General features: G+C 72.7%; 44 protein-coding genes (2 of these 44 cut by a window edge). 18 read left to right on the top strand and 26 right to left on the bottom strand.

Annotation, left to right across the window (positions count from 1 at the left end; translation table 11 throughout):
- On the bottom strand, positions 1–2,118 hold the 5' portion of the coding sequence (locus tag ACZ4FV_RS15540; protein WP_465322766.1) for a class I adenylate-forming enzyme family protein. The gene continues 1,107 nt to the left of window position 1, outside the view; the window shows 2,118 of its 3,225 coding nt (coding positions 1–2,118); its start codon is at positions 2,116–2,118; its stop codon lies off the left edge, out of view.
- Between the two features lie 492 nt (positions 2,119–2,610).
- Here ACZ4FV_RS15540 and ACZ4FV_RS15535 point away from each other — a divergent pair, with 492 nt between their 5' ends.
- Both ACZ4FV_RS15535 and ACZ4FV_RS15530 read left to right on the top strand, forming a co-directional pair.
- Positions 2,611–2,814: a DUF6229 family protein gene (locus tag ACZ4FV_RS15535; RefSeq protein ID WP_395859279.1), complete on the top strand. Its 204-nt coding sequence runs from the start codon at positions 2,611–2,613 to the stop codon at positions 2,812–2,814.
- 89 nt (positions 2,815–2,903) lie between these two features.
- A complete protein-coding gene (locus ACZ4FV_RS15530) occupies positions 2,904–5,810 on the top strand; it encodes a type 2 lanthipeptide synthetase LanM family protein (RefSeq protein ID WP_395859278.1) in 2,907 nt (968 codons plus the stop codon).
- A gap of 72 nt (positions 5,811–5,882) precedes the next feature.
- On the opposite strand, the gene ACZ4FV_RS15525 is transcribed toward ACZ4FV_RS15530, so the two are convergent.
- The 7 genes from ACZ4FV_RS15525 to ACZ4FV_RS15495 form a co-directional block, all read right to left on the bottom strand.
- Entirely contained in the window at positions 5,883–7,781 is a 1,899-nt protein-coding gene (locus ACZ4FV_RS15525) for an ABC transporter ATP-binding protein (RefSeq protein ID WP_395859277.1), read from the bottom strand.
- Between the two features lie 183 nt (positions 7,782–7,964).
- Positions 7,965–10,946, bottom strand: coding sequence for a helix-turn-helix transcriptional regulator (locus tag ACZ4FV_RS15520; RefSeq protein ID WP_395859276.1), 2,982 nt, complete (start codon positions 10,944–10,946; stop codon positions 7,965–7,967).
- A 321-nt stretch (positions 10,947–11,267) separates the two neighbouring features.
- On the bottom strand, positions 11,268–12,185 hold the full coding sequence (locus ACZ4FV_RS15515; protein WP_395859275.1) for a chitosanase: 918 nt from the start codon (positions 12,183–12,185) through the stop codon (positions 11,268–11,270).
- A 138-nt stretch (positions 12,186–12,323) separates the two neighbouring features.
- The gene (locus ACZ4FV_RS15510; protein WP_465322765.1) at positions 12,324–15,227 is read right to left on the bottom strand and encodes a bpX6 domain-containing protein; all 2,904 of its coding nucleotides are present in this window, start codon (positions 15,225–15,227) and stop codon (positions 12,324–12,326) included.
- Positions 15,228–15,367: 140 nt separating this feature from the next.
- Positions 15,368–17,029: a hypothetical protein gene (locus ACZ4FV_RS15505; RefSeq protein ID WP_465322764.1), complete on the bottom strand. Its 1,662-nt coding sequence runs from the start codon at positions 17,027–17,029 to the stop codon at positions 15,368–15,370.
- Positions 17,026–17,580, bottom strand: a complete 555-nt coding sequence (locus ACZ4FV_RS15500) for a bpX5 domain-containing protein (RefSeq protein ID WP_395859272.1) — start codon at positions 17,578–17,580, stop codon at positions 17,026–17,028. The genes ACZ4FV_RS15505 and ACZ4FV_RS15500 overlap by 4 nt, the downstream gene beginning before the upstream one ends.
- A complete protein-coding gene (locus ACZ4FV_RS15495) occupies positions 17,580–18,728 on the bottom strand; it encodes an AAA family ATPase (protein WP_465322763.1) in 1,149 nt (382 codons plus the stop codon). Before ACZ4FV_RS15495 ends, ACZ4FV_RS15500 begins: the two co-directional genes overlap by 1 nt.
- Positions 18,729–19,091: 363 nt before the next feature.
- Between ACZ4FV_RS15495 and ACZ4FV_RS15490 the strand changes: the two genes are divergently transcribed.
- A complete protein-coding gene (locus ACZ4FV_RS15490) occupies positions 19,092–19,253 on the top strand; it encodes a hypothetical protein (RefSeq protein WP_395859270.1) in 162 nt (53 codons plus the stop codon).
- Between the two features lie 129 nt (positions 19,254–19,382).
- Here ACZ4FV_RS15490 and ACZ4FV_RS15485 read toward each other — a convergent pair whose 3' ends face one another.
- The 5 genes from ACZ4FV_RS15485 to ACZ4FV_RS15465 form a co-directional block, all read right to left on the bottom strand.
- On the bottom strand, positions 19,383–20,036 hold the full coding sequence (locus ACZ4FV_RS15485) for a hypothetical protein (protein WP_465322762.1): 654 nt from the start codon (positions 20,034–20,036) through the stop codon (positions 19,383–19,385).
- Between the two features lie 136 nt (positions 20,037–20,172).
- On the bottom strand, positions 20,173–21,129 hold the full coding sequence (locus tag ACZ4FV_RS15480; RefSeq protein ID WP_395859268.1) for a haloalkane dehalogenase: 957 nt from the start codon (positions 21,127–21,129) through the stop codon (positions 20,173–20,175).
- A gap of 101 nt (positions 21,130–21,230) precedes the next feature.
- Positions 21,231–21,824 (bottom strand): TetR family transcriptional regulator C-terminal domain-containing protein, encoded by a 594-nt coding sequence (locus ACZ4FV_RS15475; RefSeq protein WP_395859267.1) that lies wholly within the window; start codon positions 21,822–21,824, stop codon positions 21,231–21,233.
- Between the two features lie 99 nt (positions 21,825–21,923).
- Entirely contained in the window at positions 21,924–23,009 is a 1,086-nt protein-coding gene (locus tag ACZ4FV_RS15470; RefSeq protein WP_465322761.1) for a LuxR C-terminal-related transcriptional regulator, read from the bottom strand.
- Between the two features lie 600 nt (positions 23,010–23,609).
- Positions 23,610–24,617 carry a quinone oxidoreductase family protein gene (locus ACZ4FV_RS15465; RefSeq protein WP_395859265.1) on the bottom strand — a complete coding sequence of 336 codons (1,008 nt, stop codon included), beginning with the start codon at positions 24,615–24,617 and terminating at the stop codon, positions 23,610–23,612.
- Between the two features lie 183 nt (positions 24,618–24,800).
- Here ACZ4FV_RS15465 and ACZ4FV_RS15460 point away from each other — a divergent pair, with 183 nt between their 5' ends.
- Positions 24,801–26,189 (top strand): MFS transporter, encoded by a 1,389-nt coding sequence (locus ACZ4FV_RS15460; RefSeq protein ID WP_395859264.1) that lies wholly within the window; start codon positions 24,801–24,803, stop codon positions 26,187–26,189.
- Between the two features lie 151 nt (positions 26,190–26,340).
- Here the strand turns inward: ACZ4FV_RS15460 and ACZ4FV_RS15455 are convergent, their stop codons facing one another.
- Positions 26,341–26,898 (bottom strand): CAP family protein, encoded by a 558-nt coding sequence (locus tag ACZ4FV_RS15455; protein ID WP_395859263.1) that lies wholly within the window; start codon positions 26,896–26,898, stop codon positions 26,341–26,343.
- A 256-nt stretch (positions 26,899–27,154) separates the two neighbouring features.
- Complete coding sequence (locus tag ACZ4FV_RS15450) at positions 27,155–28,408, bottom strand: ROK family protein (protein WP_465322760.1); 1,254 nt, start codon at positions 28,406–28,408, stop codon at positions 27,155–27,157.
- A gap of 284 nt (positions 28,409–28,692) precedes the next feature.
- On the opposite strand from ACZ4FV_RS15450, the gene ACZ4FV_RS15445 reads away from it, so the two are divergent.
- From ACZ4FV_RS15445 to ACZ4FV_RS15415, 7 genes are all read left to right on the top strand, one after another.
- Positions 28,693–30,201, top strand: a complete 1,509-nt coding sequence (locus ACZ4FV_RS15445; protein WP_402232549.1) for a carboxylesterase/lipase family protein — start codon at positions 28,693–28,695, stop codon at positions 30,199–30,201.
- Between the two features lie 322 nt (positions 30,202–30,523).
- Complete coding sequence (locus ACZ4FV_RS15440) at positions 30,524–31,402, top strand: slipin family protein (protein WP_465322759.1); 879 nt, start codon at positions 30,524–30,526, stop codon at positions 31,400–31,402.
- A gap of 368 nt (positions 31,403–31,770) precedes the next feature.
- The gene (locus ACZ4FV_RS15435; protein WP_465322758.1) at positions 31,771–33,273 is read left to right on the top strand and encodes a DHA2 family efflux MFS transporter permease subunit; all 1,503 of its coding nucleotides are present in this window, start codon (positions 31,771–31,773) and stop codon (positions 33,271–33,273) included.
- Complete coding sequence (locus ACZ4FV_RS15430; RefSeq protein ID WP_395859258.1) at positions 33,270–33,791, top strand: MarR family winged helix-turn-helix transcriptional regulator; 522 nt, start codon at positions 33,270–33,272, stop codon at positions 33,789–33,791. Before ACZ4FV_RS15435 ends, ACZ4FV_RS15430 begins: the two co-directional genes overlap by 4 nt.
- Positions 33,792–33,974: 183 nt before the next feature.
- Complete coding sequence (locus tag ACZ4FV_RS15425) at positions 33,975–34,163, top strand: PASTA domain-containing protein (RefSeq protein ID WP_395859257.1); 189 nt, start codon at positions 33,975–33,977, stop codon at positions 34,161–34,163.
- A 241-nt stretch (positions 34,164–34,404) separates the two neighbouring features.
- Positions 34,405–35,481: a serine hydrolase domain-containing protein gene (locus tag ACZ4FV_RS15420; protein WP_465322757.1), complete on the top strand. Its 1,077-nt coding sequence runs from the start codon at positions 34,405–34,407 to the stop codon at positions 35,479–35,481.
- A 93-nt stretch (positions 35,482–35,574) separates the two neighbouring features.
- A complete protein-coding gene (locus tag ACZ4FV_RS15415) occupies positions 35,575–36,183 on the top strand; it encodes an isochorismatase family protein (protein WP_395859255.1) in 609 nt (202 codons plus the stop codon).
- 103 nt (positions 36,184–36,286) lie between these two features.
- On the opposite strand, the gene ACZ4FV_RS15410 is transcribed toward ACZ4FV_RS15415, so the two are convergent.
- The 7 genes from ACZ4FV_RS15410 to ACZ4FV_RS15380 form a co-directional block, all read right to left on the bottom strand.
- Entirely contained in the window at positions 36,287–37,159 is an 873-nt protein-coding gene (locus tag ACZ4FV_RS15410; RefSeq protein ID WP_465322756.1) for a hypothetical protein, read from the bottom strand.
- Positions 37,159–39,300 (bottom strand): right-handed parallel beta-helix repeat-containing protein, encoded by a 2,142-nt coding sequence (locus ACZ4FV_RS15405; RefSeq protein WP_465322755.1) that lies wholly within the window; start codon positions 39,298–39,300, stop codon positions 37,159–37,161. The genes ACZ4FV_RS15410 and ACZ4FV_RS15405 overlap by 1 nt, the downstream gene beginning before the upstream one ends.
- Before the next feature lie 515 nt (positions 39,301–39,815).
- A complete protein-coding gene (locus ACZ4FV_RS15400; protein WP_395859336.1) occupies positions 39,816–40,796 on the bottom strand; it encodes a hydroxyacid dehydrogenase in 981 nt (326 codons plus the stop codon).
- Positions 40,797–40,873: 77 nt separating this feature from the next.
- Entirely contained in the window at positions 40,874–41,818 is a 945-nt protein-coding gene (locus tag ACZ4FV_RS15395; protein WP_402232536.1) for a carbohydrate ABC transporter permease, read from the bottom strand.
- Positions 41,815–42,720: a carbohydrate ABC transporter permease gene (locus tag ACZ4FV_RS15390; RefSeq protein WP_395859251.1), complete on the bottom strand. Its 906-nt coding sequence runs from the start codon at positions 42,718–42,720 to the stop codon at positions 41,815–41,817. The genes ACZ4FV_RS15395 and ACZ4FV_RS15390 overlap by 4 nt, the downstream gene beginning before the upstream one ends.
- A 134-nt stretch (positions 42,721–42,854) precedes the next feature.
- Positions 42,855–44,189 (bottom strand): ABC transporter substrate-binding protein, encoded by a 1,335-nt coding sequence (locus ACZ4FV_RS15385; protein ID WP_402232534.1) that lies wholly within the window; start codon positions 44,187–44,189, stop codon positions 42,855–42,857.
- Between the two features lie 119 nt (positions 44,190–44,308).
- Positions 44,309–45,505, bottom strand: a complete 1,197-nt coding sequence (locus ACZ4FV_RS15380; protein WP_395859249.1) for a substrate-binding domain-containing protein — start codon at positions 45,503–45,505, stop codon at positions 44,309–44,311.
- Between the two features lie 205 nt (positions 45,506–45,710).
- Here ACZ4FV_RS15380 and ACZ4FV_RS15375 point away from each other — a divergent pair, with 205 nt between their 5' ends.
- On the top strand, positions 45,711–47,639 hold the full coding sequence (locus ACZ4FV_RS15375) for a DUF2264 domain-containing protein (protein WP_465322754.1): 1,929 nt from the start codon (positions 45,711–45,713) through the stop codon (positions 47,637–47,639).
- Between the two features lie 221 nt (positions 47,640–47,860).
- Here ACZ4FV_RS15375 and ACZ4FV_RS15370 read toward each other — a convergent pair whose 3' ends face one another.
- Complete coding sequence (locus ACZ4FV_RS15370) at positions 47,861–48,517, bottom strand: SAM-dependent methyltransferase (protein ID WP_395859247.1); 657 nt, start codon at positions 48,515–48,517, stop codon at positions 47,861–47,863.
- A gap of 145 nt (positions 48,518–48,662) precedes the next feature.
- On the opposite strand from ACZ4FV_RS15370, the gene ACZ4FV_RS15365 reads away from it, so the two are divergent.
- A complete protein-coding gene (locus ACZ4FV_RS15365; RefSeq protein WP_395859246.1) occupies positions 48,663–49,253 on the top strand; it encodes a helix-turn-helix domain-containing protein in 591 nt (196 codons plus the stop codon).
- 82 nt (positions 49,254–49,335) lie between these two features.
- Here the strand turns inward: ACZ4FV_RS15365 and ACZ4FV_RS15360 are convergent, their stop codons facing one another.
- Together ACZ4FV_RS15360 and ACZ4FV_RS15355 are read right to left on the bottom strand one after the other, a co-directional pair.
- Complete coding sequence (locus tag ACZ4FV_RS15360; RefSeq protein WP_395859245.1) at positions 49,336–49,926, bottom strand: lytic polysaccharide monooxygenase auxiliary activity family 9 protein; 591 nt, start codon at positions 49,924–49,926, stop codon at positions 49,336–49,338.
- A 231-nt stretch (positions 49,927–50,157) separates the two neighbouring features.
- Entirely contained in the window at positions 50,158–50,886 is a 729-nt protein-coding gene (locus tag ACZ4FV_RS15355) for a FadR/GntR family transcriptional regulator (RefSeq protein ID WP_395859244.1), read from the bottom strand.
- A 144-nt stretch (positions 50,887–51,030) separates the two neighbouring features.
- Between ACZ4FV_RS15355 and ACZ4FV_RS15350 the strand changes: the two genes are divergently transcribed.
- The 4 genes from ACZ4FV_RS15350 (at position 51,031) to argS (ending at position 55,648) form a co-directional block, all read left to right on the top strand.
- Positions 51,031–51,555, top strand: a complete 525-nt coding sequence (locus ACZ4FV_RS15350) for a gluconokinase (protein WP_395859243.1) — start codon at positions 51,031–51,033, stop codon at positions 51,553–51,555.
- A gap of 17 nt (positions 51,556–51,572) precedes the next feature.
- Complete coding sequence (locus ACZ4FV_RS15345) at positions 51,573–52,952, top strand: GntT/GntP/DsdX family permease (protein ID WP_395859335.1); 1,380 nt, start codon at positions 51,573–51,575, stop codon at positions 52,950–52,952.
- Positions 52,953–53,196: 244 nt separating this feature from the next.
- Entirely contained in the window at positions 53,197–53,805 is a 609-nt protein-coding gene (locus tag ACZ4FV_RS15340; protein WP_395859242.1) for a TetR family transcriptional regulator C-terminal domain-containing protein, read from the top strand.
- A gap of 94 nt (positions 53,806–53,899) precedes the next feature.
- Positions 53,900–55,648 carry an arginine--tRNA ligase gene (argS, locus tag ACZ4FV_RS15335; RefSeq protein ID WP_465322753.1) on the top strand — a complete coding sequence of 583 codons (1,749 nt, stop codon included), beginning with the start codon at positions 53,900–53,902 and terminating at the stop codon, positions 55,646–55,648.
- A gap of 1,024 nt (positions 55,649–56,672) precedes the next feature.
- On the opposite strand, the gene ACZ4FV_RS15330 is transcribed toward argS, so the two are convergent.
- A complete protein-coding gene (locus ACZ4FV_RS15330; RefSeq protein ID WP_395859238.1) occupies positions 56,673–57,344 on the bottom strand; it encodes a papain-like cysteine protease family protein in 672 nt (223 codons plus the stop codon).
- Positions 57,345–57,579: 235 nt separating this feature from the next.
- On the opposite strand from ACZ4FV_RS15330, the gene ACZ4FV_RS15325 reads away from it, so the two are divergent.
- Positions 57,580–57,671, top strand: partial view of a hypothetical protein gene (locus ACZ4FV_RS15325; RefSeq protein WP_395859237.1) — the beginning only. The gene runs 844 nt beyond the window's last position; the window shows 92 of its 936 coding nt (coding positions 1–92); its start codon is at positions 57,580–57,582; the stop codon falls past the right edge of the window.

Below are 57,671 nucleotides of genomic sequence, written 5' to 3'. Positions count from 1 at the left end.
CAGTTCCGCCAGGACGAGCGCCTCCGCGGCGCCGTCACGATAGTGGAACACCGTGCGCAGAGCCTCGTGTCGGCGCACGATTTCGGCCAGTGCCGCCTCCAGCGCGTCCGGGTCGAACGTGTCGGTGATCCGGATCCCCACACTCACCGGACCCACGTCGCGCGTCTCGTCGGTCGCGTGCATCCAGACGAGGAAGTTTTCCTGCTGCGAGCTCAGCGGCATTCGGGCGGGCGCGGTCGCCGGCTCCGGCGCGTTCGGGCGCCCGGTTTCGGGTCCGGTGCGCGCGCTGTCGATCCAGGCAGCCTGGGCGGCCAGTTCGGGGTGGTCGAAGGCCAGCGACGCGGGCACTTCCAGGGCGAACAGGCGTTCCGCGGCGGCGGCCAGTCGGCCGGCCTTGAACGAGTCCCCACCGAGTGCGAAGAAGTTGTCCTCGGCTCCGGCGCCGGCGGCGCCGAGCACCTCGTTCCACAACCCGCTGACCGCGACCTCGGTCGCGGTCGCCGGGGCTCGCCCGGGGGATGTGTCGGCCGCGGCCAATCGGGCCCGCAACTGCGCTTTGCGCACCTTGCCGGCCGGGTTCCTGGGCAGGGTGTCCACGCGCAGGAACCGGGTCGGGATCTCGTGCCGGGCCAGCCGTTCGCGCAGGAACACCCGCAGGTCCTCGGCGGACGCCTCGGCGCGGAGCACCAACGCGGCGGCGACCATGGTGCCCATCGCCGCGTGCGGCACGCCGAACACGGACGCGTCCGCGACGGCGGGGTGTTCGTACAGCGCGGCCTCCACCGCGAGGGTGGACACGCGCAGCGCGCCGGACTTGATCAGGTCGCTTTCCCGGTCGACGAGGTACAGGTAGCCGTCCGCGTCGAGCCGGCCGATGTCGCCCATGCGCACCCAGCCGTCGGTGAACACCGCCGTGTCGGCCCCGGGGTCGCGGTAGTAGCTGCGCGAGGCGGTGGGCGAGCGCAGCCAGATCTCGCCGGTCTCGCCGATGGGCACGGCCTCGCCGTCCGGGCCCAGGATCCGCAGGTCCTCGCGTCCGGTGCCGCGTCCCACCGAGGTGGGCCGTTCGGGGTCGAAGACCATGGTGGTCTGCGCGGGCGCCGCCTCGGTGGAGGTGTACGCGTTGACGATGGTGGCGTCCGGGAACGCCTCGGTCAGCGCGAGCGCCGTGGCCGGGGGCAGCGCGGCGGCGGTCGAGCCGAACAGTTGCACGGAGCCGACGTCGTGCCGGGTCCAGGCCCGGGAGTTCACCAACTCGCCGGCCATCGCGGGGACGGTGAACACCGTCCCGACCCGATGGGCGGCGATCAGCGCGCAGAACTCCTCGGCATCGAACGTCGGTGCGCACAGCGCGGTCGGCGCGGCGGTCAACGCGTTGAGCAGCATCGTCTGGCCCGCGTTGGTGCCGATCGGAAACGCGTGCAGGAAGTGTCGCGAATGGGCCAACTGGCGTCGGCGGGGGGCCACTTCGTGGCCGAAGGCGAGGTTGGCGTGGGTGGCGGCGACACCCTTGGGGGTGCCGGTGGTGCCGGAGGTGTACAGGATCTGGGCCAGGTCGTCGGGGCCCGGCGCGGGCGGGTCGGGTGGGTCCGCGGGGGCCCGAGGCGGTACGGAATCGCGGTGCGCGGCCCGTTGTGCGGCGGCCTCCAGGTCGGCGGCGGGGGCGGTCCACGCATCGGTCGCCGGTGGCCGGATTCCGGCGCCGTGCAGAACGGCGCCGGCCGCGCAGTGGGTGAGCATGGTGCGCAGGGCGGCGGGCGGCAGGCGCTCGGGCAGCGGAACCGCGACCGCGCCGGCGCGTTGCACCGCGCAGTAGGCGACGGCGTAGTCGGCCCATTCGGAGCCGGTGAAGATCAGCCCGATCCGGTCCCCCGCGCGTACCGAGCGGGCTCTCAACTCCATTGCGAGCAGCGTGGATCGGTGGTCCCAGGCGGCGAAGGTCAGGCGACTTTCGGACCTGCCGGGCACCAGGATGGCGACCCGTTCGGGGTCGACGAGCGCGCGGGCTGCCAACAGGCCCGGCACGGTCGGCCCCGACGCGGTCGGGTCGGTGGTGGTGGCGCCGCTCGTGGAGCACGCCGGGTCGGTGGGTCCGCGGCGGGTGTCGGCGGCGGTCATGTCGCGATCCGATGCGGCGCGATCGGGTCCGGACATGGGTGAGCTCTGGCTCTGCGCATGGGATATCTCCGGGGTAGGAGCGAAACGCGGAACGCCATGGGCAACATCGGCCCATGCTGAGCGGCGGAAAATGCCATACGGGAACCGCCGATCCGGTCATGGAGCGATGACCGTCGGCGACGACTCCAAGACTGTCAATGGACTAGACCAATGACAAGAGCCGGCCGGAATCCCGCTGCCGATCCGGGGCAGAAACCGGGCGGTGGGCGGCGCGGCCCCCCGTCGCACGAGACCACCGGTTGGTCGGCCGGCGTCGCGCGAACGCCCCGATTCGCTTGCCTGGAGGGCGAATTCATCCGCCGAAAACTGGGTCTGTCGCCGCCGTCCCCACGGCGCTACCGTGAGCCTGCCGCACTTCCCTAACCCAGGGTCGATGACCGGTGCACCCGGCGTACCGGCCGGGTCGTCCGGCATCGGCGGAAAGGTATCGCCATGCGCACCGCATCGAATGCCGCTCGGAACACCGTCGTCAACGCCTGGCGCTCCGGCGCCGAATCGGCCGACGGCGTCGAGAACCCCGCCGGTTCGCTCTACATCGGCGGATCCGCAACCGAACAGAGCCTCACCGAGATCGACGTCGCCGCGATCAGCTGCGGCACCGCGTGCTCCGGGTCGCGCACTCGCCCCTGTTGTTGATCCGTTCCGCACCGACCCGCCGCCCGGAACGGTCGCCTGTCGACCGGTTCCGGGCGGCGGGTCCGTCCTCGATGGGTGGCGATCCGCGCATGGCAATCCCGGTCCGGCCCCGCCCCGTGGTGACCTACGACGACGCCGGCGAATTCGACGCCGCGTTCGAGCCGTTGATCGGCCCCGCGCTGGACCGCTTCCGACGCCGACTGCGGGCGATCCCCGATCCCCTGTCGGCGGTCGAGCGGGAGGTGCTGCTGCGTGCCGCCCACCGCTCGCTGCTGGACGTGGTCCGGCCCAAGGCCAACCGGCTGCTGCTGCTCGAACTGCACGCCGCCCGGATGTCCGGCCGCCTCACCCGAGACACCAGCGCGCAACGCTGGGACGAGTTCCTCGAACTCGCCTCCGGTGCCGAGTTCTGGAGCGAACTCGAGCTCGACTACCCGGCGTTCGCACCGCGGCTGGAGCGGGTGATCCGCAATCGATGCGCCGCCCTGCTCACCCTGGCCCGCCACCTGGCGAGCGACCGGTCGCGCCTGGCCGACCTGCTCGGCAGGCCGCCCGGCGATCTCGTGCAGATCCGCCTGGACGCCGGCGACTCGCACCGCGGCGGCCGTACCGTCGCCGTGGTCCGCTTCGAGGCCGGCCGCGTGGTGTACAAACCCCGCTCGCTCGACGTGGACGCCGCGCTATCCGCGACGCTGGACGAACTCCTGGCCGGCACCCCGCGCCCGGATCGCATCAAGGTGCCGCGGGTGCTGCTCGGCACCGACTACGGCTGGGCCGAACACATCGAACACCGCTACTGCGCGAACCCCGCCGAACTCGCCCGCTTCTACCGAGGTTTGGGCGAGTGGATGTGCGTGATGCAGCTGCTCGGCGCCACCGACCTGCACTCGGACAACGTGATCGCCCAGGGGCCGGTGCCGTGGGTGGTGGACTGCGAGACGCTGTTCAGCCCGGAACCCCCGATGGCCGCCAGTGGACTCGGCGACGCCTTCGACACCGCCGCCGCCTCGGTCCGCCGAACCGTGCTGCGCACCGGACTGTTGCCCATGCGACTGGCCCAACTCGTGCTCCAGGGCGTGGACATGTCCGCCGTGGGCGCACTGCCCGAGCAACAGCCCAGGATCCCGGCACCGGTGATCGCCGGAGCCGGAACCGACCTGGCCCACCTGGCGATGGAGCCCGCCGACGTGGGCGGTTCGGCCAACCTGCCCGCCCCCGACGCCGATCCGATCGCCCATCAGGACGACATCGTGCGCGGCTACCGCGACCTGCGCGACCGACTCGACACGCTGGACCGGGACGGCCGGCTGCGCCCGATGCTGGACGGCTTCGTCGGCTGCGACCTGCGCGTGGTGCTGCGGCCCACCCAGGTCTACGTGGAGATCGCCCGGATGTTGTGGCATCCCGCGTCCCTGCACGACGAACCCCCGGCCGTCGAACGCGCCACGGACGTGCTGACCCGGCAGGCGAAGGCACTGCACGGCGCGCCCTCCACCCCGGAAGTGGTCGGCGCCGAGGTCGCCGACCTTCTGGACGGCGACATCCCGTTCTTCGGTGTACGGCCCGAACACGGCCGGATGGACGGGCCGCGCGGCACCACATGGGGAGAGCCGGTCCACCTGATCGACGCGAGTGTCGAGCGCTGGCGGGCGGGCGATCCGCGGTTCGAGGAGGTGATGATCCGCTCGTCGCTGCTGGGCGTCTACCGCGACCGCAGCGCGATCCCCGAGGCGGAGCGACGGCACGACACCCCGCTCCGCACCGGCGACCTCGCGGAGCGGCGCCGCGACCTGGCCGCCCGATTCGCCCGGGACCTGTGCGCACGAGCGGTGATCGGCGCGGACGGCACGGCCACCTGGATCGGGCCGGTCTACACCGAAGGCGGGTTCAGCGTGCGGCCGTTCGCGGCCGACTTCTACAGCGGGCAGGCCGGGGTCGCGCTGGCACTGGACACCTACCTGGCCCGCTCCCGCGCCGGCCGGGTGCCGACGGTGCCCGGTCTGCGGGCGATCGCCGACGGCGCGATCCGGGCGCTGGCGGCGATGGAGGACGCGGTTCCCACCGGCCGGCTCGGCGCGTTCGACGGGATCGGCGCGGCCGTACGCACCTGGCTGGCGCTGTACGCCCGCTCCGGCCGACCGGCGGACCTGGAGCGCGCCGTCCGGCACGCGGAACGCGCGCCGGGCCTGTTGGCCCGGGACACCATCCTGGACGTCGCGGGCGGCGCGGCCGGGCTGATCGTGCCGCTGCTGGCCCTGGCCGGCGTGACCGGCGACGGCACATGGCGCGAGGTCGCCGAGTCCGCGGGGGCCCTGCTGGTCGAACGCGCCGTCGTCGAGGAGGCCGACGGGGGCCGCACCGCGCGCTGGCCGACCGCGCTCTTCCCGGACGGCATCGGCGGATTCGCGCACGGATCGGCGGGCATCGGCTGGGCACTGGACCGCCTGTCCCTCGCGACGGACGATCCCGGGCCGCTCGAACCGGCGTCCCGCGCCTGGGCGTTCCAGGAGCACCTGTATCGGCCGGAGGCCGCCGCCTGGCTGGACGGCCGGGAAGCGGACCAGGTCCTGTACCTGGACTCCTGGTGCCACGGCAGCACGGGCATCGGCCTGGCCTCCTGGGACCTGTACGCGCGCACCGGCGCCCCCGCCCACCTGGACCGCGCGCTGCGCGCCGCGGCGGCGACCCGGCGTACCGGGTTCGGCTGGGACTACACGCTGTGCCACGGCGACGCGGGCTCCTGGGAACTCCTGGACACCCTCCTGCGCGGCGCCCCCGACCGGCTGCGTGCCCACCTCCCGGACACCCCCACCCGGGACGACCTGGACGCCCTCCTGCTCACCGCGCTGGAAACCTACGGCCCCCTCACCAAGTCCATCACCGACACCACCACCGGTCTGCTCCCGGGCACCGCGGGCGCCCTGCACCAACTCCTGCGCCTGGACCACACCGACCCGGAACGTGCTCCGTCCCTGTTGCTGCTCGACGAGTTGTAGGACGGCCCGGGGCGTGTCCTCGATGCCCGCCGTGGTGCTCGGCGGGCATCGAGGACCCGCCCCGGGCCGGTCTCACCCCGCCGGGTCGGCGTACGCCTGGGCCTGGAGGCGGTACAGCTCCGCGTACTCGCCGCCCTCGCACATCAGTTGCTCGTGCGTGCCCTGCTGGACCACCTCGCCCGCCCGCAACACCACGATGCGATCGCATTCGCGTACCGAGGCCAGGCGATGGCTGATCAGCACCACCGTGCGCCCCGCCGCCAAACGCCGGATGTTCGCGTACACCGCGTGCTCCGCCCGCGCGTCCAGGGCCGCCGTCGGCTCGTCCGCGATCAACAGACGCGCGTCCCGGTAGAAGCCGCGCGCGATGCCGATCCGCTGCCACTGACCGCCGGACAGATCCACCCCGGCCCGGAACTTCTTCGACAACAACGTGTCGTACCCGTGCGGCAGACGCTCGATCAACCCGTCCGCCCCCGCGTCCCGCGCCGCCCGCAGCATGGCCGCACCCTCCGGATCCACCCGATCGGCCCGCCCCAGCACGATATTGCCGCGCGCGGTCAGCGGCCAGCGGGTCGGCTGCTGCATCACCAGCGCCACCTGCTCGCGGATCCCGGCCGGATCCACCTCGGCCAGGTCGATGTCGTCCCAGTGCATCGTGCCCTTGTCCGCGTGGTACAGCGCGGCCAACAAGAGCGCGAGCGTGGTCTTCCCGGACCCGTTCTCGCCGACCAGGGCCACCGTCTCGCCCCGGCGGATCACCAGATCCACCCCGCGCAGCGCCGACTGCGCACTCCCGGGATAACCGAAGTGGACGTCCCGCAGCCGGATCTCGGCGAACCCGACCGGCACCGCCGCCGTCGTCCCCGGCCGTGCGCGCGCGCTCGCCTGCTCCAGGAACGCGTGATAGTCGGCGATATACAGGGACTTCTCGTAGAGCCGGTCGACCGCGACCATCAAGGTGGCCAGCGAACCGCTCGCGGTACGCACCGCCAGCACCGCCGTGCCCGCCACCGCGAGCGGCACGATCTCGGCACGCACCAGCAGGCCAAGCGCGACGTACGTGGCTCCCAGCGCCAGGCCGGAGAGCGTCCGTCCGATCAGCCCCACCCGGACCTGCGCGTAGCCGACCCCGACCTCCGCCCGCTCCACCGACCCGGCCAGCCGCCGGAATTCGGCCAGCAACGGTCGTTCGGCGGTACAGGCCCGAACCTCCGCCGCCGCCTCCCGGGCGCTGAGCAGGTCGGCGAACAACCACAGTCGCCGATACAGCGTCATGCGCCGGACCATGCCCTCGAAGCCGATCCGGGCCGAGCGCAGCGCCGCCCACCCCTGCGGCGCGATCGACAGGGCCAGCAGCGGCAGCAGCACCGGATGCAACCCGGTCACCACCCCGATCCCGACCAACAGGCCCACCAGCGCCCCCAACAGCTCGACCGCGTGCCCCAGGGCCAGTTGCGCGTGATCGATGCCGCGATCGCGGGCCCGGGCCAGCGCGTCGTGCCAGTCCGCGTCGTCGAACGCACCCAGATCCGCGCCGACCGCCGCGGCGTGCAGCCGATTCTCGGCCACCCGGCGAATGCCCGGGGACAACCGCGCCTGGGTCGCCGCCACCACGGTCTCCAACCCCGCCCGCACCGCCGTGGCCGACACCACCGCGATCACCGCCGGCAGCGCGGCACCGACCCGGTCCGGCGCCGGCCCCGAGGCGAACAGCGCCCCCAACGCCCGCGCGGTGGCCAGCAACGCCAGCGCCGTGGCCACCCCGGCGGCCGACTGGGCCAGTATGAGCAGCCACGTCGCACGCCGACTCGCCGCCCGGGACAGTCGCCACACCTGCACCAGCGCGACCGGCAGCCGAGTGAGCATCCGACCCAGGCCCGCGTTCGCCGCGTCCCCGTCGAACGGGGTGTCGTACCCCTCCCCCAACTCGTCGAACTCGCCCATCCCCGAAGGCACTTGCCCAGCCATCCCGAACCCCTCCCGGCCGACAGGTACGGTATGCCCGGGACGGGGGTGCGCTACGGGTACGGATGGGATCCGAACCCCGACGGGGCAACTCCCGCCGCCGCGTCCGGCCCCGGCGCCCGGGATCGACGCCGCTCGGTCCGGGACCGACCCGAATGCGCTCGGCCGGGGATGACCCCACCCGGCTCAGTCCGGAAGCAACCCGCTGCGCCGGGCCAGGGCCACGGCCTCGGTGCGGCGGGACGCGCCGACCTTGGCCATGATGTTGGAGACGTGCACACTCGCGGTCTTGGCGCTGATGAACAGTTCCTCGCCGATCTGCCGGTTGGTCCGGCCCTTGGCGAGCAGTTCCAACACCTCCTGCTCGCGCGCGGTCAGCATCGCCTCGCCGGCCGGCGCCCGGTTCGGATCGCCCAACCGCGCGCGCCGCACCGCCGCGTCCACCGCGTCCCCCAGCGGCACCGACCCCAGCCGATCCGCCGTCGCCCGCGCCCGCCGCGCCAGGTCGGCCGCCTCCTCCCGGCGTCCGGCCGCCACCAGCGCCTGGACCAGCCGCAGTTCGCTGCGCGCGCCCTCGAAGACGTTGCCGTAGTCGAACGCCCGGACCGTCTTCTCCCACAGCGCGACGTCCGAAACGCCGGACACCCGCGACCACTCGGCCTCGACACGCAGCAGCCAGGCGGTGCCCTCCGCCCCGGTGCGCGGATAGCGACGACCGGGCCAGGTCGCCGTGGTGCGGGCCAGTTCGATGAACTCCCGTGCCGTCGCCATCTCCTGCTCCACCCCCTCGGCGTCGCCCGCGGCCCGCAGCTCGGCCACCGTGTCGCCGATCGCGGACAGCACCAGGGCGGACAACCGCACCCCCACGTCCGGGTACCGATTGTGCTCCTCGGACAGTTCGGACAGCGTGCGTCGCGCCCAGTCGGCCGCCGCGCGGGAATCACCGCGCCAGACCGCCTCGTCGGTCAGCACCAGACCGCCCACGAGCACGCCCATCCAGTTGAACGGCCGCCCCTCGAACAGGATCCGCGCCCGCTCCGCGGCACCGGGCCCACCGCGACCCAGCAGCACGTACAGCTCCGCCGCCGCGACGTGGCCGAACGCCGAGGGCACCGTCGAGGGCACCTCGGCCAGGGCGTCGTCCCAGCGTCCCAGCGTGTACAGGAGCTGGGCGCGCAGGTAGCGCATCTCGAGCGGATAGGGTGACGTGGTCCTGGTGCTGCTGCGGGCCAGTTCCAGGCCCTCGTCCAACCAGCGCAGGCACTCCTGGAGCAGTCCCGACTCGAACGTGCCCATGGCCAGGTTCATCAGCGCCCGCAGCTCGATCGTCGGATTGCCCGATCGCCGTGCCAACTCGCGTGCCTGAACCAGCCGTTGGCGTCCCTCGTCGGACTGCCGACTGGATTCCAGACCGGTCAGCGAGATGATCGCGTCGGCGAGGGCGTCGTCCGTGCCGAGTTCCTCGGCGACCGCCAGCACCTGGCGACCGACGCGCCGGGCGGTCTCGTCGTCCTTGTAGTAGTACGCGGCCTGCACGTACGTGGCCGCCGCCCACAACCAGGTGTGCGACGGCGGCTCGGCCGGAATCATCTCGAGCGCCTGTCTGCTGTACTCGAACGCGGCCTGGAGGTCGTCCACGCTCATCAGGCTGGAGGCGAGCGTGTAGCGCACGGTCACCGCCAGGTCGACGTCCGCGTGCTCACCGAGCCGATCCAGTGCGGTACGCGCGAACGCGACGGCACGGTGCGCCTCACCGGCTCGGACCGCGGCCGCGGACGCGCGCAACATCAGCGACACGTTGTCGCTGTCGACCAACTCCCGCGCGTTCGGCACCGCGTCCCATACCTCGAGGGCCGTTTCGACCCAGCGCATCTCCTCGGCGGGCGCACCCATGCGCGCGGCGTGGTCGGCCGCCTCGATCGACGCGGTGAGTGCTCCGGGCAGGTCGTGCGCGGCCCGGTGGTGGTGGGCCCGCTCGGCCGGACTGGCGACCCGGCGCTCCGCGGCGCCGAGCAGGCGGCCGAACACCGCGTGGATCCGTACCCGTTCGCCCGGCAGCAGGTCCGCGTACGCCGCCTCGCGGATCAGCGCGTGGCGGAACGCGTAGGTGTCGCCCTCGCCGGCCACCAGAAGGTGCCGTCCGACCGCCTCGCGCAGCGCCGCCTCCAACTCGTCGTCCGGCAGCTCGACGGCGTCCCGGAGCAACCCGTGCTCGACCCGGCGACCGGCCACGGCGGCCGTGCGGATCACCCGCTGGGCGGTGCCCGACATCTGCTCGATCCGAGTGAGCAGCACCTCGGCCAGGCCGCTGGGCACACCGCCCACCGCGGTGTCGGTGGCGGCGCGCAGTTCCTGGGCGTAGAACGCGTTGCCCTCGGCCCGCTCGACGATGGCCCGTACGGTGTGCTCGGGCAGCGGGTGGGCGTCCAGGCCGCGCACCAGGCTGGCCACGTCCTCGTCGTCCATCGGGCGCAGGTCCAACCGCCCGACCGAGGGCAGGCGGACCAACTCGGCCAGCAGCGGGCGCAGCGGGTGCCGCCGATGCAGGTCGTCCGAGCGGTAGGAGGCCAGCACGGTCAACCGCTGGTATGCGGCGCCGCCCGGGCGCTGCGGCAACAACCGGCTCAACAGGAAGCGCAGCAGGTCGCGGGTGGACTGGTCGGCCCAGTGCAGGTCCTCGACCACCAGCAGGACGGGAGCCGACTCGGCGAGGTCACCGAGCAGCGCCGCGACGTCCTCCAACAGCCGCAGCCGCACCCCGGAATCCGGCATCGTGCCGGCGTACTCCGCCGCGCCCCCGCCGGCGCGCAGCAGCCGATCGACGGCCGGGTGCGCGGCCAACAGGTCGGCGTACCGCTCCTCGGCGTCCAGCCGGCGCAGCACCTCGACGAACGGCAGGTAGGGCAGACCGACGTCACCGAGATCCACACAGTGGCCGGTCAACACGGTCATGCCGGCGCCGGCCGCCCGTGCGGCGGCCTCCGCGAGCAGCCGGGTCTTGCCCACTCCGGCGTCCCCGGCCAGCAGCACGGCACAGGGATCACCCGCCCGCCCACGCGCCAACGCCTCGTCGAGCCGGGCGACCTCCTCGCCCCGCCCCACCAGCGCCGCATCCCAACCCACGTCAGTCACCGCGCAATCCTGACACGTGCCGGCGACACAGGACATCTCGCCCCACAACCGTGTCCTGCGACGACACGCGGCGGCGACCCGCAGGCTCTCCCGGGGTGGAACGCGCGCGCTCCGCGTGGGGCCGATGTCACGGATCGTGCGCGAAAGGCCACCGCGGGCCGCGGTGGCCTTTCGTCGTGCGGGAAGACCCGGGTGGCTGGGTCGGCTCGGCCGTGCTTCGGGCCGGGGCCGGGCGGGGCGCCGAGTACCGGGTGTAGCCGGGGTCGCGCTCGGGGGTGGTCGGGCTCGGGGGTGGTCGGGCTCGGGGGTGGTCGGGCTCGGGGGTGGTGGGTCCTCGGGTGGTCGGTGCGGCCTCGATCAGCTCTTGATCGAGTAGCTGTCGCCGTAGACCTTCCAGTTCAGCGGTGGGTTGAGGTCGAGGTTGCCGGCCTTGAGGAAGACGCGCTGTGCGGTGTCGACCCGGCTGGTGTCGCTGTGCGCGTCCTCGTGCTTCATCGCGACCTTGCGGGCGTCGAGGAAGGCGTTGAGGTAGGTGGTCTCGTTGCCGCCCTGAGCCGGCGGCTTGGCCTTCTTGAGCGCGTTGGCGCGGATCGAGCTGAAGCTGTCCCGGTCGCCGCCGTCGCCGTGCATGACGATCGCGTCGTAGTAGATGAACTGGCCGAGTGCGCCCAGCCCGTCCGACTTGCCGCGGTTGACCGCCGGGTTGAAGTACACGCGGTCCCGCTCGTCGTTCTGTGCCTGGCGGAAGTCGGCGTCGCCGGCGGCGGTCACCCAGGCCTTGGTGAACGAACTGCCCAAGCCGGCGTGTGAGTCCGTGCCGTTGACCTTGCGTAGTGCGGGCAGGAACTTGGCCAGCACGTTGCCGGGCTTGCGCGCGGTGTACAACTCGACCAGGTCGAGCATGTCACCGGTGCCGGAACAGAAGCCGATGATTCCGGCCGTGTATCCGCGCCCGTCGTCGATGTCCTCGATGTACTTGTACTGTGCCTTCCAGTCCAGGGTGGAGTTCTCCGCACTGGACACCAGTTGCATGGCGATGTCCTTCTTGTGCGGGTCGTCCAATCCGATCCGCGCGGCGGCGACCTGGGCCGCCGCGCCGGTCGAACCCGACTGCGCGGCGTCGTTCGTCGCCGCGTGGGCCAGCGGCCCGGGTACCGCGATCAGCAGTCCGGCGGCCACAAGCAGAGTCAGGCGCTTGCGGCTTCGTCCGAGGTGAGAGTGCACGTGCGTCTCCGTTCCGGCTCTACGGCCACGTTCGGGGGGCTCCGTGTCCATCCTTTGTTAGGAAAGTTTCCTAACAAGGACGAGTCACATTGAAGCACTGCCGGGATCCGCCGCCAAGGGGACCGAGGACATCACCTGAAAACTGATGTGCCGTCATCCGGGTTGGTCACAAAGCGACCTGATGATCGATCAGGTTCGAAAGAGGGCGCGCACGGAAGGGCCGTCCAACACCACGATCCGGCCCGAGCGGTCCCAGGCGGTGATCCGGCCCGCGTGTTCCCGGAAGCCGATGGTGTCGGGGGCGGCACCGGGAAAGGCGATGTCCGCGATGGCGTCGGTGTCCGTGCCCGGGTACACCGACGCCGAGCCCTCGCTCGACACGAGCAGGTGGGCGTCACCCGAGACGAGGACCGCCTCGAAGACGGTGGGAACGACGACACCGGTACCGGTGACCAGAGAAGGTGGCATCGCGCCCTCCAGGATGGACCGTTCCCGCAGCGTCCATCCCGGCATGTCCCAGCGCCACTTGACGAGTTCCGTCATCCGTTCGGCACCCTCCCGGGTCTGTGCCAGGGCCGCGCAGGAGGTCGCGGTCCGAGTCACGCCGAGGAACGGCGCGGGTGCGGCGTCCTCACGCCAGACCACGCGCGGTCGCGGGGTGGTCGTGTCGAGCACCGTGATCACCCCCTGATCCAACGTCACCAGGTGTGCGCCGTCGAACGAGTCGGGGAACTCCCGTGCCGACACGGTGGCCCAGTGGCGGATCCGACGGGTGAGCACCTCCAGTCGGTGGATGTCACGGGACACGCCGCGTTCGGCGACCAACAACGCGACGGCGCCGTGGTCGGCCAGGACGATCCCGTGCGCCGGCACGTCCCAGCGAACCCGCTCGCGGCCGTCGGGGCCGAACAGTCGGGTACCGGCCGCGCCGCACGCGACCAGGACCGTGCCGTCGGGCAGGGCGGCGGCACTTCGGACCGACACCCGCCCCGGGAGGTCGCCGGCGGTCACCGCGACCGGGCCGTCCCGCCGCCCGCGCCCGGGTTCCTCGGGCGGACGCAGATCGACCGCGGCGAGCGGATCGGCGCGGACGCGGAGTGCGTCGAATCGACGGCGCACGCTTCCGGGCGGCGCGGCGATCATCCCGGCGGGCCGTCCCGAAGCGCGGGCCAGGGCCCGGGCGGCCAGGGTGGCCAGTTCGCGATCCCACGCGGGGTCGGCGGCCGACAACTCGGCCAGTGCGGACGTGAAGGTGTCCAGCGCGGTGCGGTCGGCGCGGACCGCGATCGGTCCGGAGCCGGCGCCGCTTCCGGCTGCCGACTCCGTGGTCGAGGCCCGGTCGCCGGGCTCGACCCCGCTGTCGCGCGCCTCGGCCCCGCCCGCGCCCACGTCCGCGCCCACGTCCGCGTCCGCGTCCGCGTCCAGGAACGCCACCACCGCGGGCCTGGCCTGCTCGACCGGCGCCTCCGTGGCGAGGTATGCCAGCAGCCGTGCCCCGGTCGTGCCGCCCAGTGCGATGCCGGCCGTCACATCGGCGGCCACCGCCGGGCGCAGGTCGCGGTCGGGCCAGGCGGCCTCCACCGCGCCCAGATGATCGCCGATCGCCCGGCAGGCCGCGACCCACTCCGCACGCAACGCGGCGGCCGTTTGCGGGTCGGTCGGCGTCAGCCGTCCGATCGCGGTCGCGAACGCGCCGTGCAGCCGCGCGTGCCGCACCGCCCGCTCCCGCTCGCCGGCGCGCCACCACAGCCCCACCACCAGGTCCGGTGCCGCCATGCGGCTCTCGGCCAGTTCGGCGGCCTCACGGAAGCGACCGTGGCGGGTGTACAGGGCCACCGCCGCGTCCGGTGAGCCGAGCAGGTCCGCGAGCGCGAACGCGGCCTCGTCGATCCGGTCGTCCCGCTCGAGGCGTTCGGCCGCATCCGTGTACAACACGCGCAGCCGGGCGAACATCGCCGGTTCGGCCCGCAGCGCGGCGCCCACCGGGCCGACCCGGACGGCCGACCTCAGGTCGCCGGTTCGCGGCCTCGGCACCCCGAGCGCCGGCGGAACCCGCCGCCCTTCGGCCGACGCCTCGGACAGCGCGATGCCGTTCCGCAGCCCCTCGTGGTAACGACCGCGCTCGAACTGCCGGGCAAGGTCACGCAGATAGCGCTCCTGCCGATCGGCGACCAAGCGGGCCATGGGGCTTCGCATCAGCAACTCGGCGAGGCGGGCGCCGGGGGCGCCCAGGAGCCGTGCGAGCGGACGGCGAGGGCGGGTCCCGTCCCGGGAGCCACCGACGAGAGGGGCCTCCGCTTTCCCGGTGCCTCGATCGGCCGTCGTGTACCGGCCCGCAGGGGCGCCACGAGAGCGTCGACGCCACAGCAGCGCGGCCGACACCAGGACGGCACCGAGCAACGCGGTCGGGGCTCGGCCGTCGGTCACCGTGCCGAGGACCGCGACGGCGCCACCGACGACCAGGGCGAGGACACCGACCGAGGCGACGATCCCGAGGAAGGCGAACGGTTCGCGCCCCGCGTGCGGCAGCGATCGCGCGGAGCCTCGCCCGAACCCCGCGAAGGCTCGCCCGAACCTCGCCGAACCCCGCCCGCCGACGCGGGGGTTCGCCAACTCGGCCGCGACCCGTTCCGCCCGCTCGTCGCGCCGGCCCACCCCCGCCCTCGCCCGCAGGTCCGAAGCGGCTTCCGGAGCCGGCTCGATCGGGGCTTCGGGGCGGGCCTCGACCGCGTCGAGCGCGGGCAACCGCCGGATCGGCAACCCCTCGACGCGCAGCCACGACGCGGGCGTCAGGACCGGCAACCCGGCCAGGGCGACGGTGACCCGCCGCCCACCGGAACGTCCCACCAGGTATCCCCGGTCACCGGGACCTGGCCGCAACCCCGGTTCCGCCAGGGCCTGATCGATCCCGCACAGCGGCGTGCCGGGCGCGTGCTCGGCCCGCACGACACGCTCCGCCCCGAGCCGCATCAACCAGCGCCCGTCCGGCAGCGCGTACAGCCGGGCGCCGTGGTCCCACAGGGTCAACACCCGGGCGGCGGCCTCGTCCCGCCCCAGGACCGGCACGTCCAGGAGGAATCCGGCGGCCCGCACCGAACCGCGATACCCGGTCGCGCCGCGGCCCGGCGACCCGTCGGGGGTCCCGCACGGCAACCTGTCCGACGACCCATCGGGGGTCCCGCACGGCGCCCCTCCCGGTGCCCCGTCCCGCGTCGGGTCCCCTGTCGCGCCCGTCATACCGCCGCCAAGGTCGCCAGGACCCGGCCGGTCACCGCGTGGCCGACCCTGATCCGCCCGGTCCGGTCCCGCATGGCGATCAGCGGCAGCGTCGGATGTACCGTCAACGGGTCCGTCGCGTCCGACCAGGCGCCCAGCACCCGGTCGCCGTCCGAGGTGTGCGCGCGCACCAGCGCATCGCCCGCCGACGTGCTCACGATGGCGGCCCTGCCGTCCTCGACGACCAGACCGATGGGTCGCACCCCGAGCGGGACGTGCAACACCTGCTCCGGGGCGTCCGGCGCGGTGTGGATCCGCCACCTGGTCGGATCCTCGGCGCACCACCCGAACGCGCCGCCGCCCAGCAGGTGATCGGTGACGTCGACCGCCGTGATCGGCCTGGGCCCGCCGGTGAATCGCAGATGTCGGGTGCCGGTCGGAGCGGTCATCAGCGGTTCGTCCCGGAACGAACCGACACCCGGCGCGATCGAGACCTGCTCGGTCCGAACCGGTGACTCCCGCGCGCACAACCGCCACCACGCGTCGCCGATCCGCCAGAGCACCGCCCCCGGTACGTGCAGGACCGGCCGGATCGGATCGTCACCGGTCATCGCGCCCGGGTCCGCGTCGAACCCCTCGATCGGCCCACCGATATCCTCCGCGTCCCAAAACGGTCGCCCGATCACGTGTACGGCGAACTCCCCTCGGGCGAGCGTCACCACGATCAGTCGGCGGCCCCACCAGGACGCGGCGTGGACGGTGCCGCGGAAGCCGTGCCGGGTCGGTCGGCCCAACGGTCGGCCGTCGGTGGGGATGTACACCGAGAGCAGCTCGCCCGGCCCCTCGCCGCGCATCAGCAGGTATCGCGACCCCCCGGTGAACGCGGGCAGCCGCAGCGGGCCCACCGGGGGCCGCGGCGGGGTCGACACGATCGCGGCGAACTCGCGTCCGCGCAAGGCTCGGACCGCGATCTCGGGCGCGGGCAGGGGGAGTTCCACGGTCGCCCCGGCGATCGACACCAGGACGCGCGACGCGCCCGCGGCGGTCCATTCCGCCTCGCGCGCGGTGATCACCCGAGGTCCCGTGGCGGTGGTGCCCAGGATCCACACCTCGTCGGCGGCGTCCGTCTCGGCCACGCGCGCCGCGACCTGCCCGGGTGTGGGTGGCCGATCCATGCGGATGTTCAGCCAGGAGCGCAGGATCCGACGCAGATCACCGGTGAGCCGGGTGCCCGGATCCGTGCCGAGCACTTCGACCACCAGCTCCATGTCGCGCGCCCGGGCCTTCGCCGCCAGCACGATCAGGCAGGCGAGTTGCACCAGACGCGGCGCACCGGCCTGGAGCGGTCCGGCATCGACCAGCACGACCACCCGACCGGTCGTTCGCGGGTCGACGAAACCACGCTCCAGGTAGAGCAGTTCACCGGACACCGCACGGCGCAGGAACTCCGTCCCGCACTCCTGGGCCCACAACCACTCGGATGCGAGCAGCCGCTCCGGGTGTCCGCGTCGGCCGATCCCGCCGTAGCCCGCGAACTCCCCGGCCGGGGCGGCGCCTGGTTCGGCCGCCGACAACATCGTGTCCAGTCGTCGAATCGTCGGCCCCAACGCGGTGCCGAGTTCGGGGGTGAGTGCGCGCAACGGACCGGCCCAGGGCGCGAGCGCGTCCGGCAGCCTCACCCGGCGCCGCCGGCAGCCAGGGTCGCCAGCGCGTCCCGGTCCGCCGGACCGGCGGGCATCGGCGCCACGAGAACTCCGTCCGGCAGCAGAACCACGAGGTCGCGGGGGCCCAGCGCGAGACGCCACAACTCGGCCGAGGGCGCCGGCCGCATCGTGGTGGGCGTCAGGGCCTCCCCGTCCCACCCGAGATAGCGCAGCCCGTCCAGCCAGGGCAGGTCCTCCCCCACGACGACCAGCCAGTCCCGATCACCGACGGCACGCAGGACGTCCCCGCGCTCCAACCGATCGACGATGCGCAGCGCGAGGCCCGGCACGGCCGAACCGCGGGCCAGGACGGCGGCGATCGGAAGCGGCGGTTCCCGGGGATGCCACACGGGCGCGGCGGGGCCGGCCGCGAACGGCTCGTCGCGTGGACCGGAGGCCGTCGCAGGCACGGACCCGGCCGGGTCCCGGGGGCCGATCACCTCCGCGGGGCCGGCCGGGTTGATCCGCCCCGGCGATCGCGCGTGCCCGCCCTCCGCGTGCCTCGTCGGCTCGGCGGCGTCCGTCATCACGACCCCACGGCCGCGATCAACCGCTCGCGGATCGCCGCCAGTTCCGCGCCGAGGTCGGGTGTCGCAAAACCGGCGTCGATCTCGCGCAGCACCGCCTCCAGCCGCAACCTCCGGTCCTCGTCGGCCGGTTCCGTCCCATATCGATCGAGCAGGTCCCGGCCGGCGGCCACCAGGCGCAGTGCCCGGGCGGCGCTGCCCCGCGAGTACTCCTCGGCGGCATGGAACAGGCCCCGGTTGGCCGCGTCGCCGATCAGGTCGGCCAACACCTCGCGTGCCGCCGTCTGCGCGGCCGGGTCCGGCGCGATCAGCGGCAGCGTCCACAGGTCGCCGGCCTCCGCGACCACCCGCCCGTCCAGGACGGCGGCCGAGGCCACCAGTCGTTGCGAGCGCACCGCCCGCCGGTCGGTGATCGGTACGCCCGCCGCCCGCATGCGCCGGATCGCCGTGGCCAACACCGGTCGAAGCGAACCGAGTTCGCAGGCGAGCGCCGCCGCCGCGAGGCGATCGAGCCCGGCCCACGCGTGCGGGGCCGGCACCTCGGGCCGAGCGGCGGCGCGGGTGTCGCCCTCCTCCAGCAGTTCCTCCAGCCGCGCGTCCGCGACCGGTTCGACGAACACCCGGGCCAGGAACCGGTCCGCGAAAGCCGCCTGCGCGGGATCCTCCGGAACGTGGTTCGCGGCTCCGACACACACCCGCAGCGGCGCCGCCAGCACGGTTGCGCCGCGCCGGAAGACCCGTTCGTTGAGCAGCCCGAGCAGCGTGTTCAGGATCGCGGTGGAGCCGAGGAACACCTCGTCCAGAAAGGCGATCTCCGCCTCCGGCAACATGCCGGCCGTCTCGATCTCGACGACGCCCTCACGCAGTCGGCGCAGGTCGACCGGGCCGAAGATCTCGTTCGGCTCGGTGAATCGGCCCAACAGGTACTCGAAGTAGCGCCCGCCGAGCTGCTCCGCGATCCGGCGCACCGCCAAAGACTTCGCCGTCCCGGGTGGACCGACCACCAGCAGATGTTCACCCGCGACCGCGCACAGCGTCACCACCTCGGCGACCACCTCGCGATCGACCAGACCCACCCGCGCGGCGGCCAACGCCGCCCGCACCGCGAGCGCGTCCTCCCCCACCTGCGTCGGCTCCGAAGCGATCATCCGCGAAGTCTATGCATCGAGCCCCACACGCACATTCGCGTTTCCGAAGCACCGCGTCGGAGCCGGCCAAGCCACGTCGGAGCCGACGAAGCGCTGCGGCGGAAGCGCCGCATCGCCCGTCCCGGCGGGTCGCAGGCCGGCCCGAGCCGGTGCGGCCTTCACGCCGTCGCCGCGTCGAACTCCGCGCAGGGCACGAGTCGATGCGGGTGCCCCGACAACCCGTTGGACCCGATGTCGGCCGGTATGCGGCGGCCGGCCCGTGCCATCGCGGGGAAGTCTCGAATCGGCCGGGTAACCGGTTGATTACGGACTGATTCGGATCCGATGGCAGCCAACCGCGCCGTCGCGTGGCAGCATCGTGGCATGGACGAGCATCCGCAGCCCGAAGGCGAGCCCGAGTGGCTCGACCACGACGACTTCGAGCGGCTCTTGGCCGAGGTCCTCCCGGACCCCAAGCCACAGTTGCCACCGCTCGCCGACAAGCGGGTCTACGAGCGCGCCGGCCGAGGCGACACCGGCAGTTGAGCGACCCGGTCGGCCCGAGGCCGCGCGGACGCCCGAGAACCGGGCGTCCGGCGTCGGCCCGGCCGGCCGGCGCGGTTCATCGGCGGAACCAGGTCGAGTCGCGTACCGCGCGGGAGAATTCGGCCTGATTCAGCGGCGGCGCCGGCAGCAGCGGGCCGTGGGCCGTGGGTCGGACCACCGACGATGCCGGCGGTGACGTGGATCTCGATGCTCCGGCCGTCCGCGCGGGTCACGCTCGCGCCGAAGCCCTCCGGTCGACCGGTGTCCGGCCTCGGGTTCCTGTTGGTCCGGCGGCGAGGTCCAGCTCTTGAACAGCGACCCGTCGGACAACGTGCCGTTCACACGAGACGTGTTCGGCGCGACCACACCCAGGCCCGCGCACCAGTCCCGCCCCGCCTCGGCCATCCCGGCCAGGAGTCGGTCCACGGCGTTCTCGACGGCCGGTCGCAGCGCGGGGATCCGGCGCGCGGTGAACACGGCCGCGATCGGCTTGCGCAACCTGGTGTGCACGGGCGGGTTGCTCTGCAGGATCGAGCGGCCGAGCAGCCCCCAGGACGGCGGTTCCTCGGTCCCGCCGAACACGGCCGCGGTCAGTTCGCGGTCGAGTACGCCGAAGTCCCGGTCGCGCAGCACCCGATCGGCCTCGGCGTAGCCGGTCACCACGACGAACGTGTCGCTCACCCACAGCACGGGGCCGAGTCGGTGGGCCTGTTCGTACAGCGGGTAGGGGTCCGCCCGGGTGTCCGGTGCGGTGAGTCGCGCCACGAGTGCGGATGCGTCCACGAGCCGGCCTCTCGTCCCCCGTCGCCGGCCGGCTCCGTGTCCGGGGCCGGCCGCCTGTCATCGGGTCAACCGTGGGGAGCGGGCCAGGAGTTCCTGTCCGCTCGGGCGAATCACGCCGCGTGCCGCGGGGCGTGGCTCAGGCGGTCGTTCGGTCGGCCTCCACACCCAGGACGAACTCCCGTATCGCCGCGCCGATCTCGTGTGGCGAGTCCTCTTGGACGTAGTGGCTTCCGGCGACCGTTACCTCGCTCTGCCGGGGCCAGCTTCGGGCGAACTCCAGTGCGCGGCCGACCAGGATGGCCCCGGGTTCGGCGGTGATCAGCAGCTTCGGGACCGGGCTGTGCGCAAGCCACCTCCCGTACTCCTCCACCGTGTTCGCGACATCGGCGGGGGTGCCGTCGATGGGAAGTTCGCGGGGGAAGACCAGGGTGGGCACGCGGGACTCGCGGGTGCGGAACGGCGCGCGGTAGGCATCCATCTCGGTTTCGTCGAGCGTGCGCAGGATGCTCTTGGGCAAGACCGTCTCGATGAAGAAGTTCTCCTCCAAGACGAGCTGTTCGCCCTGGTCCGAGCGCATCGCCCGGAACAGGGTGTCTCGCCCCGGCGGGAAGTCCGACCACAGCCGGGGCTGCACGATCGCCTCCATGTACGCGATGGCGCGCACCCGGTCGGCGTGCCGGCGGGCCCAGTCGAAGCCGAGCGCGGAGCCCCAGTCGTGCAGTACGAGAGTGACCGGACCGGCGGGCAGTACGGCGTCGAACCAGGCGTCGAGCCGGCGGCCGTGGTCGGCGTATCGATAGGCGCCGTCGGGTGCGGCGTCCGAGGCGCCCATGCCGATCAGGTCGGGTGCCAGGCAGCGTCGTCGGTCGGCGAGGTGGGGGATCACATTGCGCCAGAGGTAGGACGACGTCGGGTTGCCGTGCAGGAAGACCACGGGGCCGGGGCCGGTGTTCGGATCGTCGGCATTGCCGTCGTCGGGGCGCGGGCCGGTGTCGACGTAGGACATGTAGGCGTCGAGCACCCGGATGCGGCGGCGCGGGTGCGGGTCGTGTGCGGCGATCGCGGGGAGGGTGGTCGGATCGACATGGGACATGACTGACTCCGATTCCGCTCGGTGGGACCGAGCGCGCCATGGGTGTGTGTGGTGGTGATGTGGGCCGGGTCGGGGCCGGGCCGTCGGGCGCTGCGTGCCGGTCAGCCGGCGGCTGGGGCGAGCACGGTGGCGAATGTGACGGTCTTGAACCGCTCCAACGGCCCGGGGTCGCGCTCGACCTTCATCCGCAACATCGCGCCGTGCCAGGACGCGAGCAGGTAGTCGGCCAGGTCGAGCGGCGGCAGCCCGGTACGGATCTCTCCGGCCGCCTCGGCCTCGGCGAGGCACCGCGCGAACGGCTCGCGCCATTCGGCGAAGATCTCCACCAGGCGCTCGCGGATCACCTCGCTGTGCTCGGCCGAATCCACGCCGGTGTTCCCGATCAGGCAGCCGTCCCGCCACTCGCGGCCGGCCAACCTCTCGGTGACGACGTCGAAGTACGCACGCAGCCGCTCGACCGGCGGCCGACTCGCGTCCTCCAGCGTCGCCGCCACGATCGTCCGCACATCCGCGAAGTAGCGATCCAGCACGGCCAGCCCGAACGCCTCCTTCGAGGCGAAGTGGTTCGAGAACGACCCCAGCGGCACGCCCGCGCCTCCGGTGATGTCCCGCACACTCGCCCCGACCAGCCCCAACCGACGCACGGTCTCGGTCCCCGCGTCCAGAATCTGTTCCTTCTTCGATGCCCTCGCCATAACTCCAATATGGACGACCATATTGCTTCTGTCAACGCCCCTCCTCCCGACAACGCCCCCGCCGTGGCGCCGCGCCGCGCGGGCGGGGCCGCGGTGCGATCAACTCGCCGTTCGTACGCGGGAGACCTGGGCTGTGGCGGCTGGGGCTACGTGTTCGGTGAAGAGTTTGGCGACCAGTTCGCCGCGGCTGGTGACGCCGACCTTGGACAGGACGGACTTGATGTGGTCGCGCACCGTGTGTTTGGAGATGTGCAGTCGGCGGGCGATCTCGTCGGTGCCCAGGCCGCCCGCGATCAGACGGGTGATCTCGGCCTCGCGCCCGGTCAGTTCGTACGCCTCGACGATGATCGCGGCCACCTCGGACGCCGGGGCCGCCTCGATCATCACCACCGTGAAGGGGTCGTCGCCGCTCAGCCGGGACGCGTGGCACACCAGCCAGCGTCCGGCCCGGGTACGCACCCGCACCCGACCGGTCCCGGCCGCCGCCAGGGTGGCGATCCACATCGGCATCGTGGTTTCCGCGTCCTCGCCGGCCACACTCGCGATTCGCTCGCGGGCCTGCGCGTTGGCCGAGATCAGGCGTCCGGCGCGGTCGAAGAGCAGTACGCCGGTCGCGTCGTCCGTGCCGGCCACCTCCTCGACGGTGACCTCGCCCGGCCGCAGGAAGCCGCGCAGCCGCCTGGCGAGTGGCGCGGACAGACCCGCGACCAGTTCGGTGTCGGCGGAGGTGAAGGCCGGCCGATCCCGGTCCCGGAACAGGCTCACGCTGCCCCACGGCCGACCCGCCGTCCGCAGCACCGCGCGCAGTTCGTCACCGAACCGGCGCGGGCGCAGGTACGCGTCGTAGAGCGGACCGAGCTCGGGCCGATCGCCCGTGCTCTCGCGCAGCGCCGCCGCCGGAACCCGGGCGTCCACGAGGGTACGGAAAGCGTTGATCGTGCCCGGGTCGGCCTCGCTGGTCCAAAACGCCGCGCAGCCACCCGCGTCGATGTTCTCCACCCGGATCGGCGCGGCGATCAACCCGGTGAGCGGATCGGTCGCACGCCACACGGCGGCGTCGAACGGGACCAGGCGCCGCAGCCGCACCGACGCGGTCGCGAACAGCGCGAGCGCGTCGGGCTCCTCGGCGGCGCGGGCGAGCAGTTCGTCCCGCTTCCAGCCGTCGGTGTCGGGTCGGCGGGTCATCGGCGCTTCCGTTCACTGGTCGGGTATCTCGGGCGCAGGCGAAGGCCGGCGCGGCAATCGGGTCGGCGGGTCGGTGGGCCCGAGTCGGTGCACTGTGAGTCGGCGGTCGGCCGTCGGTGTGCCGGCGGGTCAGCGGGTCAGCGGGTCAGCGGGTCAGCCCAGCAAAGGCGTCAACCCGGGGAATCGGCAGAAGCTTCCCCGTCGTCCGCCGGCTCTTCGCGCGCCGGACAACGTGCGCTCGAACACGTCGCGCATCCGGCGAGCAATTCCACGCGGCCACGGACACAGCCGGCGAAGCCCGGCCGGGTGGCGGCTCGGCGTGCCGGCACGTCGGCGGGCTCACCCCCCAGCCACGGCATCGACCCGGAGCATCAACAGAAGTCTCCCCGTCGTCCGCGGGCTCCCCGGGCCCCGTGCACACCACGCGCCCGCGCCGGGCGGGCAGCGCCCACCCCCGTACGGCCGCAGCGCGCCGGACAACGTGCGCTCCAGCACGTCGCGCGCCCGGGCGAGCAATTCCGCACGGTCGCGGAAGTAGTCGGCGATGCCCGGCCAGGTGGCGGGACGGTGTTCCGGCAGGGGCAGCAGGGGGCAGCAGGGTCACCCCCCGGCGAAGGCGTCAGCCCCGGGAATGAGCAGAAGCTTCCCCGTCGTCCGCCGGCTCTCCAAGGCTTCGTGTGCCCGACGTGCCTGCGCCAGCGGGTAGCGCCCGCCCACATGCGGCCGCAATGCGCCGGCCAGCGTGCGCTCGAACACGTCGCGCGCCCGGGCGAGCAATTCCGCACGGTCGCGGAGGTAGTCGGCGATGCCGGGCCGGGTCAGGTACAACGAGCCCGCGCCGAGCAGGCGGCCGGTGTCGAAGTCTCGTACCGGGCCGCTCGCACCGCCGAGCAGCACCATGGTGCCGCGGGTACGAAGGCTCGCCAGGCCGCCGTCGAAGGTCGCCGCGCCGACCCCGTCATACACCACGTCCGCGCCCCGCCCGTCGGTGGCCTCGCGCACCCGCTCGGCGAACCCGTCGTAACCGAACACGAGATCGGCCCCGGCCGCGCGGGCCCGGGCATGCTTGGCCGGGTCGGACACGGTCGCGATCACCCGCGCGCCGCGGGCGACCGCGTACTGGGTGAGCAGTCCGCCCAGGCCGCCCGCCGCCGCGTGCACCACGACAGTCTCGCCTTGGCGTATCCGGTGGGTGTCGTGGGTGAGGTAGTGCGCGGTCATCCCGTGCATCAACACCGAGGCGGCCGATTCGGCGCTCAGCCCCTCCGGGATCGGCACCGCACGATCCGCGGAGACCACGGCGCGCTGCGCGTAGCCGCCGTACGCGGTGGTCACCGAGCCGTCCATGGCCCAGGCCACCCGGTCGCCGACGGCGACGCCGGTCACGTCCGGGCCGAGTTCGGCGACCGTACCGGCGCCCTCGACGCCGGGGACGAACGGCGTGGGTACGGCGAACACACCGCGGCGCTGGCTGATGTCGATGAAGTTGACCCCGCTCGCGGCCACGTTCACCAGCACCTGCCCCGGGCCGGGACGCGGTTCGGGATGGGCGTGGACGGCGGTCAGTACCTCGGGACCACCGTATGCGGTGGCGATGACGGCTTGCATGACGCGTACTCCTCGGCCGGATCGATGCGGACGTCGTCGATCCTGCGCGTCCCGGCCGCACGCGCCCATCCCCCAGGTGAGGGATGGGCGGCGGCCGGGCGCGGGCCGAGAGTGGCCCGGGTCGGTGCCCGGGGCTCGATGGTCGAGGACACCCCGGCGGCATCGCGGACGAGGAGCACGGTCGTGACGACGAGGCAGGCGGCGCCGGACGGGAGTGCCGGGCAAGCGGGGCCGGTGCCGATCCGGACGGCAGCGGAGCCCGGTGCGATTCGCGGGGAGGGGATCCGGCTCGGACTGCTCGGCGGGCCCTCGGTGTTCGGGGTCACCTCGGCCGGGGTCGCGCTGCCGGACGTGGGTCGCGCGCTGGACGCCGGGCCGACGACCGTCGGCTGGGTGCTGACCGCGCACGCGCTCGCGCTCGGCATGGGGACGGCCGTGTTCGGTCGGCTGGCGGACGCGCGCGGCGTGCGGTTCTCGTTGTCGGCGGGCGGCGCGCTGCTCGCGCTGGGCATGGCGGTGTGCCTGGGGGCGCCGAACCTCGGTGTCCTGGTCGCCGGTCGGTTCCTGGCGGCGGCCGGTTCGGGCGCGATGGTCTCCGCGGCACTGGCGCTCGCGGTGGCCGCCGATCCGGCTCGGCGGGCCCGGATCCTGGGCGGCTTCGGCGGCACGATGGCGGTCTTCGGGGCCGGTGCCACCCTGGTCGGTGGCGTGGTGACCGAGTGGATCGGCTGGCGGGCCACGCTCGTACTGCCCGCGCTGTCCCTGCCGGTGATCGCCCTGTGCCTGCCGCTGATCCGCCGTGCCGGGACCGGTTCGCGCCGCGCGGTGGACGCGGTGGGTGCCGGACTGGTCGCGCTCACGGCCACCACGTCGCTGGTGCTGATCCAGTCCCCCACGCTGTCCCTGGGCACGCCCGCGGTCTCGGCCCTGGGCGCCGGCGCGGCGCTCGCCCTGGGCACGCTGACCTGGTGGACCCGGCGCCGTCCGCACGGTTTCGTGCCGCGCGCGCTGATCGGCGACCGCACGATCGTGCTCACGGCGGTGATGGGGATCGGCGTGTTCGGCGCGCTGTTCTCGGTGATGTACGCGGCGCCGCAACTCTTGGTCCGGGAGTACGGGTGGAGCGTGCTCCAGGTCGGCGCGGCGCTGCTGCCCGGCGGCCTGATCGGCTTCGTGCTCGCCCGTCGGGCGGTGGGATCGCGCGGGCGCGGGTTGTTCGCGGCGACCACGGTGGCGGCCTCGGCGGGCCTGCTCGCGGTGGGCCTGAGCTCGGGCGCGGCGGTGATCGTGGTGGCCGCGTCGCTGTGCATCGTGGCCTTCGCGGTGAGCCAGGTCGTCACGACCGGGCGGGTAGCCACTCTGGTCGATCCCGCCGTACGCGGCGGGGCGGTCGGACTGCTCAACCAGATGTACTTCGTCGGCGGCGGGATGGGCGCGGCAGCGGTCGGCGCGCTGTCCGAGACGATGGACCCGGCGCGGGCCCTGGCCCTCGTCGCGCTGCTACCACCACTCGCGGCGAGCGCGGCACTGTGGCCGACCGGGACGAACGGGCGCGCGGCCTCGGGAGGATGACACATGGCGCGGCAACAACCCACCTGAGGCGGGTATTTCGCCACAACGCAGATCGGCAGGGATTCGGCCGGCGCAGGCGCTCGGGCTGCCGAACGAATTCGGCCACGACCGGCGCTCGGACCGCCGACCGGCGTACCGCCGATCCCTTGCGTCAGCGGGTCGGTGCCACGTTTTGCGTGAAGGAGCCCGTCAGATTGCCCGGTGCCCGCCAGTTGACCACGATGTAGGTCTCGTACCATTTCGAGCCGCGACCGGCGGAGCGGGCCGCGCCGATCCTGGTGCTGCCCTTCCAGACCAACTGGGTGAAGTTGCCCGTGGCGCCGCTGAATCGGCCGGCCTCGAAGTCGTACGCGGCAACCTCGTCGTACCAGGCCCGCGCCGCCGCTCGGGCCGAGACCGGGCCCGGCGCGGTGGCGCCGCCCCAATAGAGCGTCTCGCCGGTGCCGGGGTCCAGCCCGCGATGGTCCTCCGAGAGCCCCTCGAAGGCCGAGATCCGCGCCGCGCGATTCTTCGCGTACGCGTTCAGCTCCGGGTCGAATCGCACGGCCGGCGCGCCGTGCCGACTCCGGTAGGTGTTGATCGCGGTCAACATCTCGTTCAGGTAGGCACCGTCGGTGGCGTCCGGCAGCGCGGGCCGGGCGTACGCGGGCGCGGCCCCGGCCACCACCAACAACGCTGCCGCGACCATGACTCCGAAGCGTTTGCGCACGCGTGTCCCTCTCGATCCCGGACCGCCGGTTGCGACCGCAGGCTCAGCATGGGCTCGGGCGCGGGGCGGCACGGGCGACTCGAAGTGGGTTCACCCGTCCGGAGCAGGGTGAACGGCCGGGGGAGCAGGACCGGAGGCGGGGCGGAAGCGGATCGGAAGCAAATCGGAAACGCGTCGCAGGCGGGTCGGAAGCGGGTCGGAAGCGGCTTCGGGCGCCGGCGAGGCGCGAGAGCACGGAGAGCACGCGCGGGCGACGTCAGGTCGTCGTGGCCGTGTCGCCCAGCGCCGGGACGTCGGCCGCGTTGGCCAGGGTCGACTCCCGGCTGATCCGGAGCGCTCCGCGCAGCGTCGCGTCCGGGCCCAACACCCCTGCCACGATGGCCGGTTGCAAGCGTGGCGCGAGCGCGCGGCGGCCGGCCAGCGTGGCGTCGACCCCGGGGGTCAGCCATGCCTTCCACGTCGCCAGGTAGCCGCCCAGGATCACCTCGCCCGGGTCCACGAGTCCCGAGATCGCCAGCACCGCCGCGCCCACCGCGCGGCCCGCGACGGCGAGCGCGTCGACCGCCCGCGGGTCCCCGGCGGCCAGTCGGCGGTCGAGTTCGGCCAGGGCCGCGTCGATCCCGTCCCGGGCGGCGAGGTCGGCGAGCCCGGCGGCGGCGGTCAGCGGCTCGGGCCCGACGTACATCGCCAGGCACCCGCGCGCGCCGCACGGGCAGTCGGGGCCATCGAACGCGAGCGGGATGTGGCCGACTTCGCCGGCCATGCCGTGCGTACCGATGTGAATGCGGCCGTCCACCACCAGGCCGCCGCCCACGCCGGTGTCGGCCTTGATGTACGCGACGGAGTAAGGGAGTTCGCCGCCCGGTTCGGCCCGGAAGTGGTATTCGGCCAGGGCCGCGACGTTCGCGTCGTTGACAACGTCGAGCGGGCAGGCGAGGTCGGGCAGGTGCGCCAGCACCAGCGCGCGCAGGTCGGTCCGGGACCAGCCGAAGTCGATCGCGGCGGCAACGGTGTGGCCGGGCCCGGTCACCGGCCCCGCCATCGCGATCACCACCCGGGCGAGATGTACGTCGGGTCGGGCGCGCACCACCGCTTCGGCCCGGCCGATCTCGCGCGCGAGCACGGCGGCCGGCGGTTCGGGATCGCCGAACGGCGCGTGATGCGGCACGGACGCGCGGTGCACCACGGTGCCGGCCAGGTCCGCGGCCATCACCTCGACCCGCTCCAGGGTCACCTGCACCGCGATCGCCACCACCCGTTCCGGCACCAGGCGCAACAACCGGCGCGGCCGACCCCGCCCCCCGGAGGACGCGGAGCCCACCTCGGCCACCAGACCACGCCCGATCAGGTCGGCGGCCAAGCCGGTGACCGAGGCGGGCACGAGTCCGGTGGCCGTCGCGACCTCGGTACGCGCACAGGGGCCGTGCGCGGCGATCTCACGCGACACGAGGGCGAGATTGTGCCGGCGAACCGCGGCGGTGTCGGTGGGGGCGGGGGCGGGGGTGTTCACCCGAACGATTCTGCCCCAGTCGAATCCGGACGCTTCCGGTCGACATCGGGGCCGATGGTGCCGAGGTCGGGCGACGCCCCGCGGTCCCACCGACCCGTGGGTCGGCAACTCGGCGCCACCGTGGCCCAACGGCTCCGCGGCTCCGCGGCTCTTTGCTCGCGTGGCCGGTCATATTTTTTTCAAGACTTGTAATATTTATGAGTCGCGGTCGATACTCGGCCATGGACCGCTCGGGATTCGCCCCCGTGTGGGCCGCTCGACCCCTCCGCGCAAAGGATGAACCCGTGTCCAACCAGCCGCTCGTCACCACCACCCTCGGCCCCGTCCGGGGTTCGTGGCAGGGCCGGTCCGCCCGCTTCCTGGGCATTCCGTACGCCAAGCCTCCCGTCGGCGACCTGCGCTTCGCCGCGCCCGACGCCCCCGAGGCGTGGACCGAGCCGCTGGACGCCACCGCGTACGGCCCCACCGCCCAGCGCCGCAGCTTCGGCGACGGGCCGACGATCATCCCGGAACCGTCGATCCCCGGTGACGGCGTGCTCAGCGTCAACGTGTTCACCCCGAACCCGAGCGCAAACCCGAGCGCGAACCCGAGCCCGGACACGGACGCCGGGCTGCCGGTCCTGGTCTGGATCCACGGCGGCGGCTTCGTGGCCGGTTCCGCCGCCAGCCCCTGGTACGAGGGCGGTGCGTTCAACCGGGACGGCGTCGTCCTGGTCTCGCTCGGCTACCGGCTGGGCATCGAGGGCTTCCTGCACCTGGAGGGCGCCCCCGACAACCGAGGCGTGCTGGACTGGATCGCCGCGCTGCGCTGGGTCCGGGACAACATCGCGGCCTTCGGCGGCGACCCGGCCAAGGTCACCATCGCCGGTCAGTCGGCGGGTGGCGGCGCGGTACAGACGCTGATGGTCACGCCGTCCGCGCACGACCTCTTCCGGGCCGCGATCTCGGTCTCCGGCGCCGTGATGGAGCCGCAGAGCCGCGCGGCCGGCCTCGCCGTGTCCGAACTCTTCACCGCCCGCACCGGTCTGCCCGCGACCGCCGCCGCGCTGCGCGACGTCTCGCACGACGAGATGCAACGGCTGCAGGACCTGGTCACCGCGCCCGAGGAGGGTTCCGCCGCACTGCCCGGACTGCTCCTGGCGCCGTTCACCGACGGCGAGTTGGTCCCCGAGGACGTACACGCGGCCTTCCGCGACGGCTCGGCTACACCCGCGCCGCTGATGCTCGGCGCGACCCACCACGAGTTCAACGCCGCCGCCGAGTTCGGCATGCCGAACGCTCCGATCGAGGCCGCCGTGGGCATCCTCGGCTCGGTCGGCCTGCCGCCCGAGGGCATCGAGGCGTATCTCGCCCTGCACGAGGGCGCGACCCCCGCCCAGGTGATCGGCCAGGCGCTGACCGACACGCTGTTTCGGGGCGCCGCCGTCTCGATCGCCGAGGCCCGCGCGGGTCAGGACCGGCCGACCTGGCTGTACACGTTCGAATGGCTGTCCAGCGCGCCGATGTTCGGCGGCAAGGCGTTCCACTGCCTCGACCTGCCGTTCGCCTTCGACCTGCTCGCCGCCGACGGCGCGGAGAACGCGACCGGCCCCGACGCCCCGCAGAAGCTGGCCGACGCGATGCACGGCGCCTGGGTGGCCTTCATTCGCGACCTCGACCCGGGTGCCCAGTGGCCGCGCTACACCCACGAGCACCGCCACACAATGGTGTGGGACACCACCCCGCGCGTCGTCCGCGACCCCCTGGGCGCCGAACGCGAGATCTGGAACACCCGCCGGGCACCCGCCGCCTGAGTCCAGCGACCCCGCAGCCGAGCACGAACGACCCGCCGACCCGCCGACCCGCCGACCCGCCGACCGTCCGGCTTCCGGCTGTCCCGATGTGCTCGACACAGCCTTCACGGACCCCGCCGGGAAAGTGTGACGGCCCTTCGGCACACGCATCGTGAAAAGCGGTTCGAGGACGGACCGGAGCGGTCCCGACGGGTCGGCGAAGGCCCGAGCGGTGGGTGATTCGGGCACGGTGGCGGCCGCGCAACACTTGAAGGCGCGCCCTCGGATCGGCGCCGCCGGGTCGGGGTGCGCCATACGAACGACCGAGCAACCGAGGCGCATCGTGGCCATCCTGATCATTCTGGGCGTCGTTCTGGCGGTTCTCCTCCTGCTGTGGTTCGGCTTCGCCGTGAAGATCGTCAAGCAGTACGAGCTGGGCGTGCTGTTCCGGCTCGGCCGGGTCAGGGGAGTCCGGGCGCCCGGATTCCACCTGATCATTCCGTTCGTCGACATCCTGCACCGGGTGTCGCTGCGGATCATCACCAAGCCGATCCAGTCGCAGGGCATCATCACCCGCGACAACGTCAGCGTCGACGTGTCGGCCGTCGCCTATTTCCGGGTCGTGGACGCGGTGAAATCCGTGGTCGCGATCGAGAACGTGCACGCGGCCATCGACCAGATCGCGCAGACCACCCTGCGCAAGGTGGTCGGCCGGCACACGCTCGACGACACGTTGTCCGAGACCGACACGATCAACCTCGACATCCGGCGGATCCTCGACGTGACCACGGCCGAGTGGGGCGTCCAGGTCACCCTCGTCGAACTCAAGGACATCCAACTGCCGGAGACGATGAAGCGCGCGATGGCCAAACAGGCCGAGGCGGAGCGGGAGAAGCGCGCGAAGATCATCAACGCCGAGGGCGAGTCGCTCGCGGCGGCAGCGCTGGGCGACGCGTCGGACACCATGACGGCCCACCCGCTCGCCCTGCAACTGCGCAACCTGCAGAGCCTGGTCGAGCTCGGCGTGGACAAGAACACCACCGTCGTCTTCCCCGCGCCGTTGATGAGCACGATCGCCGAACTCGGCTCCTTCATCGCCCGGGAAACGGCCGCCGCGGCACCCTCGGCCCGGCCCGATCCGCCGCCGACCCGTGCGGTTCGGCCGACCGGGCCGGATCGGGACGTACCGGCCGGCGACGACCGGCTCGCCACCCGCGCGTAACCGCCCGCCACCCGCGCGCGAGCGTCCACCCGGCCACCCCGGCGGACACGCGTCGCACGTCGGGTCGAAGGTCACATCGCCCGGCGCGGGCGGGGTCGGGCCGCGATCCGTCTCCCGAACAGGCCCTCGGTCTCGGTCAGTGCCGGCAGCCGGGCCACCACCGGAGTGACGCCACGGGGGCTCCGTCCCCGTTCACCTCTCCTGCCGGCGCCCTGTCAACGCCCGCACCCGGCAAACCGACCCGACGACGACACGCTCCCCCGACCCGGAATCGAGGCGTGGGGGGGAATCGACCATCGGTTGACCACCCGCTTCATTTGGTTGTACAACAGTAATGATTGTATTGCTATAACGATTGGGGTTGGTCCATGTCCTCCGCCGAGAGCACGGCCGGATCCGGAGGCGGCGGCGACGGGTCGGTCGGTCGGCGCAGGAAGCTCGTAGTCCTGGTGACCTGTTGTCTGAGCCTGTTCATCGTCGGCCTCGACAACACCATCCTGAACATCGCCCTGCCCGCGATCCGCAGCGACCTGGACGCCTCGGTGTCCCAACTGCAATGGACCATCGACGCCTACACGCTCGTGCTCGCCGCACTGCTCATGCTCGCCGGCTCGACCGCCGATCGCATCGGCCGGCGCCGGGTCTTCCAGACCGGACTCGTGCTCTTCGCCGTGGGCTCGCTGCTGTGCGGCCTGGCCCCCGGTCTCGAGTGGCTGATCGTGTTCCGGGTGGTGCAGGCCGTCGGCGGGTCGATGCTCACCCCCGTCGCGATGTCGATCGTCACCAACACCTTCACCGAGCCCCGCGAACGCGCCCGCGCGATCGGCGTGTGGGGCGCGGTGGTCGGGGTGGCGATGGCACTGGGTCCGATCGTGGGCGGCGCCCTGGTCGACGCGGCCGGCTGGCGCTCGGTGTTCTGGATCAACCTGCCCGTCGCGCTCGCCGCGATCGTCCTCACCGCGCTGTTCGTCCCCGAGTCCAAGGCGGCGCACCCCAGGCGCGCAGACCCGGTCAGCCAGGTACTGGTGTTCGCGTTCCTGCTGTCCCTGACCTACGCGATCATCGAAGGCCCCGAGGCGGGCTGGTCCTCGCCCCCGATCATCGCGCTGTTCACCCTCGCCGCCGGCTGCGTGGCGGGCCTGCTCCGCTGGGCACCCCGGCGCACGGAACCCCTGATCGACCTGCGCTTCTTCCGCAGCGTGCCGTTCGCCGGCGCGACCGTGATCGCGGTGTGCGCGTTCGCGGCGATGTCCGGATTCCTCTTCCTGAACACGCTCTACCTCCAGGACGCACGCGGCTTCTCGCCGACCGAGGCCGGTCTGCACACGCTGCCGATGGCGTTGGCGACCGTCGTGTTCTCGCCGATCTCCGGGCGCCTGCTCACCCTGGTGGGCCCGCGCCTACCGCTGATCGCCGCCGGCCTCGCGATGGCGGCCGGTGCCGGACTGCTGGTCGGACTCGGCGAGGACACCTCCACCGCTCGATTGATCACCGCCTACGCCCTGTTCGGCAGTGGATTCGGACTGGTGAACGCGCCGATCACGAACACCGCGGTGTCCGGGATGCCGCGCGCCCAGGCCGGCGTCGCCGCCGCGATCGCGTCCACCAGTCGCCAGGTCGGCCAGGCCTTCGGAGTCGCGGTGGTCGGCGCCACGATGGCGTCCGTCCTGGCCGCCCCCGGCGCCGCCGGCCTGGCCGCCGCCACGCACACCGGGTGGTGGATCGTGCTGGGCTGCGGCGTCGCCGTCGCGGGCCTCGGTATGCTCACCACGGGCCGCTGGGCCCGGCGCACGGCCGAGCGCACGGGCGCGAAACTGATGCCCGCGGCCGCGCCCGCCCAGGCACGCGATACGACGGACGTGAGGCAATGAACGCTTCCCCCGCGCGCGACACCGCGAGCGACACCCCCGCCGACGCCGCGGCACGGGTCTGGATCGGGATGCGCGCCCTGGTCGTGGAACGCCACGACCGCCGTCGCGAGGTCACCGAGGCCACCGGGCTGAGCTTCGTCCGTGTCAAGGCGCTGCGCCGGGTGGCCGCCGGTCCGATGTCCATGCGCGAACTGGCCGCACGGCTGTCCACCGACAAGCCCTACACGACGCTGGTCGTCGACGATCTCGAACGCCGCGGCCTGATCGAACGCACCGTGCACCCCGACGACCGCCGCCAGCGCATGCTCACCGCCACCCCGGAGGGTCTGCGCCTGGCCCGCATCGCGCGCGGCATCCTGGACGAGCCCCCCGAGTCCCTGCGCGACCTCGCGCCGGCCGATCTGGCCACCCTGGACCGGGTGATCGGCGCTCTCGTCGAGTCGGACCACCCCGCGCCATCGCACTCCCCGCACGGCGACGGGGCCGACGGGGCCACGGGCTCGACCGCGAACGAGTAGACCCGCTCCGCCACCCGGCACCGGTCGTCCGGTTGGGACCTTCCCTCGAACCCGGGCGAACCGACCCCCGCGCGGAACCGGTCGGCACCGCGGCCACGTCACCCCGGGCAGTCCGCCGGCCCACCGGGGAATCCGGGGTCGGCCGATCACCGGGTCCGGGACGCCAAGACGCCGGTCCCGCCGGTGGCGGGCCCGAGCGAGGAGGACGCGCGAACCAGGATCCAGGCCGCCGGCCTGCTCCCGACCTTCACCAGAACCAAGACCCCGGACTCGCGGAACCACGGCAAGGCACTGCGTACCGACCCCGCCGGCACGTCGGTCACGGTCCTCACCGCGGTGACCGTCCACCTCGGCATCCCGGACATCCGCTGACGGCAGGCGCCGACGAAGGCCGCCCGCGAAAGGTCCGGCAACCACGGACCCCGAAGCGCGACGACCGGCAACTCACGGGCGGGCGGGCACGTCGAGGACCACCGGATCGGCGGAGTCCGCACACGCCGGCGAAGGGCGTGCCCACAGGATCACCGCACCGACCGCCCCCGCCCGGGGTACACACCATCGACGCGACCACACCCGGCGGCGCGCCGAAGCGGGACAGGGAGGCGAGAGGACGATGGCACCCGGCAACACCGACATCGCCGCCATCGAACGTCTGGTGGGCACCGGCGTCCGGGAGCGGGTCTACCCCGGCGCGGTGTGGGCCCTCGGCGACACCGAGGGAACCCGGGCGGCCGGCGCCACCGGCACCCTCGACCCGCTCGGGCCCACCGCCGCCGGCGACCGGCGGCAGCCGGCCCCGGACACGATCTTCGACGTGGCCAGCCTGACCAAGATCATCGCCGCCTGGGCCTGTGTCGGCGCCCTGTGGGAGGACGGCGTCCTGCCCCTGGACGCTCCGCTCGCCACCTACTGGTCGGAGGTGGACGACCGGCCGCTCGGCACCGTCACCGCGCGCGAACTCCTCACCCACACCGCGGGCGTCCCGCCGCACGCCGACCTGGCGAGCCACTACGGCACCGAACCCGGGCGCATCCGCGCCGGCGTACTGGGCGAGGTCCTGCACCGGCCGGCCGGTGAGGCCGTCGAGTACACCGATCGGGCCGCGCTCATCCTCGGCTACCTCGTCGAACACCTCGCCGGCCGACCGCTCGACCGAGTCGCCACGTCCCGGATCTGGCGACCGCTCGAGATGCGCGACACCCGGTTCGGCCCGCTCCCGACCGCACTCGCCGCCCGCTGCGCGCCCACCGAGCCCGATCCGGCCACCGGGGTCCGGCTCCGGGGCACGGTGCACGACCCGTCCGCGCGCCTGCTCGGCGGCGTCTGCGGCATCGCGGGTGCCTTCACCGTCCGGGACGACCTGGCCCGCTTCCTCCGTCGACTGCTCGGCGCGCCCTCGGCCGCCGGCGGAGCCGAACCCGGATTCGGCCCCGCCTGGGTCGCCGAATCGCTCGCCGTCCACACCGGAGACCTCGAACCCGCCCGGGGCCTGTTCTGGCACCCCGCCCCCGGTACACACCCGACCGAAGGCATCTACACCCACTACGGCTTCACCGGTACCGCCATGTGGGTCTCCGCGAAACGACACCGCTGGGCGGTCCTGCTCACCAACAAGGTCTACTACTCCCGCGAACGCGAACCACTGAACACGATCCGCGACACGTTCCGCGGCATGGCCTTCGACGCGTAGCCGCCGCGCACCCGGCCGCCCCGTCCGCGGCGCCGCGGCGGTCGTCGACCCCGTCGGTTCGGCCGAACCGGCCACCGGGCAGGATGGGGTGCCATGACGGAGAAGACGGAACCCGTGTCGGCCCTGATCGTCGTCGACGTCCAGATGGCATTCGTCACCGGTGCCGGCGCGGTACCCGCGGCGGAGCGGGTGGTGGACCGGGCCGCCGCGTTGGTCGACCGCGCCCGGGCGGGCGGCGCGCTGGTGGTGCACCTGCAAAACGACGGGCCGGTCGGTGCGGACGACGAAGTCGGCACCCCCGGCTGGGAGTTGCGCCTTCCGGTACGGCCCGGTCCCCGCGAGTTCGTGGTGCGCAAGACCGAGGACGACGGCTTCGACGGCACACCACTGGAGGACCTGCTGACCCGCGCCGGCGTCACGGACCTGGCCGTATGCGGAGTGATGTCGGAGATGTGCGTCGGCGCCACCGCACGCGCGGCGCTGGAACGCGACCACCGGGTGGTGCTGCCACACGACGCCCACGCCACGTACGACATCCCCGCCGCGCCCGGCATCAGCGAGGCGGTCCCGGCCCACATGGTCTCGCGGGTGGCCGAATGGGCCCTGGGCGACGAGGTCGAGATCATCGCCCACGCCGACGACGTGACCTTCACCGCCGCGAAGGACGCCACGCACACCGAGAGCCCCGCGCCACCGGCATAGGGCCGACCCGGAAACCCGGTGGCCCCGAGCCGGGCAGGGCCCGGTGGTGCCGTTCGGATCACGCACCGACGGCACCACCACCGCACGCATCGAGGCCACCCGCCTACTCGGCCGCGCGAATCACCGTGTCGGCGGTCGGCAGCGGCACGACTCGGTCGGCGGCCACCCGTCGCGCCAGTTCGCGGTCGAACGCGGCCGACAGAAGGTCGAGTCGAAGGCGATCGCGAGCCTGGTCGAAGGCCGGTGCCCCGGCCGACGGCGAAGCGGCGGCGAGCAGTTCGGCGTATCGCTCGCGCAGCCGGGATTCGGACAGGTCCACCTGGCCGGCGAGCGATTCCCGTAGCGAGGCGGAGAGTTCGGCCACCTCGTTGCGGGCGAAGCCGTCCTCGTCATAGCTCGGTACACCCGGCATCGGGCGCCCCTGAGCCCGGGCCGCCGCGCGGCGGGCGTTCTCGGCGTCCAGGCGGGCCCGGAAGCCCGCCTCGGACGGGTCGGTCGACACACCGGCCTGCCGGGCCCAGCGGCGCAGCACCGCTTCCCCGACGGCCGCGCGCAAGGACCGCTCCCGCAGCACCTCGTGCGGCGTGCGACCCACGATCGGGGTATGCCAATAGTCGGCACGCGCACCGGCGATCGGGAACTCCGCCACCACCTCGGCCCGCAACCGCACCACGGCCCGACGCAACTCACCGGCGGTGAGCGGTACTTCGTCCACCGTCGCGACCACGACGGCCCGATCCACGACGGCGGCCGGCAAGGCCGAGCCCGGGGCGGGAGCGGGGTTGCGGTCGGGTGTCGCCCGTCCGGATGCCGGGGACGGGCCGAGCAGGGCCACCAGGATGCCCACCACCGCGACCGCGAGCGACGCGGCGATTACGGCGGGCCGGCCGAGCCCGCGTCGCCGACGACGACGTACGTCGCTCGTCCGCGACCCGGTCCCGCGTGGTGGCCGTACGGCCCGTCCCCGGCGGGACATCAGACGACCTTCAGGTCGAACACGTGCAGTCCGGGTCCCGCGATCGGACTGCCCGCCGGCAGCGTCACCGACGCCACGGTCCGCCCGGGGTCGATGGCGAGCGACCCGACGCGTACCGTGACGTCCTCCTCGGAACGTGCCGTGGCCGGATTGCGGTAGTCGGTCTGCGGCTTGTGGTGATAGGCGGCCCGGACCGCGACCTGGTCGGAGGGGCCCGCCGCGGTGCTCCACCAGTCGCCGAGGGCGAGCGTCGCCGTCGTCGACGTGCCGTCGGTGTAGGTGACGGTGACCGTGCCGCTCTGCGCGCCGTAGGCGCCCGCGCCCAGCACCACCAGGCGGCTGCCGCTGCCGGTCAGCGCGATCCGCTGGCCGGCGACCTTGACGTTGTCCGGCAGGCCGTAGGCACGGGGGTGCCACGTGAACGCGGCGCCGCCCGCGGTGACCCTACCTCCCGGGACGTATCCGGCCGCCGCCAGCGCGGGTCCGGAGTAGCTGCGCCCGGAGAGCCCGAGGCCGCCGGTGTTGGGGTTGGCGTCGTCGCCGACTCCGACGTTGTTGTACGCGGCGGCGATCGACGGATACAGCGGCGCGCTCACTGCGGCGCCGTTGTACGCGCCCCGGTTGACGCCCGCCCCGCCGGCCGCGACGGGGTTGCCGAAGTAGTCGCGCGAGCCGATGCCGGCTATCGCGACTCCGGTGCCCAGCGCGGGAGATCCGGCGAGCAGCGCGTAGCCGCCCGCGTCGCCGCGGCCGGTCGCGGTACCGGGTGCGGCCAGGCCGGGATCGGTGGTCACCGACGAGGTGTCACCGGTCGGCGCGGTGAAGCCGCCGTGGTAGACGTTGGCCTGGTAGCTGACGCCCGCCCCGGTGGGCAGCGCGCCCTGACCGGCCACGAACACGTTGTTGGCGACGAGCGTGTTCGCCGAGGGGCCGTTGGGCAGTTCGACGTCCAGCTTCTTGCTCGGGCAGAAGAACGTGTTGTTGTACATCCGCAGCGGGCTGGTGTTGTCGCCGGACGCGTTGGCCCGGATCCGGCAGTCGTCCTGGGCGATGTTGAAGCGCAGGATCTGGGTGGCGTGGAAGTTTCCGAACGCGGTGCAGTTCTGGCAACCGAGGTAGAAGCCACCGCCGTTGTCGTGCGAGTAGTTGTACTGGTAAGTGCACGAGCCGGTGATCGCCCCGTCGCAGTCCCACGCGGTGGAGTCGAAGATGGAGGGCCGCTGCCGGGTGACCTCGTTGTACTGGAACACCGGGTCGCGCGAGTTGATCGGCCACATCCCGGCGAAGTTGCCGTTGACGTACGGGTACTTGCCGCCGCCACCGTCGTCGAAGAGGTTGTACTCGACCAGCGGTGCGTCCGAGCCGTGCACCACGATCCCGTCGCCGCCCACGCCGCGGACGGTGTTCGCCCGGATCAGGACGTCGCGGTGGAAGTCGGCGGGCTTGACCGAGATCTTGATGCCGCCGCCACCGGTGTCGTGCACCTGGTTGTCGGCGATCGTGAGGCCCTCGATCGGTCCGGCGCTCGCCCGGCCGAGCACGACGATGCCGGCCGAGGCGGAGAACCAGCCCGCGTTGGCGCCGGTCTTGTCGCTCCAGCCGGCGACGTCGGAGACCTCCAGGTCGCGCAGCACGATCCCGTACTTGCGGTCGGGGGTGGTGGTGTCGATCTGGACGCCGGTACGGAGGGCCTGGGTCGGCGCCGGGTTGGTCACGTGCAGGCCCTGGACGGTCCACCAGCTCTGGTCGACCAGGCGCACGGTGGAGGGGCCGCCCGTGCCTTGGACCACGGGACGCGGGCCTTCGCCGTAGGCGCCGATGGTGATGGGGTGGCCCGGGGTGCCCGAGCCTTTCGGGGTGAGGGTTCCGGTGCACAGGGTGCCGGCGCGCAGGAGGATGCGGTCGCCGGGTTGGTGGGTGCGGGTGTTGACGAGGGTCAGGTCGCCGAGGGGGTCGTCGGGCGAGGTCCCGGTGGCGTTCGGTCGGCCGACGCCGCAATCCACGTACGTGGCCGTGGGCGCGGTTGTGGCCGTGGGCGCGGTTGTGGCCGTGGCGCTCGCGGTTTGGGCCGAGACCAGGCCGATCGTGGTGGCCAGGAGGGTCGCCGAGAAGGCGAGGGTCAGGGGTCTGGTGCCGTGCATGTGACCTCCGGTCTGGGGGGTCGTGCAGGTGCCTCCGGCTGGGGCCGGAAGTTGTGTGGGCGAGGTCCCCGACGGCTTCGTTTCGGCCGACGTTCGGCATCGGTCGGGCTGCGTTGGCCTCGAACGCCGGCCGGGCTGAATCTCTTTCGGCGGGCCTCGCGGCTCGGTTGTCTCAGGTGGCCTCGAACGCCGGCCTGGCTGGATGTGGCCGGATCTCGCGAATCGGGGGCCGCGGACGCCGGGTTGAGGTTTCGGCGGACCTGCCGGCTCGGTTGTTTCGCGTGGCCGTGAATACTCGCCGAGCTGGGTCTTTCGGCGGGCCTCGCGGCTCGGTTGTCTCAGGTGACCGCAAACACCGGCCTGGCTGGATGTGGCCGGATCTCGCGAATCGGGGGCCTCGGGGCCCCGAACGCCGGTCGGGCTGGGGTTGGCCATGTCTTGTGAATCGGTGGCCTTGGGTGGTCCCGAACGCCGGCCGGGGTGGGGGGTGGGTTCGGCCGGCGTTCGTGGGCCTGTTAGGCCGAGTGGGTGAGGGTGGCTGGTTCTACCGCGTGGGTGAAGGGGAGGCCCCTGGTGTAGCGGTCGAGTTCGTCGAGGGCCAGGGCGACCATGCGGCGGAGTTCGCCGCCCAGGGAGCCGGCGATGTGTGGGGTCAGGAGCACGTTGGGCAGGTCGTACAGCGGGGAGGCGGCGGGGAGGACGTCCGGCTCGGTGACGTCGATGACCGCGTCGAGGCGACCGGCCACCAGTTCCTCGGTGAGCGCGTCCTGGTCCACGAGCGAGCCCCGCGCGGTGTTGATCAGCGTCGCGCCGTCCCGCATCAGCGCCAGTCGGCGACGGTCCAGGAGGTGCCGGGTGGACTCCAGTTCGGGCGCGTGCACGCTGACCACGTCCGAGCGCTCGACCAGTTCGTCCAGGTCCACCCGACGCGCGCCCAGTGCCTGGGCCTGCTCGGCGCTCACGTACGGGTCGTGCAGCAGCAGTTCGAAGTCGAACGGGCGGAGCAGTTCGAGCACCCGGCGACCGATCCGCGAGGCCCCGACGATGCCGATGGTGCGCCGGTAGTTGCCGAATCCCGGGAAACGCGCGTCCCAATCGACGAGTCGCCGCTCGGCGCGGTACGCGTCCCGGATCCGCAGCACCTTCTTGTTGGCGAACAACACCGCGGCGACCGTGTACTCGGCCACCGGCAGCGCGTTCGCCGAGGCTCCCGAGGAGACGGCCAGGCCGCGCTCCCAGGCGGCGTCGGTGAGGTGGTGCTTGACCGAACCGGCCGCGTGCACCACCGCGCGCAGTCTCGGGGCCCGGGCCAGTACCGCCGCGTCCAAGGGCGCGCTGCCCCAGCAGGTGAACAGTACTTCCGCCTCGGCCAGCGCGGCGGCCACGGCCGGCGTGTCGAAGTCGGCGGCGATCAGGTCGAGATCGACGTCGGCCAGCGTGCTCAGCCGGGCCCGCGCCTCGCCGTCGAGGATGCGCGTGGCCACGGAGGGGTCCATCGCGAGCAGCAGTCGCGGCCGGTGCCGGCGCGGCGCGCCCGTACCGCCGGCGGACTCGAATCGGGTGGTGCCGTCGCTCACTTGACGCTCCCCGCGGAGAGCCCCGAGCGCCAGTGGCGCTGGAGCGAGACGAACGCGACGACCAGCGGAACCACGGCCATCAGCGATCCGGTGATCACCAGCGGATAGAACTCGGGGAAGGCGTGCGCGTTGGTATTCCACGAGTACAGGCCCAGGCTGACCGGGTAGAGCTTTTGGTCGGAGAGCATCACCAGGGGCAGGAAGAAGTTGTTCCAGATCGCGGTGAACTGGAACAGGAAGATGGTCACGAAGCCCGGCATCATCATCGGCATCGCGACGCCGAAGAAGGTCCGGATCTCGCCGGCGCCGTCCATCCGGGCGGCTTCGAGCACCTCGCCGGGGACGTATCCGGCGCTGAACACCCGGGCCAGGTAGACCCCGAACGGGTTGACGATGACCGGGATGAACACCGCCCAGAAGGTGTTGACCAGGCCCACCTTGGACGCGAGCAGATACAGCGGCAGCGCGACGGCGGTGGTGGGTACGAGCACGCCCAACAGCACGCCGCCGAACAACTTCTCCTTGCCGGGGAAGTCGAATTTGTCGAACGCGTAGCCGGCGAGCACGCTGATGAACGAGCCGAGCCCCGCGCCGACGCCGGCGTAGAGCAGGCTGTTGAGATACCAGTGCCAGTAGATGCCGTCGCCCTCGGTGCTGACGGCCTTGACGTTCTCGGTGAAGTGGAACCCCTCGAACGCGAAGCCGTCGCCGCCGAACAGGCCGCCCATGTCCTTGGTCGCCGCGATCAGCAGCCAGGCCAGCGGCAACATCATGTAGAGCGTGACCAGCACCAGGGCGCCGTTGACGGCGACCTTGCCCATCAGCGCCTCGGTGGCGCGGCCCTTGGCGCGTGGGCGGCGGATGGGCTTGGCCGCGGGTGTACGGGTCGGCGCGGGAGCGGGGGCCGCGGCCCCGTCCGGTTGTTGCACGGTGGTGCTCATGCGGTCCTCCGTCCGGACGACAGGCGGGTGACGCCGAACGACAGTGCCGCGGCGAAGACGGCGAGCAGCACCGATGCCGCCGCCGCGAGGCCGAAGTCGTTGGCGCGGAAGGCGGCCGAGTAGGCGTACATGTTGGGTGTCCACGAGCTGCCCACGGCGGGGTTGGCGTCGCTGAGGATGGACGGCTCGGTGAACAGTTGCAGTGAGCCGATGATGGTGAACAACATCGTCATCGCGACGGCGGCGCGGATCATCGGGATCTTCACCGAGACCGCGATGCGCACCGGTCCCGCGCCGTCCACCGTGGCCGCCTCGACCACCTCGCGCGGGATCGCCTGGAGCGCGGCGTAGAAGATGATCATGTTGTAGCCGATCCACTCCCACGTGGCGATGTTGACGATCGAGAACAGCGCGGTGTCCGAGGCCAGGAAGTCCCAGTGGATGCCGCCGGATTCGAGCAGTTCGATAACCGGGCTCAGGCCCGGGGTGTAGAGGTAGACCCAGATCAGCGCGGCGATGATGCCCGGGACCGCGTGCGGCAGGAACAGCGCGAGTTGGAAGAACCGGCGGGCCCGGGCCAGCGCCGAGTCCAGCAGCAGGGCCAGCGCGAGCGCGGTGCCGACCATCACCGGGATGTAGAGGAGGCAGTACAGCCCGATCGCGACGAAGCCGTCGCGGAACTTCTCGTCGCCGAGCGCGTCGGCGTAGTTGCCGAAGCCGCTGAACACACGTCTGGTGCCGCCGAAGCCCAGTCCCGAGGTCTTCTCGGTGAACAGGCTGAGCCAGATCGCGTAGCCGATCGGCACGACCATGGTGGCGATGAACAGCGCGTAGAACGGGGTCAGGAACAGCGCGGCGGTGGTCTTCCGGCGCCGGCGTCCGGCGCGCAGGGATGTGTTCATGGAACTGCTTCCTCGTGGCGGTCCCCCGGTACGCGGTGGCGCGGGGCGCACCGGGGGCCTGCGGATCACGGGTCGGGCCGAAGGATGGCCTCGCGGGGCGAGCGGTCTGCTCTCGGCCCGTCGCGGGCGAGCGGTCAGCTCTTGACCGAGATGCCGCGCTTCTTCAGGTCCTCGACGGTGGTCTTCTGGGCCTCCTCCAGGGCGCCCACGATGCTGCCGCCGCTGGAGAGCTTGCCGAACTGGTCCTTGAGGATGGTGTTGGTCTGCGTCATCGACGGGCCCCAGGTCCAGCCGGTGCCGATCTTCCCGGTGGCCTCGGTGAACAGCGGGTAGATCTCCTGCTTGCCGAAGTAGCCGGTGTCGAAGGACTGCGCGGCGGTGGGCACCAGCTCGGTGGCGGCGGGGTACGCGCTGGAGGTGCCGCTGGCGATCCGCGCGGTGATGCCCTCCTTGGTGGTGGTCATCCACTCGATGAAGGTGAGCGCGGCCTTGGTCTTCTTGCTGTCCTTGCTCACCGCGAAGGTCGAGCCGCCGAGCATGCCGTTGGACGCGGTCCCCCAGTCCGGCAGCGGCGCGACCGCCCACTTGCCGGCCAGGTCGGGCTGGCTGCTCTTGAGCACGCCCGCGCTCCACGAGGCGCCGACGATGCCGACCGTGCCGCCGCTCTTGAGGTCGGCGTTCCACTGCTGGCTGAACGAGGGCTGCACGCGCACCAGGTCGTCGGAGACCAGCTTGTTCCAGTACTCGCCGACCTTGCGCGAGTTCGGGTCGGTCAGCGAGACCTTCCAGGCGTCGCCCTCGGTGCCGAACCACGAGCCGCCGGCCTGCCAGGTCAGCCCGGCCATGGTGCTGGGGTCGTCCGGGTAGAAGGTGCCGATCCGCGCGTTCGGGTCGGCCTTCTTGACCTGCTCGGCGGCGGCCCGATACTCGTCCCAGGTCTTGGGCACCGGGATGTTGTGGTCGGTGAAGAAGTCCTTGCGGTAGTACAGCGCCATCGGCGCCGCGTCCAGCGGCACGGCCCAGGTCTTGCCGCCGAGTTCGGTCAGCTTGTTGACCGACGCGGGGAATTTCGACTTGAGGCCGGACACCTTCGACGAGAGGTCCTGCACGGCCCCCTGACTGACGAAGTCCGGCAGCTGCGGGTACTCGATGGTGAGCACGTCGGGGGCGTTGCCCGCCTTGACCGCGTTGGCCATCTTCGCGTAGCCGCCGGCGTTGCCGGAGGGGATCTGCTCGTACTTGACCTGGATGTCGGGGTGCGACTTGTTGAACGCGTCCACGACCTCCTGGGTGCCCTTGGTCCAGGACCAGAAGGTGAGCTCCTGCTTCTGGCCCGGGCCGCCGCCCGCGGCGGGGGCGGCCCCGGCGTCCTTCTTGTTGTCGTCGCCGCCGCCACAACCGGTGACGAGGCTCAGGGCGGTGACTATGCCGACGAGAGCCGTGCCGAGTCTGATGGATGTGCGCTGCATGGATGCTCCTGGGTCGAACCTGCATCGAAGGCGATAGCGAGCATCATTCGGTCAGGAGCGAACAGCGTCAAGAGCAAATGAACAATCGATGAAAAACGAAACTCGCTATGATCGTTCGATCACAGAATGGCTTGTTCGCTTTCGCTCGCTCGGATCGAATCGGTCGGGTCGGTCGAATCGCTCGCGTCGCCCGGCACCGGGCCGGCCGACTTCGGGTCGCTCGGCTGCGCTGCGCTCGGCTCCGTGGTGGCGCGCAGCCGCAGCCTGGGCACCAGCGAGATGTGTCGGGGCGCGCGCCCGTCGTCGCCGTCGGCCAACCGCGCGGCGAGCAACTCGACCGCGATCCGGCCGACCTCGTGCTTGGCCGGCGCGATCGCGCTCAGCGGCGGATCGGCCAACGCGGCCACCTCGTCGTCGTAGGCGATCAGCGCCAGGTCACCGGGCACCTCCAGCCCCGCCGCACGCAGCCGGGACACCAGCAGCAGCGCGTCCTGGTCGTTGTGCACCAGCGCGGCGGTGGCGGCCCCCGAGCGGGCCGCCTCGATCACCCGGGTGACCGCCCGGTCGAAGCCGTCCGCGTCCTCGCCCGGATGCGGTGTCTCCACCCCGGCCGGATCCGGCGGGGTCAACGACAGCGCGGCCATCGCGGCGGTGTAGCCGGCGTGCACGGCCGGCGTGGTGGGACTGCCGAGCCGGGCCACCAGCAGGATGCGCTCGTGGCCGAGCGCGCCCAGTCGGCGAACCGCCTGCGCCGCGCCCAGCGCGTGGTCGGAGGCCACCCGGTCCAGGTGTTCGAGCCCGGAGCCGATCTCGGCGCGCCGCTCCACCAGCACCACGGGCACCGGCAGGCGTCCCATCCACGCGTCCTCGCCGCCCGGCCCCGGCGCGCGCGAGGGAGTCAGCAGCAGCCCGTCCACGCCGCCGCGCAACAACTGGTCCACCTGGTCCCGGTCCTCGCTGGGCAGGTAGCGCGAGATGCCCAGCACCAGCCGGCCGCCGATCGCTTCGACCGCGTCCCGGGCGCCGCGCACGACCTCCGGAAAGTAGTAGGTGGCGGACGGTACGAGCATGCCCACCGTCGGGCCGTCGTGGCCGTTCGCGGGCGGCCGGCCCGGCTCCGGCGCGGACGGGCGGGCATGCGGGAGGGTGGCGCCGCCGTGCACGCGGGCCAACAGGCCGCTCGCCACCAGAGCGGTGACGTCGCGCCGCACGGTGACCAGGGACACGCCCAGTTCCTCGGCGATCTCCACCACCTTGACGCTGCCCTGTTCGCGGGCCGTCCTGAGAATGAGTTCCTGCCGCTGTTCCGCCAACACCGTGGACGTCGTCCTTCCGTTCAGCGCACGGCCCGGACCGGGCCGTGCCCCCCTGCGTCCGGCTGCTGTCCGGCCGCCGCCTCAGCCTAGGGCATCGCCATTCGATTTTGATTGAAAAGGATCGTTCGATCAAACCGACTCTTGACCTGATCGATCGACCCCGCCTAGCGTATCGACGGCCGCGCGCGTCCAGTCGAGGAGATCCGTGAACACACCGCACCCCTTCGTGCTCCCTCCGGAGGATCGCGCGCTGAGCCCGTACACCGGCTGGACCCGCGCGCACTGGGAGGCGGTGGCCGACGGCCTGCTCGCCGCGGTGCGCCCGTACCGCTCCCCCGGCGGCGCGCTGATCACCCTTCCGGGGCGCACGAGTTGGTCGGGCGAGCGATCGGACGGACTGGAGGGCTACGCCCGCACGTTCCTGCTCGCGGCGCTGCGCGCGGCCGGCACCGCCGCCTCCGGCCGCGCGGTCCCGGCGGGCCTCCTGGAGCCGTACGCCGACGGCCTGCGCGCGGGAACGGCCGCGCCGGGTACGGCGGATCCCGAGTCCTGGCCGGCCGTGGTCGACCACGGTCAGGCGATGGTCGAGTCCGCGTCGGTGGCCCTGGCCCTGCACCTGACGAAGGATCAACTGTGGGACCGGCTCGACGAGTCCACCCGCGAGCGGGCGGCCGACTGGCTCGCGGGCGCACTGCGGCACGAGCCGGTGGACAACAACTGGTGGCTCTTCCCGGTCGCGGTGGGCACCTTCCTGGAGGCGGCCGACCGGCACCGCGACGAGGCTCGCGCCGCGATCGAACGGGGGCTGGGCAGGATCGAGAAGTGGTACGTCGGCGACGGGTGGTACACCGACGGCGCCGGACGCTACTTCGACCACTACAACGGCTGGGCCATGCACCTGTACCCGCTGCTGTGCGCGGCGGTCGCGGGCGCGCCGGCCGATCCCGTCCGGCGCGCGCGCATGCGCGAGTTCCTGACCGGCTACGGCCGGCTCTTCGACCGCACCGGCGCGCCGCTGCACCAGGGACGCTCACTGACCTACCGGTTCGCGGCGGCGGCTCCGCTGTGGCTGGGCGCCCTGGTGGACGCCACGCCGTACCCGCCGGGCACCACCCGGCGGCTGGCGAGCGGGGTACTGCGACACTTCCTGGACCGCGGCGCGGCCCGCGACGGCCTGCTGTCACTGGGCTGGTACGGACCGGACCCGGCTACCGTGCAGGCGTACTCGGGCTCGGCGTCGCCGTACTGGGCGGCCAAGGGCTTCGTCGGCCTGCTGCTGCCCGAGGGGCACGAGGTGTGGACCGCCCGGGAGAGCGCCGGACCGGCCGAGGACGTGGACGTCGACCCCGCGCTCGGCCTGCCCGGTCCCGGCCTGCTCGTGCACTCCGGGCACGGCGTGGGACGGCTGGTCAACCACGGCGCCGACCACCAGCCGGCCGCCGCGACCACAACGTCCGCCGGCCTCGACGCGGACGATCCGCTGTACGCCCGGCTGGCCTACTCGACGCTGACCGGCCCGACCCGGGAGGGCGATCCGGCGGACAACCACATCGGGCTCGTTTTGGCCGGCGGGACGACCGGGCGCGGCCGGATCGAGCCGCTGGGCGCCGGCCCCGGGTGGGCGGCCTCGGCGCACCTGCCCACGCTCGCCGGGCAGCCGGTGCCGGACACCCGGATCGTGTCGATCAGCGTGGCGCGCGGGCCGTACGAGGTACGCGTACACCACGTCCGGGCGCCCGAGGGCGCCGCCGTGCGCGAGAGCGGGTGGGCGCCGGCGACCTCGTCCCGCGACGAGTTGCGGTCCGCGGCCGACGGCCTCGGCGCGCGGGTGGCCACCGCGTCGGTACACAGCACGCTGACCGGCGCGCACGGCTGGGACCGGGCCCGCGTCGACTCGGCGCCGCACGGGACCGCGTTCGGCGAGGTCGCCGAACTGGCCGTGGTGGAGGGCACGGTGGCCGCCGGCCCGCTGGTCACGGTGCTGTCGCTGACCTGGGCGGACGCCGCGCCCGTCGCGGCGCCGCGAGTGCTGGCGACGGCGTCGGGCGTGCACGTGACATGGGCCGACGGAAGCACGAGCCGGATCCGCCGGGACGGGGCGGACCGCTGCTCGGTGACCCACGAGCACGTCTGAACCGAAGCGCCGCCGCCACCCTGCCCGCTCGGACCGGGCGGACCGGGCGGACCGGGCGGACCGGGCGGACCGGGCGGACCGGGCGGACCGGGCGGACCGGGCGGACCGGGCGGACGGTGCCCGGTGACCCACGAACACGCCCGAACCGAAGCGCCGCCGCGCCCACCGCGAGCGCCGCGACCGCTCGGTCCGGGTCGCCCGGCGGCGCCCGGGCGACCGGCTCAGCCCGCCAGGCGGCGCACCATCAAGGTGTTGTCCGTGCGGGTGGTGGGCCGGCCCTCGGGGTCGTTCTGGATGCGCTCGTGCTCCTCGCTGCGGAGCACCTCCCACTGCCCCTCCGGGAGTTCGAGCGCGGCCAGCACCTCGTCGGGGGCGGGGAACCGCACGTCCGGGTGCGGGTTCGTCTCCCAGGCCGGGAACCCGCAGTGGCCGACCACCAGCAGCACGCCGCCGGGCGCGACGTTCGCGGCTGCGGTGCGCAGGATCGCGTCGCGGTCCAACTCGCCGTGCGAGTGCAGGAAGTGCGCCGAGATCAGGTCGAAGGTGCCGGCCGGGAAGGTCGCGCCCAGGTCGTGCCACTGCCAGTCGATCAGGTCGGTGACCCCCTCCTCCTTCGCGTGCTCGGCGGCCCGCTCCAGCGCGATCCGGGAGACGTCGGTGGCGGTCACCCGCCAACCGCGCTTGGCCAGCCAGATCGCGTCGGCCCCCTCACCGCAGCCCAGGTCCAGCGCGTGGCCGGGCGGCAGGTCGGAGGTCTCCCGGACCAGGGCGGCGTTCGGGTTGCCGCTCCAGATCCGGTGGCTTTCCGCGTAGCGCGCGTCCCAGAGTTCCGCCGCCGAGGGCTGGTCGGCGTGCTCCGCAAGCTGGTCGTCGGTCATCGTGGGAGTCCTCTGTGGCGGTGGCGAATGCGCCCGGCCGTGTCCGGCCGAGGCAGGGCGGCACGTGGTCCGCCGCCCTGTCCAAAATGGTCCGCCCGACGCCCGGCGATTGACAAACCTTGTTGCCGAGTCGGCAAATGGTGCCATGAAAGATGGCGAGCTCACCTCGGTCCTCACCGCCGTCGGCCCGCGCCTGCGAGCCCTGCGCCTGGAACGAGGCACCACGTTGGCCGACCTGAGCGAGAGCACCGGGATCTCGCCCAGCACGCTGTCCAGGCTGGAGTCCGGGCTGCGCAAACCCACCCTGGAACTGCTGCTCCCGCTGGCGAAGGCGTACGGCGTGCAGTTGGACGAGTTGGTCGACGCGCCGGAGACCGGGGATCCGCGGGTACACGCGCGCCCGATCCAGCGCCACGGGATGACCATCATCCCGCTGACCCGGTACAGCGGCGGGCTGCACGCGTTCAAGCAGATCCTGCCGCCCGGACTCGGCGGGAGCGCACCCGAGTTGCAGACGCACGAGGGCTACGAGTGGATGTACATCCTGTCCGGCCGGCTGCGGCTGTACCTGGGCGAGCACGAACTCGTGCTGGTGGCGGGCGAGGCCGCCGAGTTCGACACCCGCACCCCGCACGCCTTCACCTGCGTCGGGCCGGAGCCGGTGGAGTTCCTCAGCCTGTACGGCACCCAGGGCGAGCGCATGCACGTACGGGCCCGGCCCGGCGGCGGCGGGTAAGCCGCCCACGCGTGCCGGAGGGTCGTCGCGGTGCGGCGACCCTCCGGCACGTTCGTACCGGCATGGGACGTGCCGGGTGGGATCAGAAGGTGACGTCGGTGCACTGGTAGAAGGCGTTGCCGGTGTCCGCGATGTCCCAGACCGCGAAGATCACCGCCTTGCCGCTGCGGCCGGCCGGGAGCGTGCCGGTGTGCGAGACGGTCGCGCCGGGCTGGACCCCGCCGTACGGGACGCTCAGGAACGGGGTGCTCTCCAACTGCGCCCGGGTGATCGGCTGGCTGGGATTCCAACTCGCCTTGGTGACGAAGTAGCGGAACGTCGTGGTGGCGTGCCGCGCGGTCAGCTTCCAGGTGAACGTCTTGCTCGATCCGGAACTCACCGGAGTGCTCGGCCACGCGCCGCCACGCGGGTCGTCGAGTTGGGCGAAGCGGCTGTTGCCGCCCGCGCAGAGTCGGCCGTCGGCCGGTCCGCGCGCCGGGAAGCCCTTGGGGCCCTCCACGCTCTGCGGTTCCCACTGGATCTCACCGCAGTTGGTGACGGTGCCCTGGGCGCAGTAGGCGGAACGGCTCGGCGGGCTGGTGACCCAACCGTGCGCGCCCGCGGTGCCGGCCATCATCAGGGGGAACGAGACGGCGGGGATGGTCAGCGCCGTCAGGATGGTCCTTTTACGCATGGAACTCTCCTTGGGGACGAGTGAATGCGAAGGACGTTCGAACGGTCCGGGTCCGCGTCGTACGCCTTTTTCACCGGATGCCCACATCCGTAGTGCGTTCCTCAAGTTAAGAGGTCCAGACCACTCGGTCAATGGTCTGGACCACAGCAACGAAGATGAAGTCCCTTTCCGGACACGGAGATTGATGATCTTGCCAATTTTTGCCGGTCGCTCCGAGCGGGGGTCGAACGCTCAGACGCGATCGGCTTCGGCGTGCGACTCCGGTGCCAGTACTTCCAGTTCCGCCATCGCGCCGACGGTGATCTCGCGGGTCAGTCGCTCCGCGCCGGCCGCGTCGCCCTCGCGGACCGCCTCGGCGACCCGGACGTGCAGCGTGACCGCGGCCGGGTCCGGGTCCGGGAACATCACGTGGTGGTGGGTGCGGCCGGTCAGCACCTCGGCGACCACGTCGCCTAGCCGGGCGAACATCTCGTTGCCGGACGCGGCCAGGATCACCCGGTGGAAGGCGATGTCGTGCACGAGGTACGCCTCCAACTGCCGGCCGCGCGAGGTGGAGACCATGCCGAGCGCGTGCTCGGTCAGCGCGGCGCACTGGGCCGGCGTCGCGGACGCCGCGGCCAGCGCCGCCGCCGCGGGCTCGATCGCCGAGCGCAGTCCGGTCAGCGACCGGAGTTGACGCGGGCGGTCGGCGCCCGCCAGCCGCCAGCGGATCACGTACGGGTCGAAGACGTTCCATTGCTCGGCCGACCGGACGGTGACCCCGACCCGGCGCCGCGACTCGACCAACTGCATCGACTCCAGCACCCGAATCGCCTCGCGGACCACGGTGCGCGAGACCTCGAAACGGTGCTCCAGCTCGTCGGTGCGCAAAACCGTGCCGGCGGGGTAGGCGCCGGCCGTGATGGCCGGCCCGAGGGACTCCAGCACCTTCATATGCAAGCCCCGGCCCTCGTTCTCCATGGCGGCAGCCTACTGGGCGGGGTGCCGTGAGCCGATCAGATTACGTATGACTTAATTGTTCAGAAGTCTTGATTAAGTACTACCTATAAGTTTGGGTATGGGACGGCGCCCGAGCACGAGCCGGGCAAGGACAGCGAGGTATCGATGAACGCCCCCCACGTCGTGGTGGTCATGGGTGTGTCCGGGACCGGGAAGTCCACAGTCGGTCGGCTACTGGCCGCCGAACTGCGGGTGCCCTACGCGGACGCGGACGACTTCCACCCACCCGCCAACATCGCCAAGATGTCGGCCGGGATCCCGTTGGACGACGTGGACCGCGCGCCGTGGCTGGACGCCGTCGGCGGCTGGCTCGCCGCACACGCGCAGTCCGGCGGCGTGGTCGGCTGCTCCGCGCTCAAGCGCGGCTACCGCGACCGGCTGCGGCTGGCGGCGCCCGAGCTGATCACCGTGCACCTGGTCGGCGACCGCGCCCTGATCGCCGAGCGCCTGCGCCGGCGCACCGGCCACTTCATGCCGGAGACCCTGCTGGCCTCGCAGTTCGCCGATCTGCAACCGCTGGAGTCGGACGAGGCGGGCCTCGTGCTCGACATATCGCCCGGACCCGACGCCGTCACCGAGCAGGCCGTCATCGCGCTGCGCCGCCTGGAACCGAATCAGGAAACTTCGTGACCGCCATAGCCCTGCCGATGGTGGCGGCGGGGGCGCCGGCCGCGCCGATCACCTCGGCCGGACACGCCCAACTCGGCCTCGCGGTGCTCGTCGGCATCGGCGTGATCGTGCTGCTCATCGGCCGCTTCAAGCTGCATGCCTTCCTGGCGTTGACAATCGGCTCGCTGGTGCTCGGCGCGGTCGCCGCGGCCCCGATGGACAAGGCGATCGCCAGTTTCACCTCGGGCCTGGGCTCCACCGTCGCGGGCGTCGGCGTACTGATCGCGCTCGGCGCGATCCTGGGCAAGCTGCTGGCCGACTCCGGCGGCGCCGACCAGATCGTGGACACCATCCTGGCCAAGGCGAGCGATCGCACCATGCCCTGGGCAATGGCGCTGATCGCGGGCATCATCGGCCTGCCACTGTTCTTCGAGGTCGGCGTGGTGTTGCTCATCCCGGTCGTGCTCCTGGTGGCCAAGCGCGGCAACCACTCGCTGATGCGGGTGGGCATCCCGGCCCTGGCCGGCCTGTCGGTGATGCACGGTCTGGTCCCGCCGCACCCCGGCCCGCTCGCGGCCATCGACGCGATCGACGCCGACCTGGGCGTGGTGCTCGCGCTCGGCGTGCTGGTCGCGATCCCGACGCTGGCCATCGCGGGCCCGCTGTTCGGCCGGTACGCCTCGCGCTGGGTGGACATCGCGCCACCGGAGGGCCTGGCCCCCGAGCGTTCCTCGGCGGATCCGCAGCAGCGGCCCGGCTTCGCCGTCACCGTGGGCACCGTGCTGCTCCCGGTGGTGCTGATGCTCGGCAAGGCGCTGGTGGACATCGTCGTCGACGACCCCGCGGACCGGGTCCAGCGGGTCGCGGACGTGGTCGGCTCACCGCTGATCGCGCTGCTTTCGGCGGTGATCGTGGCGATGTTCACCCTCGGCCGGGCCGCCGGATTCACCCGGGAGCGGCTGTCCGGCACGGTGGAGAAGGGACTGCTGCCGATCGCGGGCATCCTGCTGATCGTCGGCGCGGGCGGCGGCTTCAAGCAGACCCTGATCGATGTGGGCGTCGGCCGGATGGTCCTGGAGATATCCGAGGACTGGGCCATCTCGCCGCTGCTGCTCGCATGGCTGATCGCGGTGGCGATCCGACTGGCCACCGGTTCCGCGACGGTGGCGACCATCTCGGCGGCGGGCCTGGTGGCACCCCTCGCGGCGGACATGAGCAGCACACACACCGCACTGCTGGTGCTGGCCGTGGGCGCGGGCTCGCTGTTCTTCAGCCACCTCAACGACGCGGGATTCTGGCTGGTCAAGGAGTACTTCGGGATGAGCGTGGGCCAGACGGTGAAAACCTGGTCGCTGATGGAGACGATCATCTCGGTGGTCGCGGGCGGGTTCGTGCTGCTGTTGTCGCTGGTGTTGTAGCGCACACACCCGTGCCCGGAGAGCGGTAGACGACGCGGGGCGTCGGGCGCGGCGGGCGGGGCGCAGCCGGCGCGGGGCGCGACGTCGTGGTGTCGCGCAAGGCGCCACGCGCGACGCGGTGGTCGGTCCCCGCACCCCGCGAGTCGCCGGGCCCGGCCCCGCCGACGCCCGGCACGATCCGGCGCGGCGTGGAGAAGGGTGTCGGGTCCGCCACGATCGGCCGGGCAGGCCCTAAGCTGCCGGCATGTCGGGTCCCCAGGATGCTGCTCGTGACGAGGACCGGGTACGCGCCGCCGCGTTCCGCCTCGTATCGGCCCGAGGCGGCTCGCCGGTCACCCCCGAGGAGGTCGCCGCCACCCTCGATCCTCCGCCCGTCGAACTCGGCCTGACCGACCCCGACGACGTACTGCTCGCCGCCGTGCACTGGTCGCATCGCCGGATCGCCCGGCGCTTCTTCGACCTCACCGCCGGTCGCTTCGGCCTGGCCGCTCTGCGGGCCGGCCTGATCGACCTGCTCCCCCTGGACGAGGACCGCCTTCAGGAGACCGTCCTCGAGGTGGCCATGTGGCACCGCGGCCTGGTCTCCCCCAAGATCGCCGCGAACAACCGCCGTGAGCGCGAGGACCTGAGCGTGATCGTCCGCGGTGTCCTGCGCGACGCCCGCGACGACGGCGAACTGATCGACGGCGTGGACGTGGACCGGGTCACGGCCGAATTGCTGGCCCTGATCGACGGCCTGAGCGTGCACGCGCTGCTCTACCCCGAGCGCATGTCCGGCACCGCCGCCGCCCGCGCGCTCGACGCCGAACTCGACCGGATCGCCCGTCCCGGCCCGAACCCCGAAGCCCGCTGAATCCACCCCGCAGACCACCCGGCTCGCCCGTTCCACCGCCGCACGCGCGGAAAATGACATGAGTCCGCACCCCCGGGTCGTCTAGCTTCCCCGCATGACCACTCCGGAGAAGCTGCTCATCGAGCGGCTGGCCCCGGCGTTCGCACGGGTCGCGGGCACACCCGCCGATCCGACGATCCGCCCGAGCCGGCACGCGGACTTCCAGTGCGACGGGGCCCTGGGCCGACGCCTGGGCCGCGACGCGCGCGAGATCGCGGCCGAGGTGCTCCGGTACGCCGCGCTGGACGACCTGTGTTCCGCGGCGGAGATCAGCGGGCCCGGCTTCGTGAACCTCACCCTCGCGCCGACCGCGCTCGGCCGGTCGCTCGCCGGGATCGCCGCCGACGAACGACTCGGCGTGCCGCGTACCGACCGGCCCGAGACGATCGTCGTCGACTACTCGGGGCCGAACACCGCCAAGGAGATGCACGTCGGCCACCTGCGCTCGACGATCATCGGCGACGCCGCCGTGCGGGTACTGGAGTGGCAGGGCCACACCGTGCTGCGCCGCAACCATCTCGGCGACTGGGGCACCCCGTTCGGGATGCTGATCGAGCACCTCCTGGACATCGGCGAGACCGAGGCGGCGCACGAGTTGTCGGTCGGCGACCTGACCGGCTTCTACCAGGCCGCACGGCGTGCCTTCGACGCAGACGAGGAGTTCCGGGTCCGGTCCCGGGAGCGGGTGGTCGCGTTGCAGGCGGGCGATCCGACCACGTTGCGGTTGTGGCGGGTGCTGGTGACCGAGTCCAAGAAGTACTTCATGGCGGTCTACGCCCGACTCGGTGTCCGGCTGACCGCGGACGACTTCGTGGGGGAGAGCCGCTACAACGATCGACTGGCGCCGCTGGTAGCGGAGTTGGCGGAGCTGGGACTGCTCCGGGAGAGCGCCGGCGCGCAGTGTGTCTTCCCCGCGGGCTTCGTCAATCGCGACGGCGAACCGCTGCCGCTGATCGTGCGCAAGAGCGACGGCGGATTCGGTTATGCCGCCACCGATCTGGCCACCCTGCGGCACCGGTTGCAAGACCTCGCGGCCGACCGACTGTTGTACGTGGTCGGCACACCGCAGAGCGGGCACCTGGAGATGGTCTTCACGACCGGGCGCGACGCGGGATGGCACGATGCGACCGCGCGCGACGCGGACCGGCCGAGTGCGCCCGCGCGGATCGAACACGTCGACTTCGGCTACGTGTTGGGCTCCGACGGAAAGATCCTGCGGACCCGGGCCGGGGCCTCGATCAAGCTGGTCGACCTGCTCGACGAGGCGGTGTCCCGGGCCGCCGCCACGATCGCCGAGAAGAACCCGGACCTGGACGCGGACGCGCGGGCGGCGGTGGCCCGGGCGGTCGGCATCGGCGCGGTGAAGTACGCCGACCTGTCCGGGGACCGGCGCAAGGACTACCGCTTCGACTACGACCGCATGCTGTCCTTCGACGGCAACACCGCGCCCTACCTCCAGTACGCACACGCCCGGGCCCGCTCGATCCTGCGTCGGGCCGGTGCCGAGGCGCCGCGGGCGACCGGGCCGCTGGTGATCGGGGAGCCGGCCGAACGGGCCCTGGCCCTGCGCCTCCTGGCCTTCCCCGACGTGATCGCGGAGGTCGGCGAATCGCTGGACTTCCATCGCCTCGCCCTCCACCTGTTCGAACTGGCGACCACGGTCACCGGTTTCTACGAGAACTGCCCGGTGTTGCGCTCGACGGGCGAGATCCGGCACTCGCGACTGATCCTGTGCGACCTGACCGCCCGCACCCTGGCGCGCGGCCTGGACCTGCTGGGCATCGAGGCGCCGGAGCGGATGTAGCCGAGCGGTCGACGCCGACCGGTGCGCAGCCGACCGGTGCGCAGCGATCTGTTTGCAGCGACCTGTTTGCAGCCGACCGCACCCGCGCCCGCGTGCTCGGCGGGCGCGCGTGCGGTCGTGGCAGAACCTTCCCGGGCGGGGTCGACGTGGGGGAGCGTCGACCCCGCCCGGCCGGAAGGCCCCGGCCCCGATCGGGCCGCCGGGCAGGGGGATCAGCCGCGGCGGCGCCGGACCTTGACCAGCACGCCGCCCACGCCGGCGACGCCGAGCAGACCGGCCGCGGCGATCGCGGTCGGGCCGACGCCGGTCGCCGTCGGTGCGCGCCGTACCGGTGTCGGTCGGCCCGAAGCCGCCCGCGAGACCCTTGGCGTCGTAGCCGGAGCCGGGCAGCTTGTCCGCGTAGGCCCGGTGCACCCGGTCCCGGTACGCCGAGACCGTGGTCCCGCCGGCGCCGATCGCACGCTTCGCGTCGGCGTTCAGCGGCAACACCCGGTCGCCGCCCTGCACGTACCAGGCGTTGATCTGCGGCTCGCGGAAGACGACCCCGCCCGCGAGCAAGCGCGCGCCGGCCGCGATGTGGCGCGCCTCGTCGTCGCCGTCCGCGATGTTGACCACCTGTCGGCCCTGCGGGCCGTCCACCGTCCACACCGACGCCTTGCGGCCGTCGGCGGCCACCACGGTGGCGGCGAGGAACTCCTGCCGGGCGATCGGCACCGGCCGCGCGCCCGGACGGGCCGCGACGAACTCCGGGGCCAGCGTGTACACGGCGACCACGTCGCCGTCGATCCGGGGAGCCGCGTCCGCCGCCGCGAGCGCGCCGTCCCGGGCGAAGAACCTGGACAACGTGTCGAGCGTGCCGGGCGCGGCGATCACGTCGCGCGCGGCGCCCACGCTGATCGCGTCCGGCGCGGGCGGTGCGGGCACGGACGCGGCGTGCGCGGCCTGGGGGGTGAGCGTCAGGGTCAGCGCCGCCGCGAGGGTACCCGCCGCGAACAGGCGCTTGATGCCGCCTGTGGTCATGGCGTCACGCTCCGATCCGGTAGAGCGAGTGGGTCCAGGAGAACTCGTTGTTGTTCACGTACCAGTTGTGCGCGGCCCAGTTGTAGCGGTGGTTGTCCGGCCACGGATCGCCCCAGTAGACCCAGTTCTGCGCGGTGTCGAAGCCGTGGATGACGTGCATGTGCCCGCCGCCCGAGGACCACTGGATCCGGGTCTCGATCGGCCGGTTCGCGTTGATCTCGGTCTGTACGGTGCTGTACTGGAGCCAACCGTTCACGTAGGAGCCGGAGTTGATCCCGGCCCAGCGCAGTGCCGTCTGCACGTTGCCGAGCGTCGCCTGCGAGTTGGGGCACTCGGTGCTCTGCGAACGGCCGAACGCCGCGTTGCAGAACTGGTTTTGGCTGTAGTTGCGGCCGTACCAGGTCGCGATCGTGTTGCCGGCACCCGCCCAGCACCAGTTGCTCTTCTGCTGGGCCTGCATGGTGATGTTCAGCTTCTTCGTGGCGAGCGCGAGCGGTTGGGCCTGTTCCGGGGTGGGGCTCTGCGCTTGGACGGCCGGCGCAAAGGAGCCGGCGGCGGAGGCGGACGCCGCCGAGGGCACCGCGAACAGCGCGGACAGCAGCGCGAACACGGTGAGGGTCAGCGCGCCGGCGCGGCGGCCGGACACGGGGCTCGTTCGTGGGGACGTTCGAGTCATGGCGTTCCTTCCGTAACGGAGGGACGGGGTGGGGCGTGGCGCGCGTCCGGACGCTGCAAGGTGGAGCATCGGGTGTTGTCGTGGTGTGTTTCAAGACGCTTCAATGCGGGGTGAAGCGGTGGTGTGAACGCCTGGACCGGCCTGTGAACGGCTCGTGACCGGTCGACTGGAACACCTCGGTCGGGAGCGGCGGTCCCGGCCGGTCCGCCGTGAACGTTCACAAGGGAGGCGAGCGATGCCGCGGACCGACACTCGGGGTGACCCGGCCGAGGCGGAGTTGGCGCGGGTCCTGCGCGTCGGTCCCTTCCATCTGGCGTTGCGCGCGGC

The sequence above is a fragment of the Embleya sp. NPDC025285 genome (genome assembly GCF_055558835.1).
This window is presented reverse-complemented; position numbering and strand designations above follow the sequence as displayed.

What these genes read in the sequence shown, in the direction of transcription:
- ACZ4FV_RS15330 (WP_395859238.1), bottom strand. Translation starts at nt 57,344, where the DNA reads ATGACTCGAACGTCCCCACGAACGAGCCCCGTGTCCGGCCGCCGCGCC.
- ACZ4FV_RS15520 (WP_395859276.1), bottom strand. Translation starts at nt 10,946, where the DNA reads ATGTCCTGTGTCGCCGGCACGTGTCAGGATTGCGCGGTGACTGACGTG.
- ACZ4FV_RS15385 (WP_402232534.1), bottom strand. Translation starts at nt 44,189, where the DNA reads ATGCAGCGCACATCCATCAGACTCGGCACGGCTCTCGTCGGCATAGTC.
- ACZ4FV_RS15515 (WP_395859275.1), bottom strand. Translation starts at nt 12,185, where the DNA reads ATGGACACGGAGCCCCCCGAACGTGGCCGTAGAGCCGGAACGGAGACG.
- ACZ4FV_RS15360 (WP_395859245.1), bottom strand. Translation starts at nt 49,926, where the DNA reads ATGCGTAAAAGGACCATCCTGACGGCGCTGACCATCCCCGCCGTCTCG.
- ACZ4FV_RS15490 (WP_395859270.1), top strand. Translation starts at nt 19,092, where the DNA reads ATGGACGAGCATCCGCAGCCCGAAGGCGAGCCCGAGTGGCTCGACCAC.
- argS (WP_465322753.1), top strand. Translation starts at nt 53,900, where the DNA reads ATGACCACTCCGGAGAAGCTGCTCATCGAGCGGCTGGCCCCGGCGTTC.
- ACZ4FV_RS15475 (WP_395859267.1), bottom strand. Translation starts at nt 21,824, where the DNA reads ATGGCGAGGGCATCGAAGAAGGAACAGATTCTGGACGCGGGGACCGAG.
- ACZ4FV_RS15370 (WP_395859247.1), bottom strand. Translation starts at nt 48,517, where the DNA reads ATGACCGACGACCAGCTTGCGGAGCACGCCGACCAGCCCTCGGCGGCG.
- ACZ4FV_RS15500 (WP_395859272.1), bottom strand. Translation starts at nt 17,580, where the DNA reads ATGACGGACGCCGCCGAGCCGACGAGGCACGCGGAGGGCGGGCACGCG.
- ACZ4FV_RS15465 (WP_395859265.1), bottom strand. Translation starts at nt 24,617, where the DNA reads ATGCAAGCCGTCATCGCCACCGCATACGGTGGTCCCGAGGTACTGACC.
- ACZ4FV_RS15495 (WP_465322763.1), bottom strand. Translation starts at nt 18,728, where the DNA reads ATGATCGCTTCGGAGCCGACGCAGGTGGGGGAGGACGCGCTCGCGGTG.
- ACZ4FV_RS15390 (WP_395859251.1), bottom strand. Translation starts at nt 42,720, where the DNA reads ATGAACACATCCCTGCGCGCCGGACGCCGGCGCCGGAAGACCACCGCC.
- ACZ4FV_RS15420 (WP_465322757.1), top strand. Translation starts at nt 34,405, where the DNA reads ATGGCACCCGGCAACACCGACATCGCCGCCATCGAACGTCTGGTGGGC.
- ACZ4FV_RS15535 (WP_395859279.1), top strand. Translation starts at nt 2,611, where the DNA reads ATGCGCACCGCATCGAATGCCGCTCGGAACACCGTCGTCAACGCCTGG.
- ACZ4FV_RS15355 (WP_395859244.1), bottom strand. Translation starts at nt 50,886, where the DNA reads ATGGAGAACGAGGGCCGGGGCTTGCATATGAAGGTGCTGGAGTCCCTC.
- ACZ4FV_RS15410 (WP_465322756.1), bottom strand. Translation starts at nt 37,159, where the DNA reads ATGTCCCGCCGGGGACGGGCCGTACGGCCACCACGCGGGACCGGGTCG.
- ACZ4FV_RS15435 (WP_465322758.1), top strand. Translation starts at nt 31,771, where the DNA reads ATGTCCTCCGCCGAGAGCACGGCCGGATCCGGAGGCGGCGGCGACGGG.
- ACZ4FV_RS15395 (WP_402232536.1), bottom strand. Translation starts at nt 41,818, where the DNA reads ATGAGCACCACCGTGCAACAACCGGACGGGGCCGCGGCCCCCGCTCCC.
- ACZ4FV_RS15415 (WP_395859255.1), top strand. Translation starts at nt 35,575, where the DNA reads ATGACGGAGAAGACGGAACCCGTGTCGGCCCTGATCGTCGTCGACGTC.
- ACZ4FV_RS15340 (WP_395859242.1), top strand. Translation starts at nt 53,197, where the DNA reads ATGTCGGGTCCCCAGGATGCTGCTCGTGACGAGGACCGGGTACGCGCC.
- ACZ4FV_RS15400 (WP_395859336.1), bottom strand. Translation starts at nt 40,796, where the DNA reads ATGGACCCCTCCGTGGCCACGCGCATCCTCGACGGCGAGGCGCGGGCC.
- ACZ4FV_RS15405 (WP_465322755.1), bottom strand. Translation starts at nt 39,300, where the DNA reads ATGCACGGCACCAGACCCCTGACCCTCGCCTTCTCGGCGACCCTCCTG.
- ACZ4FV_RS15470 (WP_465322761.1), bottom strand. Translation starts at nt 23,009, where the DNA reads ATGACCCGCCGACCCGACACCGACGGCTGGAAGCGGGACGAACTGCTC.
- ACZ4FV_RS15480 (WP_395859268.1), bottom strand. Translation starts at nt 21,129, where the DNA reads ATGTCCCATGTCGATCCGACCACCCTCCCCGCGATCGCCGCACACGAC.
- ACZ4FV_RS15365 (WP_395859246.1), top strand. Translation starts at nt 48,663, where the DNA reads ATGAAAGATGGCGAGCTCACCTCGGTCCTCACCGCCGTCGGCCCGCGC.
- ACZ4FV_RS15525 (WP_395859277.1), bottom strand. Translation starts at nt 7,781, where the DNA reads ATGGCTGGGCAAGTGCCTTCGGGGATGGGCGAGTTCGACGAGTTGGGG.
- ACZ4FV_RS15350 (WP_395859243.1), top strand. Translation starts at nt 51,031, where the DNA reads ATGAACGCCCCCCACGTCGTGGTGGTCATGGGTGTGTCCGGGACCGGG.
- ACZ4FV_RS15430 (WP_395859258.1), top strand. Translation starts at nt 33,270, where the DNA reads ATGAACGCTTCCCCCGCGCGCGACACCGCGAGCGACACCCCCGCCGAC.
- ACZ4FV_RS15530 (WP_395859278.1), top strand. Translation starts at nt 2,904, where the DNA reads ATGGCAATCCCGGTCCGGCCCCGCCCCGTGGTGACCTACGACGACGCC.
- ACZ4FV_RS15345 (WP_395859335.1), top strand. Translation starts at nt 51,573, where the DNA reads ATGGTGGCGGCGGGGGCGCCGGCCGCGCCGATCACCTCGGCCGGACAC.